The sequence below is a fragment of the Alteromonas sp. 1_MG-2023 genome, assembly GCF_030547075.1.
Lineage (GTDB): Bacteria > Pseudomonadota > Gammaproteobacteria > Enterobacterales > Alteromonadaceae > Alteromonas.
Window position 1 is genome coordinate 1 of the sequence record NZ_JAUOQH010000010.1, and the last position, 57,671, is coordinate 57,671.

49 protein-coding genes (1 of these 49 running past the window's edge) are annotated in these 57,671 nt (G+C 43.4%); 32 read left to right on the forward strand and 17 right to left on the reverse strand.

The genetic code is table 11. From position 1 onward, the window contains the following. The coding region (locus tag Q4561_RS11740) for a hypothetical protein (RefSeq protein WP_303460580.1) at positions 1-188 on the forward strand (188 nt) is incomplete at its 5' end. A gap of 49 nt (positions 189-237) precedes the next feature. Here the strand turns inward: Q4561_RS11740 and Q4561_RS11745 are convergent. Genes Q4561_RS11745 through Q4561_RS11755 form a run of 3 tightly spaced genes read right to left on the reverse strand, consistent with a single transcriptional unit; the run spans position 238 to position 3,505 of the window. Next, positions 238-1,815, reverse strand: a complete 1,578-nt coding sequence (locus Q4561_RS11745; protein WP_303460581.1) for a diguanylate cyclase — start codon at positions 1,813-1,815, stop codon at positions 238-240. Next, the gene (locus tag Q4561_RS11750) at positions 1,808-2,251 is read right to left on the reverse strand and encodes a hypothetical protein (RefSeq protein ID WP_303460584.1); all 444 of its coding nucleotides are present in this window, start codon (positions 2,249-2,251) and stop codon (positions 1,808-1,810) included. Before Q4561_RS11750 ends, Q4561_RS11745 begins: the two co-directional genes overlap by 8 nt. A 9-nt stretch (positions 2,252-2,260) precedes the next feature. Beyond that, positions 2,261-3,505: a hypothetical protein gene (locus tag Q4561_RS11755; protein WP_303460585.1), complete on the reverse strand. Its 1,245-nt coding sequence runs from the start codon at positions 3,503-3,505 to the stop codon at positions 2,261-2,263. Between the two features lie 338 nt (positions 3,506-3,843). Here Q4561_RS11755 and Q4561_RS11760 point away from each other — a divergent pair, with 338 nt between their 5' ends. The 4 genes from Q4561_RS11760 (at position 3,844) to Q4561_RS11775 (ending at position 8,412) form a co-directional block, all read left to right on the forward strand. Beyond that, entirely contained in the window at positions 3,844-4,740 is an 897-nt protein-coding gene (locus tag Q4561_RS11760; RefSeq protein ID WP_303460587.1) for an aspartyl protease family protein, read from the forward strand. 95 nt (positions 4,741-4,835) lie between these two features. Further along, entirely contained in the window at positions 4,836-5,009 is a 174-nt protein-coding gene (locus Q4561_RS11765) for a DUF2986 domain-containing protein (protein ID WP_303460589.1), read from the forward strand. Positions 5,010-5,127: 118 nt separating this feature from the next. Then, a complete protein-coding gene (locus Q4561_RS11770) occupies positions 5,128-7,182 on the forward strand; it encodes a TonB-dependent receptor (protein WP_303460590.1) in 2,055 nt (684 codons plus the stop codon). A gap of 12 nt (positions 7,183-7,194) precedes the next feature. Next, positions 7,195-8,412, forward strand: coding sequence for a PepSY domain-containing protein (locus Q4561_RS11775; protein ID WP_303460594.1), 1,218 nt, complete (start codon positions 7,195-7,197; stop codon positions 8,410-8,412). A 145-nt stretch (positions 8,413-8,557) separates the two neighbouring features. Here the strand turns inward: Q4561_RS11775 and Q4561_RS11780 are convergent, their stop codons facing one another. Beyond that, positions 8,558-10,015 carry a sensor histidine kinase gene (locus Q4561_RS11780; RefSeq protein ID WP_303460595.1) on the reverse strand — a complete coding sequence of 486 codons (1,458 nt, stop codon included), beginning with the start codon at positions 10,013-10,015 and terminating at the stop codon, positions 8,558-8,560. After that, positions 10,012-10,701, reverse strand: a complete 690-nt coding sequence (locus Q4561_RS11785) for a response regulator transcription factor (RefSeq protein WP_303460598.1) — start codon at positions 10,699-10,701, stop codon at positions 10,012-10,014. Before Q4561_RS11785 ends, Q4561_RS11780 begins: the two co-directional genes overlap by 4 nt. Before the next feature lie 171 nt (positions 10,702-10,872). Between Q4561_RS11785 and Q4561_RS11790 the strand changes: the two genes are divergently transcribed. The 10 genes from Q4561_RS11790 to Q4561_RS11835 all read left to right on the forward strand — a co-directional run bounded on the left by Q4561_RS11790 (position 10,873) and on the right by Q4561_RS11835 (position 22,179). Then, positions 10,873-11,610: an META domain-containing protein gene (locus tag Q4561_RS11790; RefSeq protein WP_303460600.1), complete on the forward strand. Its 738-nt coding sequence runs from the start codon at positions 10,873-10,875 to the stop codon at positions 11,608-11,610. A gap of 419 nt (positions 11,611-12,029) precedes the next feature. Further along, a complete protein-coding gene (locus tag Q4561_RS11795; protein WP_303460602.1) occupies positions 12,030-13,217 on the forward strand; it encodes a methyl-accepting chemotaxis protein in 1,188 nt (395 codons plus the stop codon). A 60-nt stretch (positions 13,218-13,277) separates the two neighbouring features. After that, on the forward strand, positions 13,278-13,643 hold the full coding sequence (locus Q4561_RS11800) for a response regulator (protein WP_303460605.1): 366 nt from the start codon (positions 13,278-13,280) through the stop codon (positions 13,641-13,643). Positions 13,644-13,677: 34 nt separating this feature from the next. Further along, positions 13,678-15,900: a chemotaxis protein CheW gene (locus tag Q4561_RS11805; RefSeq protein WP_303460608.1), complete on the forward strand. Its 2,223-nt coding sequence runs from the start codon at positions 13,678-13,680 to the stop codon at positions 15,898-15,900. Beyond that, positions 15,897-16,400: a chemotaxis protein CheW gene (locus Q4561_RS11810; RefSeq protein ID WP_303460611.1), complete on the forward strand. Its 504-nt coding sequence runs from the start codon at positions 15,897-15,899 to the stop codon at positions 16,398-16,400. The genes Q4561_RS11805 and Q4561_RS11810 overlap by 4 nt, the downstream gene beginning before the upstream one ends. Before the next feature lie 50 nt (positions 16,401-16,450). Further along, on the forward strand, positions 16,451-18,991 hold the full coding sequence (locus Q4561_RS11815; RefSeq protein WP_303460613.1) for a methyl-accepting chemotaxis protein: 2,541 nt from the start codon (positions 16,451-16,453) through the stop codon (positions 18,989-18,991). Positions 18,992-18,994: 3 nt separating this feature from the next. Next, positions 18,995-19,825, forward strand: a complete 831-nt coding sequence (locus Q4561_RS11820; RefSeq protein ID WP_303460615.1) for a CheR family methyltransferase — start codon at positions 18,995-18,997, stop codon at positions 19,823-19,825. Positions 19,826-19,839: 14 nt separating this feature from the next. Further along, the gene (cheD, locus tag Q4561_RS11825) at positions 19,840-20,472 is read left to right on the forward strand and encodes a chemoreceptor glutamine deamidase CheD (RefSeq protein WP_303460619.1); all 633 of its coding nucleotides are present in this window, start codon (positions 19,840-19,842) and stop codon (positions 20,470-20,472) included. Further along, the gene (locus Q4561_RS11830) at positions 20,444-21,490 is read left to right on the forward strand and encodes a chemotaxis response regulator protein-glutamate methylesterase (RefSeq protein WP_303460621.1); all 1,047 of its coding nucleotides are present in this window, start codon (positions 20,444-20,446) and stop codon (positions 21,488-21,490) included. The genes cheD and Q4561_RS11830 overlap by 29 nt, the downstream gene beginning before the upstream one ends. A gap of 410 nt (positions 21,491-21,900) precedes the next feature. Next, on the forward strand, positions 21,901-22,179 hold the full coding sequence (locus Q4561_RS11835; protein ID WP_303460623.1) for a hypothetical protein: 279 nt from the start codon (positions 21,901-21,903) through the stop codon (positions 22,177-22,179). 31 nt (positions 22,180-22,210) lie between these two features. Here Q4561_RS11835 and Q4561_RS11840 read toward each other — a convergent pair whose 3' ends face one another. The 3 genes from Q4561_RS11840 to Q4561_RS11850 form a co-directional block, all read right to left on the reverse strand. After that, on the reverse strand, positions 22,211-22,891 hold the full coding sequence (locus Q4561_RS11840; protein WP_303460625.1) for a haloacid dehalogenase type II: 681 nt from the start codon (positions 22,889-22,891) through the stop codon (positions 22,211-22,213). A gap of 147 nt (positions 22,892-23,038) precedes the next feature. Then, entirely contained in the window at positions 23,039-23,923 is an 885-nt protein-coding gene (gene htpX, locus Q4561_RS11845) for a protease HtpX (RefSeq protein WP_303460627.1), read from the reverse strand. A 208-nt stretch (positions 23,924-24,131) separates the two neighbouring features. Next, a complete protein-coding gene (locus Q4561_RS11850) occupies positions 24,132-25,022 on the reverse strand; it encodes a DMT family transporter (protein WP_303460629.1) in 891 nt (296 codons plus the stop codon). 206 nt (positions 25,023-25,228) lie between these two features. Here Q4561_RS11850 and Q4561_RS11855 point away from each other — a divergent pair, with 206 nt between their 5' ends. From Q4561_RS11855 to Q4561_RS11865, 3 genes are all read left to right on the forward strand, one after another. Beyond that, positions 25,229-25,732, forward strand: coding sequence for an HAD family hydrolase (locus Q4561_RS11855; protein WP_303460630.1), 504 nt, complete (start codon positions 25,229-25,231; stop codon positions 25,730-25,732). Between the two features lie 257 nt (positions 25,733-25,989). Further along, complete coding sequence (locus tag Q4561_RS11860; protein ID WP_303460631.1) at positions 25,990-29,871, forward strand: ATP-binding protein; 3,882 nt, start codon at positions 25,990-25,992, stop codon at positions 29,869-29,871. A 486-nt stretch (positions 29,872-30,357) separates the two neighbouring features. Next, on the forward strand, positions 30,358-31,977 hold the full coding sequence (locus Q4561_RS11865; protein WP_303460634.1) for a polysaccharide lyase family 7 protein: 1,620 nt from the start codon (positions 30,358-30,360) through the stop codon (positions 31,975-31,977). Between the two features lie 58 nt (positions 31,978-32,035). On the opposite strand, the gene Q4561_RS11870 is transcribed toward Q4561_RS11865, so the two are convergent. From Q4561_RS11870 to Q4561_RS11880, 3 genes are all read right to left on the reverse strand, one after another. After that, a complete protein-coding gene (locus tag Q4561_RS11870) occupies positions 32,036-32,359 on the reverse strand; it encodes a DUF3392 family protein (protein ID WP_057794494.1) in 324 nt (107 codons plus the stop codon). A 171-nt stretch (positions 32,360-32,530) separates the two neighbouring features. Beyond that, positions 32,531-33,412 carry a sugar phosphate isomerase/epimerase gene (locus Q4561_RS11875; protein WP_303460636.1) on the reverse strand — a complete coding sequence of 294 codons (882 nt, stop codon included), beginning with the start codon at positions 33,410-33,412 and terminating at the stop codon, positions 32,531-32,533. Between the two features lie 31 nt (positions 33,413-33,443). Then, positions 33,444-34,451 (reverse strand): LacI family DNA-binding transcriptional regulator, encoded by a 1,008-nt coding sequence (locus tag Q4561_RS11880; RefSeq protein WP_303460639.1) that lies wholly within the window; start codon positions 34,449-34,451, stop codon positions 33,444-33,446. Between the two features lie 378 nt (positions 34,452-34,829). Between Q4561_RS11880 and Q4561_RS11885 the strand changes: the two genes are divergently transcribed. The 7 genes from Q4561_RS11885 to Q4561_RS11915 all read left to right on the forward strand — a co-directional run bounded on the left by Q4561_RS11885 (position 34,830) and on the right by Q4561_RS11915 (position 42,546). Then, on the forward strand, positions 34,830-35,993 hold the full coding sequence (locus Q4561_RS11885) for a Gfo/Idh/MocA family protein (protein WP_303460857.1): 1,164 nt from the start codon (positions 34,830-34,832) through the stop codon (positions 35,991-35,993). Between the two features lie 102 nt (positions 35,994-36,095). After that, positions 36,096-37,148 carry a sugar phosphate isomerase/epimerase gene (locus Q4561_RS11890; RefSeq protein WP_303460858.1) on the forward strand — a complete coding sequence of 351 codons (1,053 nt, stop codon included), beginning with the start codon at positions 36,096-36,098 and terminating at the stop codon, positions 37,146-37,148. 32 nt (positions 37,149-37,180) lie between these two features. Further along, positions 37,181-38,395, forward strand: a complete 1,215-nt coding sequence (locus tag Q4561_RS11895) for a nucleoside permease (RefSeq protein WP_303460640.1) — start codon at positions 37,181-37,183, stop codon at positions 38,393-38,395. Next, the gene (locus Q4561_RS11900; protein ID WP_303460642.1) at positions 38,388-39,323 is read left to right on the forward strand and encodes a hydroxypyruvate isomerase family protein; all 936 of its coding nucleotides are present in this window, start codon (positions 38,388-38,390) and stop codon (positions 39,321-39,323) included. Before Q4561_RS11895 ends, Q4561_RS11900 begins: the two co-directional genes overlap by 8 nt. A 49-nt stretch (positions 39,324-39,372) precedes the next feature. Continuing rightward, positions 39,373-41,058, forward strand: a complete 1,686-nt coding sequence (locus tag Q4561_RS11905; protein WP_303460644.1) for a GMC oxidoreductase — start codon at positions 39,373-39,375, stop codon at positions 41,056-41,058. After that, positions 41,058-41,675, forward strand: coding sequence for a gluconate 2-dehydrogenase subunit 3 family protein (locus Q4561_RS11910; RefSeq protein WP_303460645.1), 618 nt, complete (start codon positions 41,058-41,060; stop codon positions 41,673-41,675). The genes Q4561_RS11905 and Q4561_RS11910 overlap by 1 nt, the downstream gene beginning before the upstream one ends. A gap of 145 nt (positions 41,676-41,820) precedes the next feature. Continuing rightward, complete coding sequence (locus Q4561_RS11915) at positions 41,821-42,546, forward strand: DUF1080 domain-containing protein (RefSeq protein WP_303460860.1); 726 nt, start codon at positions 41,821-41,823, stop codon at positions 42,544-42,546. Between the two features lie 199 nt (positions 42,547-42,745). Here the strand turns inward: Q4561_RS11915 and Q4561_RS11920 are convergent, their stop codons facing one another. Continuing rightward, positions 42,746-43,636, reverse strand: coding sequence for a LysR family transcriptional regulator (locus tag Q4561_RS11920; protein WP_303460647.1), 891 nt, complete (start codon positions 43,634-43,636; stop codon positions 42,746-42,748). A gap of 187 nt (positions 43,637-43,823) precedes the next feature. Here Q4561_RS11920 and Q4561_RS11925 point away from each other — a divergent pair, with 187 nt between their 5' ends. Continuing rightward, positions 43,824-44,498 (forward strand): type 1 glutamine amidotransferase domain-containing protein, encoded by a 675-nt coding sequence (locus Q4561_RS11925; protein WP_303460649.1) that lies wholly within the window; start codon positions 43,824-43,826, stop codon positions 44,496-44,498. Between the two features lie 94 nt (positions 44,499-44,592). Here the strand turns inward: Q4561_RS11925 and Q4561_RS11930 are convergent, their stop codons facing one another. The 4 genes from Q4561_RS11930 to gpmA form a co-directional block, all read right to left on the reverse strand. Continuing rightward, on the reverse strand, positions 44,593-45,225 hold the full coding sequence (locus Q4561_RS11930) for a hypothetical protein (RefSeq protein ID WP_303460651.1): 633 nt from the start codon (positions 45,223-45,225) through the stop codon (positions 44,593-44,595). After that, complete coding sequence (locus Q4561_RS11935; RefSeq protein WP_303460652.1) at positions 45,222-46,442, reverse strand: DUF3500 domain-containing protein; 1,221 nt, start codon at positions 46,440-46,442, stop codon at positions 45,222-45,224. Before Q4561_RS11935 ends, Q4561_RS11930 begins: the two co-directional genes overlap by 4 nt. Before the next feature lie 284 nt (positions 46,443-46,726). Then, positions 46,727-47,875: an iron-containing alcohol dehydrogenase gene (locus Q4561_RS11940; RefSeq protein ID WP_303460653.1), complete on the reverse strand. Its 1,149-nt coding sequence runs from the start codon at positions 47,873-47,875 to the stop codon at positions 46,727-46,729. Positions 47,876-48,112: 237 nt separating this feature from the next. Beyond that, positions 48,113-48,859: a 2,3-diphosphoglycerate-dependent phosphoglycerate mutase gene (gene gpmA / locus Q4561_RS11945; RefSeq protein WP_057794463.1), complete on the reverse strand. Its 747-nt coding sequence runs from the start codon at positions 48,857-48,859 to the stop codon at positions 48,113-48,115. 394 nt (positions 48,860-49,253) lie between these two features. Between gpmA and acnA the strand changes: the two genes are divergently transcribed. Further along, the gene (acnA, locus tag Q4561_RS11950) at positions 49,254-51,965 is read left to right on the forward strand and encodes an aconitate hydratase AcnA (RefSeq protein ID WP_303460655.1); all 2,712 of its coding nucleotides are present in this window, start codon (positions 49,254-49,256) and stop codon (positions 51,963-51,965) included. Between the two features lie 194 nt (positions 51,966-52,159). Here acnA and Q4561_RS11955 read toward each other — a convergent pair whose 3' ends face one another. Then, on the reverse strand, positions 52,160-54,376 hold the full coding sequence (locus tag Q4561_RS11955) for a GspE/PulE family protein (RefSeq protein WP_303460656.1): 2,217 nt from the start codon (positions 54,374-54,376) through the stop codon (positions 52,160-52,162). Between the two features lie 692 nt (positions 54,377-55,068). Here Q4561_RS11955 and rpsJ point away from each other — a divergent pair. The 5 genes in view from rpsJ to rplB are tightly spaced (at most 18 nt apart) and all read left to right on the forward strand, a layout consistent with a single transcriptional unit that may run on beyond the window. Next, positions 55,069-55,380: a 30S ribosomal protein S10 gene (rpsJ, locus tag Q4561_RS11960; RefSeq protein ID WP_006012796.1), complete on the forward strand. Its 312-nt coding sequence runs from the start codon at positions 55,069-55,071 to the stop codon at positions 55,378-55,380. Positions 55,381-55,398: 18 nt separating this feature from the next. Then, positions 55,399-56,037, forward strand: a complete 639-nt coding sequence (rplC, locus tag Q4561_RS11965; protein WP_013785735.1) for a 50S ribosomal protein L3 — start codon at positions 55,399-55,401, stop codon at positions 56,035-56,037. An 18-nt stretch (positions 56,038-56,055) separates the two neighbouring features. After that, positions 56,056-56,661 (forward strand): 50S ribosomal protein L4, encoded by a 606-nt coding sequence (gene rplD, locus Q4561_RS11970; RefSeq protein WP_013785734.1) that lies wholly within the window; start codon positions 56,056-56,058, stop codon positions 56,659-56,661. Next, the gene (rplW, locus tag Q4561_RS11975; RefSeq protein ID WP_013785733.1) at positions 56,658-56,957 is read left to right on the forward strand and encodes a 50S ribosomal protein L23; all 300 of its coding nucleotides are present in this window, start codon (positions 56,658-56,660) and stop codon (positions 56,955-56,957) included. Before rplD ends, rplW begins: the two co-directional genes overlap by 4 nt. 14 nt (positions 56,958-56,971) lie before the next feature. Next, positions 56,972-57,671, forward strand: partial view of a 50S ribosomal protein L2 gene (gene rplB / locus Q4561_RS11980; RefSeq protein ID WP_303460657.1) — the 5' portion only. It continues 125 nt past the right edge of the window; 700 of the gene's 825 nt are visible here — the first part of the coding sequence; the start codon lies at positions 56,972-56,974; its stop codon lies beyond the right edge, outside the window.

Here is a 57,671-nt window from a genome sequence, read left to right on the forward strand (position 1 = left end):
TACAATCCCGGGTCGAGGCACCATTATTCAGAGAGCCCTGCATGAAAATGCGGGGCTTTTTTGATTTAGGGATTCAGGAACACGCTGGCGTGTCCCTGCGGCTGCACCGCGCGTTACAATCCCGGGTCGAGGCACCATTATTCAAGAAGCCCTTGCAGAAATGCGAGGGCTTTTTTGATCTTCTTTAAATGTCATCTCAGTTGTATCAAATTAGTGCGGCTTGTTGCTGTTTATCGCCTATTTTTGAGCGAAGATAAGATAGTCTTGCGGTGCAGTTATCTTATTTTGTTTTGCTTTATACATGGCAATATCAGCTAACTTTACTAATGTATTCAAGTTATTGCTCGTATTCGGATAAAAAGCAACGCCTACGCTCATCGATACAATGGTGGGGGTTGTATCGGAATTAAAATAGAATGGTTTCTTTACTCCATCATTCACTTTTGAAATAACAGCCTTGACCGACTCTTCATCTTCAGCCTGTAGAAGTAGAACAAATTCATCTCCCCCCCAGCGAATTGCTATATCATCTTTACGGATTTTGTCGTTAAGTTGGTCTGATACAAAAATAAGTACTTCATCGCCTGCGTCGTGACCGAAAATATCGTTCACAGCTTTAAACCCGTTAAGATCAATTAACGCTAGTGCAAAGTGTTTACCTTCATTCATTAGCTTAGCAATAAGCTTTTCACCACCATTTCGATTGTAAATTCCTGTTAGAGAGTCGAAGTCTGCTTGTAATGCCAACTTTTGTAATTCACGTTTACGACTAGAAATATCATTTAACGTTATTTGATAAAAACGCTCTTCTTCTTCTGTTATTAGGGGGCTAGCAATCAATTGAACCCACATCGCATTTTTATTTTTACCTGACCTTAGTTTAAACTCTCCCGTGGCAAATTCGTTACGCCCAAAAGCGTCTAAAAGGGAGGTTTTTACTACAGTAGGGTTTTCAAATAACTCCTCTAATAGCTCACCGTATTCTTGTTTTTTTTCTAGGCCAATTTTTTCAATAAGGTCGATAAATGCGTTATTTTTAAGTTCGATAATTCCGGTTTCAGTCATTAAAACCGTTGCTGACTTCGCATTTTCAAACAGCATCCTAAAACGCTTTTCCAAAAACTCGATTTCTTCTCTTAGTTGCCGCTCTTGGGTGAACTGTTCTTCAACCTTACTTAACAGTTGGTTGGTATCGTGCACCAACCCACCAATCTCGCTGCGAGCATGGTGTTCAGGGACTGCAATACGTTGCGTTGTACCGGGGGTGATCTCATGTAGTGAACGTCCTACTCGAAGCATGGGTGAAATAATGATGTAGTAGGTGATAATTAAAGCAACAATACCAACTACAACTGCTTCTACATATAGCGAATAGCTATTATCGGTACTGATCTTCTCAGCTTGATGAATGATATAGTCAAAGTCTGGGTATATGTTAAGTTCAGCTAACGATTCTTCAGGCATGAAAGGGTGCTGTACTATAAAAACCCTCGATTCAGTGTCTTTATTGATCGCTTCGGTAACGTTGAGCTGATAATCCAGGGCTTCACTTTTAATAGACGCTGCGAGAATTTTGTTACTTTTAACTAAACCATTAATTGCTTCTTTGGCTAAATCTTCATCTTCTAAAAATGCAGCAATGGAAGCGGTTGCGCCAACGGTTCGGAAAAGTTCTTCGATATCGTGATTTGCTTCACTGATTTCGTTCTCGTATGTTGAACGATAAAAAAACTCTGCAGTGGTTAATACCACCAACATGGATGCTGCAATCAGAAATAATGAAAACCGAAAACCTAACCCTTGTATATTAATCAAAACGATATACTACTTTCATTTTATTGGTGACATACGACTCATAAATATATGCCAAGGCCGATTCATCTTGCTCTAGTCTTTGTTGAACATCATCTAACGTCTGTTCAATAGCGGGGGGCTTAACCCGGCCTGAAAACTTTAATCTAGACCAATAGGCATTAACACGAGCCAGTGGCAAACCAACTAACGCTTCGTAAAATTGAGCTTTAAGCTCTGGATCTAATTCAACGTCGATAGGCGTAGCTTCTTTTCCATTAGGAAATGCTGAGTACTTGCCCATGAAAAGGTCGATTAAGCCTTTTTTATCTAACATTTGCACGTCGCTATTTTGATTTGTAACGACGACGAGTTTCTCTGTCGCGTAAGCACCGCAAGAGTAACTTTGTAACGTGATTAATATTAAAATAATCAGGGGGAAGCGGCTAAAAAACTTCATATATTCCCCCTAAAAGCTAAAACTTAAAGCTAGGAAAAGAGTATGCGCGACGCTTTCTTCACTATTCACAACTAACCCATCTCGGGCTCTAAGACCGCTTCCTCGTGCCTCTATATCGGTACGCTCAAGTTGTGCTTTAAAAGCTAGGTTCTCTTTTAAATCCCAACGCCAGCCTACGGAGATTGATTGCTGGTGGTGTGCCAATGTACTTGCAATTTCTTCCACAAAAATAGCTAGCTCGGCTGTATTTTCGTTAATAGGAAAACCAGGCTGCTCTTCACTCAAATAATATGCGTCTGTTTTTGCGAATGAATATAAACCGTAAAAAGTATGTGCACCGTAGAAATAGCTTATATTCAGAAAGCCGTTTAAAGAGTCTCGTAATGCAATCGAGTCGGAATCTATATGAGATAACTCGCCTGAAATCTCCCAACTACCAAGATAGCGATTTATGTAAAGTGAGGTGTATTGAATAGTGGCACCTCGTAAGCTTAATGAATTGGCGAAAGCATTAGCCCCGCTCCAGAAAGGTTGTAATTGTGCCACAGTTGATGCAACGAACGCTGTGTCTGCATTATCATTCTTAGCCTCTGTTTGGGTATGTTTTAATGCAAAGCTCCAATCAAACGAGGCGAACTCAACGCCAATAGAGCGTAAGTTACTAAATGTTAATGGGCTGTACTCATTACGAGAAAAGTCGCTTTCTCCTTGGCCCCAGAATGCTTTAACGAGTAGATTGAAATCGCGATATGGCCTAAGGTAACTGATGTCCGCACCATCAAAACTTCTGGCTGGTACAATACCATAAACTTCTGTAGGCACTTTTACCCAGGGGTAGGCAATCGAAACGTCTCGGGTATCACTAAAGTGAAAGATATCAGCAGCCAGTCTGCCAGCTCTTACCTGCCATGAAGGAGTAACTTCGTATCTAATAAAAGCCATTTGCGTGATTGAGTCTATGTTTTGTTCATCTTGTTCCCGATAAACAAATTGCCCAACAAAATCAAGGTTACTTGAAAAGCTGTAGTCGAGCTGTACGCCAATTAAACTCAAAGGCTTGAATGCAAAACCGTCCTTTTTAGCCATCTCTTTTTGTGAGCGGTCGGTACGAAATTGGTAATTGCGTGTATCAGCGGTTGCAGAAGCCAATGTGCCAAATCCGCTCACTTCTAGCTTTTCCTGTTTTGCAAAAACGCTAGAAGTTATCAGTAAGCTCATCATTACCGCGATAAATGAAAACTGCCTTTTGATCATCTACGTCTACCTATTTCGAAGTTGTTTTACTCGCACTATCAAATTCTCAAATTTGTAGCTTTTATTATTACAAGCATAGTCAAGAAATAAAAAAACCGACTGATAAATCAGCCGGTTTTTATTCCGAAGAGCCCTGAACCGAAAAGGTACGGGGCTTTTTTGATCTAGTCTATTAAATCTAATTAGACGAACACGCTGGCGTACCCCTGTGGCTCCAACCCTGCACAAGCTTAATTAAAGACCTTTACAACATACTTACGTAACTAAAATCGATTGTTTTTTATTCCTATGATAATTTAAATATCAATATATTAGCTGTTGTATTGAAAAGGAATTTTATGACGCGATATCTCCTACTGTTTTCTTTATTTCTATCTTTTAAATCATTTAGCGCAGTCACAGCATGGACGGATTTCATGCTAGATAATGGGCATATTTTTTTACCAGTTTCGATTGAGGGTATTGAGTCTAGAGCTATGTTGGACTCTGGGGCTCAAATCAATAGTATTAACCGAGCGTTTGTAGGCAAGCATAATCTCACTTTAGATTCAGCACGTTCTGTCAATATTAAGGGCGTTTTTAAGGTAGAGAAAAGACGAGCTTATAACAATGTGAAAGTGGATATTTTCGGTACCGAGTTTGAGCTAGACTCTTTGGTAGAAGCCAGTTTAGGTCATCATTCCAATGGCATGTTGTTAGGTGCAGGCTTTTTCAAAAACTTTATAGTGCAGCTTGATTATTCACGTAGCAAAATACGCCTGATAACAAGAGATACTGTTGATATGGGGGAAATAGCAAACGTAAAGGCTGTTTCCCAGAAGGGGAGTGGAATGCCCATCGCTGAAATTCATATCAACGGGGTTGCACTGTGGTTACGTATAGATACCGGAAATGCAGGAACAATTTTAATCGACCGTCGCTCTGCATCAAGAGCAGGATTACTTGAACAGGTAGAGGGTGCTACCACATCGTTTGGCGCAAATAGTTCAGGTGTGAACGAATTTGCTACCTCTAAAGCGGTAAAATTCGGCCCTTTTGAAATTAGCGACGTAAAAGTAAGTTTTCCAGCAGATGGGCAAAAAACGAATTTAGAGAGCCAATATGAAAGCGCTGGAACTCGTATAGGTGGAAAGCGTGTCGTGGGGCTAATTGGTTATGACTTATTAAAAGACTTCATTGTTACCCTTGATTATAAGTTAGGTAAACTTCACATAGCCTTGCCTGAATTAGAATGAATATTTGTAGCTTGTTCTCGGTTCTCCAGCATCAGTTTTCACTGTAAACCCTGTATAATAGGTAGAATGAGTGAGTCCGTTTGAGGTAATTGGGTATGAACCGTCGTAAAAAGATCATTAAGAAACTTCAGAAAAAAGATAAAAAAGCGAATGCTAAAATTCACAAGAGTAATAAGCCTACTTATGTTTCTAAAGCCGAGCGGGAAAAGCTAGCGTTGCAAGCGAATAGCGAAGATCAAAATACCCAGCCTGAAGACGAACAAAAGTAACCTATCAAACTCCCTATCAGTTCAAAATGTAACAATTGTAAAAACACTACCTTTTCAGTGTAAAGTAAATGAGAATGTTTCGTATTTAGAATAACAAAACATTTAAACGGAGCTTTCCTTGAAAAAACGAGTGTTCATTAGTGCGGTTTGCACACTATCCAGCGCGTTTTCCTATGCCCAAGCACAAGAGGCCGACGAAGCTAATACTGTTGAAACAGCCTCTGTCGAAAAAATCTCGGTAGTAGGTGCTGCAACAAACCTAAGTATTACTGCTGAAGACATCGAGCAATACCAAGCTAATGATCTCGCCGATATATTTCGCTACTCGCCTTCAATTAGTGTTGGTGGTTCAGTTGGTGTGGCGCAAAAAATATATATCCGCGGCCTAGAAGACGCTTATTTAAATGTTACCGTAGATGGTGCGCAACAAACTTCTACGCTGTTTCACCATATTGGCCGTGTCACTATCGACCCAGATTTACTCCAGCAAATTGATGTACAAGCAGGTGCTGGTGAAGCAACCAGTGGCCCTGGTGCAATTGGTGGTTCAATTCGTTTTAAAACCAAAGATGCTGACGATCTTTTAGCTGAAGATGAGCGTTTTGGTGGCCGTGTTAAAGCAAGCTACTTCTCTAATGACGGCACGCGTTATAGCGGCAGCCTTTATGGCAAGCTAAGTAACACATGGGGTGTGCTAGGTTATTACAGCACTGTCGATCGCGATAACATGGAAGATGGCGACGGAAACGAAATTTACGGTACAGCGGCCGATCAAGACATGTTGTTCCTTAAAGCCAGTGGTGATATTGCTGAAAACCACTACTTGTCGCTAAGTGTTGAACAACGTGATGAAGAAGGTGAGTTTTCTGCTCGCCCTAACTGGGTAGTATTAGAAGGTGCAGCACTTTACCCAAGTGAAGCCGAGCGTGATACCTATGTGGCAAACTACCGTTTCGCGCATAGCGATATGGTGTACCTTGAAGCCACCGCCTATCAAACCGATTCTTCATTCCAAGGTGGCCGTTTTAATTGGTTAGCTGAAATAGACACCTACGGTTTCGATATTCGCAATACCAGCGAAACGGCAAACCACAAGTTTGTTTACGGGGTAGATTACCGTAGCGATGAAGTGGAAAGCGGACCAGCCGCAGGAGCGGTAGAGAACGCAGAAGAAAGTAGCGTAACTGGTATTTATGCGCAGGGTTACAGTGATATTACCCCTGAACTATTACTAAGCTATGGTGTGCGCTACGACGACTACGACTTCCAGCAACGCATTCTGCTTGAAGAGTATTACGGTACGCCAGTTACCGACAGCGAAGCCTCGTTAGACGACTCTGAACTAAGCTTCAATGTAGGCGTTGCTTATCAGCTTACCGAAGCTTGGACTTTAGGGTTAGGTTATGCTGAAGCTGCCAGAGGAAAAGAGATTGGTGATGGTTTCACTATCGACGGTTACCTTTACGATGGCTCGGATATTCCAGTGGTTGCTGATGATTTGGTACCAGAAACGGTACAAAACATTGAAGCCTCAATTGAATACAGCGCGAACAACTTAAATGCGAGATTAAGCGTTTATAACTCAACCCTAGATGATGTGATTTTTGAAGGTTATGAAGGAAACTCTGTCTTCAATAACATTGGTACTGTCGAAAGCAGCGGTATTGAATTCGACCTTGCCTATCGCGTAGATTCATTCGACTTTTTCTTTGGTTTCTCAACTGCTGATAGTGAACTTGACCCAAGAGAGGGTATTTACAACGTTGATTATTCGTCTATTGATTTGAACGGTTATGAGTTTGTGGGTTTAGGTAATAGCCGCGGCGATACTATCGTAGTTGGCGTAGATTACGCCGTTAACGCCGATATCAGTGTGGGTACTAGCATTAGACAGGTTAGGTCTATTGATATTGATACCTTGCATCAAGCGGTTGATTTGGGTTGGACAGACAGTTTGTATAGCCTAAACAAACCAAGCTACACCCTTGTTGATTTATACGGTGAGTGGCAGGCCACAAGCAATATTCTTGTTAACCTAGCAGTGTCTAACTTGTTTGATGAGTACTACATCGACCATTCAAGCGTGGGTGACTACAGTGAAGTGTTTGGCTCTGTAATTGGCCCCCATGAAGCAGGTAGGGATATTAGACTATCAGTGTCTTATAACTTCTAGTACCCGTAAGTTATGAGTGCTAAATCTATAAAGAAGTGGGTCTTTTGGGCCCACCTTATTGCCGGCTTAATTGCCGGCATATTTGTTTTATGTATGTCTTTTACAGGCGTATTACTAACCTATGAACGGCAAATTGTAGAGTTCAGTGAAAGGCTGCACGATGTAGAGCCGAAACACACAAATACAAACCCAGTAAAACAAAGCAAGGTGCTTGCTAGTACTGAAGTCAGCTCAGGTAACAGCTCAGGTATCGGCACTGGCAGCAGCACTCGCATTAGCACCGATGAAGTGGTGTCGATACTGCAAACGTTGAAACCTAATGAGCCGCATATTTATATTCGTTGGGTAAACCGAGAAGGCGCGGCGATTCCTGCATGGGCGGGGCGGCACAGCTTTTTACTACATCCTTATTCCGGCGAAATTCTTCGAGAAGGCGAAAGCACGGTTGGGAAGTTTTTCCATGTAGTCACCGACTTTCATCGCTATTTATCACTTGCAGGTGACTATCGCGAGGTGGGCAAAAACATCACGGCTTACGCCAATCTTGTGTTTATCTTTTTGATCGTAAGTGGCCTTTATTTATGGCTACCCAAGCGTTTCAATTTAAGAGCCTTTAAACAGCAAACCCTATTACTTAAAACCTATCAAAATTCACATCATAGAAATCGGCAATGGCATTTCGTCTTCGGTATCTGGTGTTTAATACCGCTGTTTGTTATTGCCTTAACTGCCACTATTTTCCATTTCGATTGGGCCAATAAAGCCATATACGGCGCCTTTGGTGAAAATGTACCTAAACGAGAGCAGCATGAGGAAATTACCAGTTTAGCGGCTGACATAGTGCCTTATGAAACGCTCTTTAAAGCAGCCAAGCAACACGCCAATGCAAATAAGTATGAAGACTGGTATTCAATGTGGATGGAAATAGGTGAGCATAAACACGAAGCCCGTTTCTTCATTGATGAAAGCATTGGGCATAGGCAAGAGCTCGCTTATTCGCTTTTTTTCGATACGCAAACAGGCGAAGTAACCCAGGTACTAAGAAAACAAGATTGGTCTCTTGGCGGGCAAGCCTGGGGTACGGCACGCTTTTTACATACCGGCGAATACTTTGGGGTTATTGGACAAACTGTAGCGGGATTGGTGTCATTGCTAGCGTGCGTGCTGGTATATACGGGCATTGTGTTGGCGTGGCGTAGATTAGTCAGCGAGCCCAAACGGTTGCGCTAATAGGATTAGTTCAAACTGTTAGTCAAAACGAGGATTTACAGCGCCGAGTTAGGAGTTTTAGCAAAGCCCGTAGTTTAAACATAGCCTCGAATTTAAGCTTAGCCCGTAGTTAAAGAGTAGATCGTTCAATGGGTACTCGTGTACGTTAGTGAGCAGTGGTCGATGAGCGAGGCAATTCAATTTGAATTTTTAGCCCGCTGCGCTGCATGTCTTTCTCATTATCGCTCTGGGCAGAGTCGCTATAGCCACTGGCGTCTTCGTTATAGCCACGGGCATCATCAGTATAGTTCTGTGCGTTAATAGTACCGCCAACGGCTTCAATTTGCCGGTGGGCTAACGCCAAACCTAAACCAAAGCCAGTGCTTTGAGATGCATCTTTTCTCTCAATCGTTGATGCTCTGGCTTTATCCACCCGAAAGAAGGGCTTAAAGATATCACCAAGCATATGTTCGGGCACACCAGGCCCATTGTCTTTCACACATAGCCGGTAACCCTGCTCGGTGATGGTGAGCAGAACTTCTACTTCCGATTTTTCCGGGGTATGGCGCAATGCGTTACGAATAATATTCTCTATCGCTTGGCCCAATGCTATTTGGCTGCTTTGAATTAACGGCGCTTTTTCTGGCAATTTGCTAACAAGGTTTTTGTCTGGGTATTCAAATCGAGCGTCTTCGCATATTACTTGTATTAATTCCGCCAAATCGAAATCTTCCGTATTGAGTTGCGGAGACTCAGTGTTTAACCACGCAAGAGTAAGGGTATCTTCAACTAAATTTCGCATGGTAGACGCTTCGTAGCGCAGTCGCTCTATCGCCTGTTGCGGATTAATTTTTTGTTCTACAAAATCAATCGCCATATCGATGCGGGTTAGTGGCGTGCGTAATTCATGAGATAAATCTGCCAGTAACTGACGTTGATTATAAATAAGTTGGCTGGTTCTATCAGCCATTTTATCGAAGGTAACGGCAAGGCGAGTAAGTTCGTCATTTCGCTCTAATAACGAAGCATTGGTGCGTACATCTAGGTGACCTTCGCTAAATGATTTCGTTACATTTTCGAGTTTTCGCAGTGGCGACATAACATGCCGATACAGTACAAAGCTTAAAATACATAACAGTATTAGCGGTAGCGCAATCTGAAGTAAGGCATTTGCATACAGCAGCATTGCGCCTGGCCGCATCCGCTGGGGCAGTTCAATTAATAGGTGAGTGCTAGCATCAAGAAAGGGAACTTCCATTACAGGGTTTTGTTGAAAATAGAGGTGTATTTTCCACTCAACACTTCTGCCATATTGAAAGCGGTCGAAAAAAGGTTTGTAAACGGAAGAGCCTGCCATAGGAGTAAGATTAGATCTCACTACCCCTACCCACGTATTTTCTTTTTTTTGAAGGTCTTTTAGCCACACAGATAAGGCTTGTTCCCCTTGATTACGCATGATGTCGTCGGCTTCTTTACCATAAGCAAGTAATTGCTGCTGATGTTCCTTGGCAATAAAGCTCATGCTAGATTCAGTATGGTTAGTCAGCCAATCTATCGCTAAAAATAACAATACTGTGCCAACAGCAATAACAGTACATAAGCGCCAAAACAAGGTGTATTTCATGAAAAGCGATAGCCTTTACCATGCAAAGTAGAAAGCCTTTCAGGTAACATACCAGCCTCTACAAGCTTCTTACGTACACGGCTAATATGCATGTCTAAACTTCTGTCGTAACGGCTAAATGGCCTATCAAGTACGCTTTGGTATAAAAATGCTTTGGTCATTATTTCGTGCTGATTTTCTACCAATACCCATAGTAATTTAAATTGAATAGGAGTGAGTTCTACTGAGCTCCCTGAAAAGTGAACATCTTGCTTAATTCGGTTAAGTTGAAGCTCATCAATGATTAACTGTGTGGCTTGTTTCGGTGGGGTAGTATCTCGTTGGCTACGACGTAGTAGGGCCTCTATTCTAAGCATCATTTCTGTGAAATTAAATGGTTTAGGTAGGTAATCATCAGCGCCTTTTCTATAGCCTTCAATGCGCTGTTGCTCAGCACCGCTTGCGGTAATCATCATCACAGGTGTGTGCTTTACTTTTCGAAGTTGGTTTAATACAGATAAACCATTTAACGAAGGTAACAGAATATCGAGCAAGATGAGATCGAAGCTTTCTTGAAGTGCAGTGAGCAGGCCTTTTTGCCCATCTAAGCATTGAGTAGTAGCAAACCCCTTCTCTTTTAATAGCCTAGCGACCTGATCGCTAAGGGTTATATCGTCTTCTATAATTAATATGCGAGCACTGGACATGACATGCACCAAGGTTGTGAGTCTACATGCTATTGATAATTGTTATTGTTTGCAAGTTGGTTCGGGTATTCACTTTCAAAAATTTCTCAACTTTGCTATTTTCGGTTTGGTTCACTACGCACAGTAGGTGTAGTCGTAATTACACCTTCTTCATAACGGCAAGGATTAGTAATGCCCGCTCAACACTTCACAGTTCTGACTTTTTTAGCTTTTTTATTTATTGCCACTGGATGTTCTAACAACTCTCCTCAAACTTCTTCTGATGCTGGTTCAATGTCTGAAGACAATCAGACAAGAGTTACACTCACTGGCACATGGCAGGTGGAAGATATTGATCACGGCGGTATCATCGATAACAGCATGCTGACGATGGAGCTGGTGACGAAAAATAGAATTTCTGGCTTTACTGGCTGCAACCAGTTTTCAGGCATCCTTAATGTAAAAGCAAGCGAGCTAGGGGAGGGGGAGTTTTCAACGTCGAAACTGGTGACCACCCGACGTGCATGTTTAACCGCTATGTCAGCACAAGAGCAGCGTTTTATAAAGGCATTAGAAAGTGCGAGCCGCTACGAAATAAAGAATAACACCTGGTTAGTAATTTATGACAACAGCGGTCAGCAAAGAATTAAACTAATTAAAATGTCTGCGCAACAAACAGTGGAAAACGAAAAAAATGATGCCGCTACTACTGGTACGCATGCATTTAACTGCGCGACTGCAGGCAGCGTTGTTGTGCGCTTTTTAGGGCCAGAAACCATTAAGCTTTCTGAAAATGGCAATATTCATATTTTGCAGCGTGCGCGTTCAGCCTCTGGCGCCCGTTATATAGGTATGAACACTGAATTCTGGAACAAAGGTAGTTCAGCGATTCTTAGCCTTAAAAATCAATCGTACACTTGCAGTAAGTAAATACGCAATAAGTAAACTAACCCTCGGCTAATGCTTACCACCAGAGCTTTCAGCGAAGGCGCTTATATAACGCCCTTCGCTAGATTTACTAACTAAAACCTTCAGCGAAGCCTTTAATTAAAGCCTTTAGCCCACCTCATTATTTTAGTCTACGAATTTAGTTCACTGATGCAGTTCGTAACCTTTTATAGTTTTTTTTGCACATATAGCGTTTTTTCGCCTCTTGTTACTTGCCAACTTTCCAAACTGGGTACTACGCTTAGTCCATATTGTAATCAATATTAACCAAGCGTTGCCTATTTACTCGGCTTCTCAATTTAGAGTAAGTACCTTAATGACATTGAAAACACGTCATGCATATTTCGCTCAACGTTTAGTTGAACGATAAAGGAGTAGTGGCAGGGTATAAGGAGAGCCTTTTGCATTCAAACGTGGGCAGTTCATCAAATAGTAATTTAAATCGCTCTACTAACTACCTTTTTGGCGTAATTTTAGGGCTGTTAGTATCCTGGGCTTTGTATTTTTTAGGAAACGCGCTTTTCGGATTCATACTGCTTTCGGTGGTATTGATAGGTTATGTCGTATTCGTAACTAGCAAAAATGCTTCTGATACTACTCAGCCTCCCGCTGATCAGATTGAACCAAACACAGCGTTTGTTGATGATGATTTTGCATTAGCAGGCGCAGAAATAGCCCATTCGCTATCTATATGTGAAGGCAATCTGTCTTCTATTAAGACTACCCAAGATGACGCGGTAACCACACTTAGCAATGCGTTTATTAGCTTGAAAGATTTAGTTGCTGAACAGATTAATTGTATAGGGGCACTGCTTAGTGTTGATGAATCAAACCATACTGCCTATTCAGATAAAATGCGCAGCTTCGCCAAAGATACCGATAGCACCCTTGTGAGTTTTATCGACTCAACTGAAAAAATGTCGTCATCGACACAACACCTCATGAGCCAAGTACAAACCATTCAGCAAGCAATGCCAACGGTTATTGATGCGCTGAGCGGAATAGATGACATTTCAGCACAAACCAACTTACTGGCGTTAAACGCCGCTATAGAAGCAGCTCGAGCCGGTGAGGCAGGAAGAGGTTTTGCCGTGGTGGCCGACGAAGTAAGGGCATTGTCTACCCGCTCTACCCAGTTCAGTGATGTTATTAAAAAGCAGGTAGAAAACATTAAAGGCTTAGTAGATAAGCTCACCGAAACTGCCGAAGTGGTTGCCTCTCAAGACATTTCCCATGTGGTGAAAGCAAAAGACCATATTAGCGGAGAGTTGAAAGATATTATTCGCAAAGCAGAGTCAGACCAAGTAACCACTAAGCAATTAGAAGGCATTGGACAACAACTTGATGACGCCATTAATAATGCCATAAGAGGTATGCAGTTTGGCGACATCAATGGCCAACATATTGATTACACGAAAGATATTGTGACTTTCATTATTGAGCGGCTGCAGCAACTAGAGCCCGGTAATGTAGATGCATTTGCTTCTGAACTAAAAGCTTATCAACAAGCGCTTGCCCAACGCGGAAAAACTGATCATAACCCCGTTTCTGCAAAATCAATGGATTCGGGGGACGTTGAGTTGTTCTAGGGTAAAAGGGGTATTTGGTATCAAAGGTTATTACGTTTAAGAAGTAAGGGAATAAAGAGTATGAGCAAGCACATTTTAGTAGTTGATGACTCCATCTCAATTCGTCAGATGGTGGAAATGACGTTGAAAGGAGCGGGTTACACGGTAACCACAGCCCAAGATGGACAAGACGCATTAGACAAATGTAAATCTCAGCAGTTTGGCTTTGTGTTAACCGATCAAAATATGCCGCGTATGGATGGCTTAACGTTAATAAAGAACCTGCGGGGTTTAGCTGGTTTCAATCGCACGCCTATAGTAATGCTTACCACTGAAGCTGGACCAGAAATGAAAGCGAAAGGAAAAGCGGCAGGGGCTACAGGTTGGATGGTGAAGCCATTCGATCCTAACAAGTTGTTAGATGTGACTAAGCGCGTATTGGGCTAACCCTTGCTATGAAACCGGTCTGGAAGGATTCAGAATGAGCATCGATATTGAGCAGTTCCATGATGTTTTTTTTGACGAGAGCGATGAGCATCTCGACGACATGGAGCAGCTGCTACTAAATCTTGATGTAGAGTCGCCCGATTCAGAAGAGCTAAATAGTATCTTTCGTGCGGCGCATTCTATCAAAGGGGGCAGTGGCATTTTCGGCTTCAATGCGCTGATGAACCTTACTCATGTCATGGAGAACCTTTTAGATAAAGCCCGCAATCAACAATTATCTATTACCACTGGTATTGTTAATCTGCTACTTGAAACCCTTGACGTATTAAAAGCTACATTATCAGCTTATCGTGAACAAGTTGATGTGCCCGAACAAGATATCGCCACAAGTATTGCTAAGTTAGAAGCCGCTCTATTAGAACCAAGCGATGTATCAGCGGTTAATTCTAGTATCGACCCTGCCAGTAATCACGAGGACGTTAAAGAAGGTGAGGTTAATGCTATTGAGCGTGATGATAACAGCGGGGATGCTTTTGGTTTTTTTGATGATGAACCTGAACCTGAACCTGAGCTAAGTTTAGATACCAATCAGAAAATGACATCTAGCGACAGTGAACTATCAACCGAAAGTGACGATGGTTTCGGATTTTTTGATGACGAACCTAGCGCAAAAACAACAGCTACACCTAAAGATGATGGCTTCGGTTTCTTTGATGAGCCAGAAGCGCCAACACTAACAACAGAAGCAAATACAAGTACAGATACAATAGATAGTAGTTTCGGTTTCTTCGATGAACCAGAAACGCCAGCATTAAATACTGACGCAAGTGTAAGTACAGAAGATGGTAAAGGTTTTGGCTTTTTCGATACTGCAGATTTACCAAAGCAAAGTCCAAGCCCAAGCCAGAACTCAAATCAGAACCAAAACCAGAACCTAGAACCTTTGTCTACCAGCACTTTAGCCGGTGCATCGGCTTCAGGGAAGCCAGCTACAAGCCAATCGGCGTCAGCATCAACAAGCTCTGCCGCCTCTAAGCCGCCCGCACGAGCAACCAAAAAAAGTGCAGGGCGAGATAGCGCATCAATTCGTGTAGATACCGGAAAAATAGATGCCATGGTAAATCTAGTAGGCGAGCTTGTTATCACGCAATCAATGCTGTCTATGATTGGGCAGGAAGTAGAAGGGCAAGTAGGAGAACGTCTACAGCTTGCCATTGATGAATTACAGCGCAATACCCGTGAAATTCAAGAGTCGGTAATGTCTGTAAGGATGTTACCGCTAACTGCCACCTTCAATAGATTCCCCCGACTCGTTCGTGATTTGGCGGGCAAGTTAGGCAAAAAATTGGATTTGGTTTTACAAGGTGCCCACACCGAAATTGATAAAAGCCTTATTGAGAAAATAGTAGACCCTCTCACCCATCTAGTCAGAAACAGTATAGATCATGGCATAGAGTCACCGGAAAAACGCCTTGCTGCAGGCAAACCTGAAGTGGGCACAGTAATACTTAGCGCTGAGCAAAAAGGCGGCAGTATCATTATTAGTATTATTGATGATGGCGGAGGGCTGAATCGAGCCCGTATCTTAGAAAAAGCACAGTCGAATGGTTTAGCAATCAACGATGACATGCCAGACAGCGCAGTATGGCAACTTATCTTTCAAGCTGGTTTTTCTACTGCCGAAGCAGTAACAGATGTATCAGGCCGTGGTGTAGGCATGGATGTGGTAAGGCGTAATATCGAAGCCATTGGTGGGCGCATAGAAATAGAGTCGTCACTAGGGGAAGGTTCTGGCTTTTTCATTCATCTACCGCTAACCCTCGCTATTGTCGATGGCATGTGTGTGTCAGTTGGTAATCAAATTTTTGTTATACCGCTGCTTAATATTGTTGAGTCTTTTCAGCCGACTGCCAGCCAGCTTAAAACCCTAGGAAACGATACGGTACTTTACGTGCGAGACCAGTATTGGCCGCTGGTTCCACTATACGACTATATGGACGTAGAAAACGCCAACCGGAAACCCACAGAAGCCATTGTTGTATTGCTAGAGAGCAGTAAAAAACGGTTTGGGATACTCGTTGATGCCTTAGTAGGCCAGCAACAAGTAGTTATAAAAAGTTTGGAAGATCACTATCGAAAAGTAGCCGGAATTGCAGGCGCTACCATCATGGGCGACGGAAAAGTTGCACTCATTATTGATGCCGACTCTATTGCAACTACTTATACCTCAAGCCAAATAGAGGACATGCTCGCATGAGTGATACCGCATTACATCAAGCTGTTATCGGCGGCGATGACAAAGAGTATTTGAGTTTTGTATTAGCCGATGAGCATTACGCTTTAGATATTAAAACGGTGAAAGAAATTCGTGGTTACGAGCAGGTGACTAAAATTGCTAATGCTCCTGCATTTATCAAAGGCGTTATCAACTTGCGTGGCGACATAGTGCCTATTGTTGACCTTCGGATTAAGTTCAACGTAGGTGAAGCCACATACACTGAATTTACCATCGTCATTATGCTTAATATTCAAGATCGCATTGTGGGAATAGTGGTCGATGGCGTGTCAGACGTTATTCGATTAATGGAAGAACAAATTTTAGCGCCTCCTGAATTTGGTGTGGCGTTCGACAGCCGGTATTTACACGGGTTGGCAGATGTAGATGGTCAGATGGTTATTCTGGTGAATATAGAAAGCCTTATCACCAGCGAAGAAATGGGCTTAGTTGCTCCACAAAGCGTGAATGAAGACGCGTAACAACTAAGAACGCAACGGCAAAAATTTCGCAAATTTAGGATGAAATGGTTATGGGCGTGTTTAACTTTCTCAACAATGACGAGCTTAAAGCTGCACAGCAAGAGGCGCAGCTTAAAACGCAGATCCTCGAGGCAAGCACCACGAATATCATGGTAATAGACAATGCAGGTAACATTGTTTATCACAATCCTGCGTTTTTAACACTAGCGCAGCAGTACCCAGATGATTTTAAGGTGTCTACTAGTGATGGCGTTGCCCCTCTCAAAGGGCAGAACTTATCTACTATTGTTCGGGGTAATGCTGAGCTGCTCAATCAGCTGATGCAATGCCGCGAAGCAAGTCTACATGCTCAGCTAGCCGCTACTGTTTTTACTCTTACCATTACACCCATGGCTAATTCATCATCAGGTGCCGCGCAGTACGTCGTGCAATGGAGTGATGATAAACAGGAAAACGAACGTGCTGGTATGGTGAATGCCATTAACAGGAGCCAAGCCGTTATTCTGTTCACCCCCGATGGCAGCATAGTAAAAGCGAATGAAAACTTTCTGACTACTATGGGTTATTCAGAAAGTGAAGTTGAAGGTAAACGCCATAGTCTATTTGTTACCGCTGAATATGCCGCTAGCCAAGCCTACAAAGATTTTTGGACGGTATTGCGCAGTGGTGAAGTGCACAGTGGGGAATTTTGTCGTGTAAATAGTCAGGGAGAGGACGTTTGGATCCATGCCTCTTACAACCCTATTTTCGATCATAATGGCGAGGTTGTATCAATTGTGAAATTCGCTGTTGATATTACTGCTCAGAAAAAACAAAACGCAGATCATGAAGGGCAAGTTAACGCAATTGGAAAATCTCAAGCGGTTATCGAGTTCGACTTACAGGGTAATATCCTTACCGCCAATGATAACTTTTTGAATGTTATGGGGTATTCATTAGAAGAAGTGCAAGGCAAGCATCACAGTACCTTTGTTGATAGAGACGTTAAACTTAGCCCTGAATACGCGGCATTTTGGAAAGATTTACAAGCTGGCAATTACCGCACAGGTGAGTTCAAAAGGCTAGGCAAGGGAGGCAGTGAAATTTGGATACAAGCCTCTTACAACCCCATATTAGATAGCAATGGAAAACCCTTTAAAGTGGTTAAGTTTGCTACTGATATTACCACTGAAAAAGCGAAGAACGCCTACTTCGAAGGTCAGTTAACCGCTATTAGTAAATCCCAAGCTGTTATTGAATTTGATTTAGATGGGGTAATTTTAGATGCAAATAGTAATTTCTTATCAGCCCTTGGTTACACCCTTGATGAAGTGAAAGGGAAGCATCACAGTATTTTTGTCGACCCTGCTTTTAAAAACAGCCCAGAATATGCAGCCTTTTGGGAGCAATTACGCAAAGGCGTTTATGCCAGTGGAGAGTACAAACGCATAAGTAAGTTAGGTAATGCGGTGTATATCCAAGCTTCTTACAATCCTATTTTAGATCAAAACGGTAACCCATTTAGAGTGGTGAAGTATGCCACCGATATTACTGGGCGCACGATAGCAGTAGAAAGCATTAAAACCGTGATGTCTAAGCTTACCGAAGGAGATTTGCTGCATAATATTGAAGAGCCCCTAGATGGCGATTTTAAAGTACTTGGTGAGTCGATTAATCAATTTGTAGACGAGCTACGCGACACTATTATTAAAATTCACGATGCGGTTGAAACTATCGATACCGCGTCGAACGAGATAGCTACAGGTAACGCCGACCTATCAAGTAGAACCGAGCAACAAGCTTCAAGCTTAGAAGAAACTGCATCGGCCATGGAACAGCTTACGGGTACGGTTAAGCTGAATGCAGAAAATGCCGACCAAGCCAAAGGCTTAGCAAGTCAGGCGTCTGATGTAGCATCGCAAGGCGGCAAGGTAATTGAAAAAGTGGTTCATACCATGGGTGAAATTAATGATTCAGCCCAACGCATTTCAGACATTATTGGCGTTATTGATGGCATTGCGTTTCAAACTAATATACTTGCGCTTAACGCGGCGGTTGAAGCCGCACGCGCTGGTGAGCAAGGCCGTGGGTTTGCCGTAGTAGCATCAGAAGTACGCACCTTAGCCCAACGTTCAGCGGAAGCGGCCAAAGATATTAAAGGGCTTATTTCTACCTCGGTAGAAAAGATTACCAACGGCAATGTGTTGGTGAATAAATCTGGTGAAACCATGGCTGATATCGTTACTGCCATTAAGCGGGTGAACGATATTATGTCGGAAATTGCGGCAGCCAGTTCCGAGCAAGCTACCGGCATTCAAGAGGTTAACAATGCCGTGGTGCAGATGGACGAAATGACACAGCAAAATGCTGCGCTAGTAGAAGAAGCAGCGGCAGCCGCCGATAGCATGAGGCAGCAATCTGGGCAGTTAGCACAGCGGGTGGCGGTATTTAAAGTGGGGCAGCAAAGCTTTAGCTCAGCGCCTGCAGCATCAAGTGGAATGGCATCAATTCCCAGATCTACATCACGAGCCATAGCCGGCCCAGGGCCTTCTAAGCCAAGGGTAGCGTTAAACCCTGCTTCTCCTGATGAAGCAGAATGGGAGGCTTTTTAGTGTATGACAGAGTTACACGAAGTAGTTGCGCACAGGGAGTTTGCCTACAGTCGTCGTGACTTTGATAAGGTAAGGAGTTTGCTCTTTGAGCGAGCGGGAATCCGTCTAGCCGACTCAAAAGATGCCATGGTATACAGCCGCCTAGCGCGGCGTTTGCGTATATTGAAAATGACACGCTTTAAAGATTACTTGGCCATGGTATCTAACGACCAGCAAGAGCAAGAACACTTCATTAATGCACTAACAACTAATCTAACCGCGTTTTTTAGAGAGCCCCATCATTTTGAAGCACTTGCTACCTACCTAAAACAAAATCCAAATACTAAACGAATCTGGTGCTCTGCTAGCAGTACCGGAGAAGAGCCATATTCTATCGCTATGACGGTGGCTTCAGTGTTTGGCACTTTCACTCCGCCTGTGTCTATTGTTGCCACCGACATCGACAGTCGTGTTTTAGAAAAAGCCGCTGCCGGAGTGTACAGCGCCAGCGGAATTGAGCAGTTGCCCCCACATTATCGCCAGCAGTTCTTCTTTAAAGGTAAAGGAACACAGCAAGGTAAGGTACGCGTGGTCAATGAGCTTAAAAATATGGTTCAGTTTTCTACCTTGAACCTGATGTCGCCCACATGGAATATCGAAAGCCCGATAGATATTATTTTTTGCCGCAACGTCATGATTTATTTCGACCGTAACACCCAGCACAAAATATTAGCCCGAATGGTTAAGTTGATGAAACCTGGAGGCATGTATGTAGCTGGTCATTCTGAAAACTTCACTATGTACCCTGAGTTGGTGCGGCCAATGGGTAAAACCATTTATCGGCCAGTAAATTAAAAGAGGTTAGCAGTATGAGCCAAGATGAACAGCCTATTAGCTATTACGATAATCGGTTTCGAAAAGAAGCGGTAAAATTACTACCGGGTCAATATGTGGCAACGGCCTCCAATAAAGTGTTAGTGACCATTTTAGGCTCTTGTGTAGCAGCCTGTATTTATGACCCAGAGAAAAAGATTGGGGGCATGAATCACTTTATGTTGCCTGAATTAAATATAGCCAGCGAGTTAGACGGTAACCTAGCCTCTAAGTATGGTGTGCATGCTATGGATATGCTGATTGAAAAGTTGGTTACCCTTGGAGCGCGAAAAGACAAACTGGTAGCCAAAGCCTTCGGCGGTGGCAAAGTGCTAGCTGGGTTCGTGCAGCAAGACATTGGAAGAATTAACGCTGAATTCGTTGTTAATTATCTTACAAGAGAAAACATACCACTGTTAAATAGTGACTTAATGTCAGACTACGCCCGTAAGATATACTTTCTGCCCGACGAAGGTAACGTATATATGAAGCGAATTAGAAACTTTAATAATGATAGTTTGTACGATCGTGAATCTAGCCACCGAGTCATGCTATCTCAGAATGCTAATGCAGATGATTTCCCGCTAACGGAGCCTAACAATGCCCATCAAAGTTCTCGTAGTCGATGACTCTGCGCTCATTCGGCAGCTGTTATCCGAAATTATAAAGAAAGAACGAGATATGACTCTAGTAGGGGCTGCACCAGATGCCTTTGTAGCAAAGAAAATGGTGCAGGAATTCAAGCCCGATGTCATCACCTTAGATATAGAAATGCCTAAAGTTGATGGGCTGCGTTTTCTAGAAGTGATGATGAAAGCCTGTCCCACACCCGTAGTGATGGTATCTACATTAACTGAGAAGGGAGCAGATGCTACTTTGCGCTCGCTAGAACTTGGCGCGGTAGATTTTGTCCCTAAGCCTAAGTTAGGTGTTGCGCAAGGCATGGAAGAATATAGCTCGGTAATAACCGAAAAAATTAGAATGGCGGCACATTCTACCCTTAGCGCGCCTACTCAATCACGCGCATCGCAACATGCGGCTATGCGTTATACCGGCAGTGAAAAAATTATTGGTATTGGCGCATCTACGGGGGGCACTGAAGCAATTAAAGATGTACTAATGCACTTTCCCCTAAATGCCCCTGCTACTGTTATTACTCAGCATATGCCACCAGGCTTTACTACCACCTATGCGCGCAGATTAAACAGTTTGTGTGAAATACAGGTAAGTGAAGCAAAGGGAGGCGAGCGATTGTTACCTGGGCACGCTTACTTAGCTCCAGGAGACAAGCATGTACTAATAGAACGTAGCGGTGCAGATTATCGCATTGCCTTGTCGGACGGGCCAAGAGAGTCGGGGCATAGGCCGTCGGTAGATGTACTTTTTAACTCGTTAGCGACGAGTGCTGGAGCGAATGCGGTTGGGGTGCTACTAACTGGAATGGGGCGAGATGGGGCTAATGGTTTGCTTCATATGAAGCAGCAAGGCGCAACCACATTTTGCCAAGATGAAAAAAGCTGTGTGGTGTTTGGCATGCCGAAAGTAGCAATAGAACTTAATGCGGCTTGCCACGTAACACCCCTAGCATCATTAGCTGATGCAATACTCGATACGTTAGAGTCGATTGGCGTGAGTACACGGCTTTAAGTGTTTTTTGTATTATTTTTGTATCACCTAAGTTAGCACTTCGCTTGTTAGCTGATTTAATTGATGTTTTAATAAAGAAGATCTGTTGCCACGATAACATTGCTGTTACAGAAAGCTGTTCCTGTAACCTCACCTAGGGAAGGGTTATACGTGGGTGCTAACGACAGACTAATAACGATAAAAGAAACATAGCAACTCCCTCACAAATCATGAGCGCTAAGAATACATGATGGGGAATGACGGTCGCGGGGAATTGGTTTATACCTGTTTTTTATATCATTAGGTATAAATCCCAGCACCTAAAAACAAAAAAAGTATTGCTATAGTTTCAACACAAATCAGGGTATCAGATAGCCTTATCTCTATCTAAATAAATGAGCTTGAAATATATCAGGCCGTTGGGGAATCGTATGAAACAGCAAGCTATAATCGCATCAGTCGCATTATTAATTTCTTCTGCAGCATTTTCTTCTGCAGCCATGGCAAATGAGGGGTTTCAGCCCACCGCTAAGGCTTGTGTGAATGTTGGAAAAGAAATTTCTCGAGTAAGTGGTGAAATGGACGCAGCTAAATCTGGCATTCAGAAGTCGTGGTTGAAACGCCAGCTAGGTGCACTAAACACCAAGCGCTCAAGTTGCTCGTCTAAAGGCTTTCAGGGCCGCTTATTAGTTGCTAAAACTGATAACTAAAGGCTTTTACGCTTTTAATACTAAGGGTGCTTTATGCACCCTTTTTTATTTGCTGTTCTAGCTCTGTCAAATCTTTCACATTGAAATCTGGTTTAAGTCCTAACGGGTACATCATCTTTCCTGGCCGGTTAACAAATGTGGTTTGCATACCTATAGCTTTAGCGCCACTAACATCCCAACCATGAGCTGCCACCATCATGGCATTTTGGGGTTCAACGCCTACCTCTTTGCACGCCCAGCGATATACATCTGGGTAAGGCTTGTACGTATTAATTTGCTCGGTGCTTAATACATGGGTAAAGCATTCGCTAATGCCTGCAAATTCAAGCTGCGCCTTTAAACCTTCAATAGAAGAATTTGATAACGCTACCAGTGGTACGTTTAACGATTGAAGTTTTGCAAGGGCTGTTGCTACATCCTCATGTGCGGGTAGTTTGGTAATATGGCCTTTGATTGCCTTAAGAGCTTCATCTTCCGACACTGAGAAGCCTTTACTGTGGGCCACCATCACCAAAACAGCCGCGCCAATATCAATAAAGTCATGAAACTGGTTAGAGGCGATATCTACAAGCGAATGATGCAAAAGGTTTGCAAACCATAAATCGACTAAGTCTTCATTGCCGCCAAGCAACGGCGCTAGCCCATGCTTCATTTCTGCCATATCAAGCAAAGTTTCGTTGATGTCGAAAAAGAGCGCTTTAGGTGCTGCCATGAAAATAATTCCTTAGATAAAGCGTTAGCTTGTATAACCTTGTATTTACCATACAAGCTAGGTAACAAATTGCATTGATTTCACGCTAACAAAAGTAACTGGCTAAAAACACGCTTGTGCGATCAAATTACGAGAATTTGCTACCAGTTATTGCGCTTTTGCGCGCCGTCTTAACACGTCTATACGTTTATCTAAGGGCGGGTGGCTCATAAATAATTCAGAAAATGCCGACTTGCCGGAAATACCAAAAGCCATCATGGTGCTATCTAACTGGCTTTCACTGTTCGATTTTAAGCGAGTTAGTGCGGCGATCATTTTTTGCCTGCCGACTAATTTAGCTGAGCCTGCATCGGCGCGGTACTCACGCTGACGGGAAAACCACATCACAATAATGCTGGCCAAAATACCAAATAGCATTTCAAGTACAAACACTATGCCATAGTAAGCAAAGCCGCCTAAAGCGCCGCCTCCGCTATTGTTGCCGCGGGTGGCGTTAGAAATAGCGCCTGCAATAACCCGTGCTAAGAAGATAACAAAGGTGTTCACTACTCCTTGAATTAACGTAAGGGTAACCATGTCGCCATTAGCAATATGCGACACTTCATGGGCAAGCACAGCTTCTGCTTCATCTTCGCTCATGCTATTTAATAAGCCACTGCTTACTGCGACTAAAGCATTGTTTCTGTTCATACCCGTCGCAAAAGCGTTAATTTCAGGTGAATCGTAAATAGCCACATCAGGCATGCCAATACCCGCCTTTTTAGCTTGGGCAGATACCATGTTAATTAACCAATGTTCAGTGGGTGTAGTGGGGTTAACAATCACCTGTGCGCCAGTACTTCGCTTGGCAATCCACTTCGACATAGCCAAGGAGATAAGCGCCCCGCCAAAACCAAATACCGCAGAGAAAACCAACAACCCAGTAATGCTTCGGTTATCAATACCAAAGGCGGCAAACACAATATTCAGCACAATACCTAGCACTAACACAACGGCTAAATTGGTAACAAGGAACAAGAAAACCCGTTTCATATAATGTCTCTATCTTGAGGTAAAAGGTTAAGGTAAAAAGTAAGGTCAAAGTTACGGTAAAAGTTACGTTAAAAGGAAACGTAGAAAGTGAAGTAAACCGAAACAAACCGATAGCTTTATTATGGTGGCGAAATATTGCGCTTAAAAGAGGGAGGTAATAAAAAAGCCGATGATAAATATCATCGGCTTTAAAAGAGGAAAGTGTGTATTAATGAGAAGTTACATCACCAGCACCAAACCCCACCAAAATACCCACACCCACCAACGCAACAACCGACCATATCAATGTAGCCTTAGTGGCTTTTTCGCCCATTACCCAAGCAACCCCTAGCGACATTAACGCGCTGGTGGCTATTAAGGTTTGCACTACGGCAGCTTTGGCATAAGCAAAGGCAAACATTTGAAGGTAAATAGCGGCGGTAGTGCCTAGCAAAGTAGCAAGTACAAAAGCAGGCCATACCCGTTGGTTGGTTTCAATTACCGGCAACCATTTACTGCGAGTAACGACAATTAACGGCACTACAAAAATCATACCGCCAACTAAGCGCAAGAACGCTGCACTGGCGGCATCTATATCACCACTGCCTAAAATGTCGCGGCTAACTACAGCGCCTACGGCTTGGCACAATGCTGCGCCCACACCATACATATAGCCAGAGGTAGCAAATACGTGAGTAGTATTGCGCCTGCGCGATTTTATTACCATGTCGACCGACAATAACACTACCGCAATACCTACCCACTGTTGCCAGGTTATCCATTCGCCAATAAAGGCCATAGCAAAAAGGGCAGTAAATAAAGGCGCTAGGGTTTCGGCCACTAATACCGCTTGGCTATCGCCAATCGATTTTAAAGCTTTAAAAAAGCAGGTGTCGCCAATACCAATACCAATAAAGCCGCTAAGTAGCAGCCAAAGGACGGCATCGGTTTCATAAGCATTTGGCTGCACTACAGCAATAACCACAGCCAAAATAGCGATAGATATAAGGCCCTTCCAAAAATTCATGGTAAGGGGCGAGAACGCGTTGCCTGTGCCCCTAAACAAACGTGCGGCTATTGCCCAACAAAGTGCCGTACCTAGTGCTGCGAATACGCCCATTAGTAACCTATAAAATATGAAGCTTAGAAAAAAGAGCCGCTATGCTAAATGAAAGTGAATGCGTATGTTAGTAGAGATTGAGGAATATTCGTTAACTAAATAAAAGTTAACGGAAACGCAGCTAAGCTTGTGACATTATTTTCTAGTACATACCTTCCAAACAAAAGCGTTCTATAATCAACGCATTGGTAAAAAGAGTATAAAGAATGGATTTACGCGGCATTAAAGGCGTTATTTTTGATTTAGACGGCACCTTAGTTGAATCGAGCCTTAACTTCTCGCAAATGAGAACTGACATAGGCTGCCCCCAAGACGAAGACATTCTAATGTTCATCGACAATTTGGTGTGCAATCAAGAAAAAGCGAACGCTAACCACGCCATATTGCAACACGAATTAAACGATGCCCAGAACGCAAAATGGCTACCCTTAGGCAAGCAAATGGTAGATAAGGTTTTAGAAAGCAAATTACCGATAGCCATTGTGACTCGCAATTGCCGAGAAGCTACTGCTATTAAAATAGCAAACAATGGTATTCCCATCGAGTTTGTACTCACCCGGGAAGATGCACCCGCTAAACCCGATCCTACTGCACTATTACACATAGCCAAACAATGGCAGCTACAACCCGAAGACTGCCTGTATGTGGGTGACTTTATTTATGATCAATTAGCCGCCGAAAATGCCGGTATGCGCTGGTTGTTGGTTTAGTGAGTCTAGCCCTATACCCGGAGGGGTTGGGTTTTCTGGTTCAATTTTATAACCCCGTTCAGGAAAAAACGAAAAAGAACTCATTCCACCATAGACATTAGTATAATCTTCTTCATTCAGCTCTTGTATGTTTGTTTTTTGTTCGATATTCATAGTGTTTTTACTCTTATAGTTAAATTGTTTTCATAGCTGCTAATTCAGCAATTAGATAATAATAAGTAACAATGAGCATTGAATATGAATATAGGGACATATAGATGAAATGGGTCAAGAGCTCGTTTTTTGGCTCATTTGTTATTGTTTTATTACTAAATTGCAATGCTTTTGCGTCGATTGGGAATGAAAGTTTTCATGGGCGTAGTATATTTGCTGGAACCCCTACAGGAGTAATGTGGGATGTTGAGGTTGTTGAGGAAGTAATATACCTCGCGGCAGAAAATGGCGTGTTTCAAATTGTTGGAGAAAAATCTGAGAAAATTAACTTCAATCAGTTAAATGCAGAGACAGGAATAATTTCTGACGTTGAATACGATAGTGGTTACTTATGGATCAATGAGTTTGGCGTGGGTGTATTCAAGTACAACGTGAAAACTGGTAGATCAGAAAAATTTTATGCTCAATCTACAGATTTAAAAAATGTTTGGAATTTAGTTGTAACCCCCAAATATGTAGTAGTCACATCAATTGACGGCATTCAAATCGTCGAAAAAAATACGCAAAAAATACAGTCTTGGGCAAGTGATGTTTCACCAGGCTCCTTGATTGGCTCTTATTCGTTAGTTTCTACCAGTCAAAATGGCGTACATGCTATTTCACATAATTACCATATAGAAATAGATCTCACTCATCAGCATGTAACTCTGAAATCGCTATCAGAACATTATCCAAAGTTGTCCAAACTAACTGCGATTACCTATTCAGGATTTAAGCTATATTTAGGTGGGCCAGAAGGTGTTTACATAATAGATGAGAAAAGAGATACGAAGACCTTTTATCCTTTTGATACAGCTTTAACCATAACAAAGCCATTGAGTAAAATATTTATCGCTGATGAAGAAAATATCTGGATAGCTGCAGGCGGGCTGTACAAAGTTATTGGAGATGCTATTACAACGATTGATTGGATGAATCCAATTATCACATCAGACGCGATACATTCGATAGTAGCAATTAATAAGTTAAGAAAAGGAGAGTTGATTCTAGCATCATCCCAATTAGGATTGATTGCGTTGTCAGATTCTCAAAAGGCAGTTAACTATCTAAATTTAAATGAAATTCTCTATCAAAAAAATATTAGAGCAGCAGGGACAACAAGAAAGGGAGTGGGCTATATAAAAGATGCTAGTGATAGCTATTTGTTGAAAGCTAAGAATGGCTCTTTGACTCCCCTCACTCTCAACTCTGTGAACTGTCTAGATAGTTATGAGATTAAATTTGAAGAAATTTACTTGAAAGAGAGAGGGGAAATAAGTTTCTGCTCAAACCCCCATAATCACATTATCAATTTAAGTGACAATAAATACTATGCCTATGTTCTCACGGAGAATGGATGGAAATATTTTCTAGCTGATGACAATTCAATTTTAGATGAATTTGATGCGCCCCCATTTATCAAAAATTCTATTGTCTTATCTTCTGGCGAATTAATGGGGTTCGACGTGAACAGTTCCTTACATATTCAGTTGTCTAAGTTTAACTGGAAGGTTATGCCTCCCTCGGAGACAGGTTGGAGCAGAATCAGTTGTATCATAGAGCTAGATGATACTTATTTGGTGTGTTCTTCTGGGAGTGGGCTCAGAGAAATAGACAGCACTACTGGTGACATTTCAAAAAGTAAATTACTAGGTAATTCCGATATTAGATTTGTTCGAGCGGGACTTTTAAGTAGAAACGAAAATTTGTGGTTCGCCACAAATATTGGACTTTTTCTCTATGATATAAGTGACGATAACTTGTATAAATTAGACAGCGACAACGGTATTTGGGATGTCGACTTTGATTTCGGCGGAATTTACGAACTAAATGACACTATCGTTATCGAGGGAGATAGATTTGCTTATAGCATCGATGAAAAAGCAATAATCAAAAGCTTGAGTGACGCAAATGTTGAACCCAAAATTTCTCTCCTCAAAGTTGAATGGCTCGATGAAAAAGGTCGGGTAGATACCCTATACCCTATTTTTTCGAACACTCCGTTTACTATTGATAGCAGCTATCAGACACTTGATTTCAGCATTGCATCAAATAGCTATGTTGATAGCCACAAGCATAAATTGGAATTTAGAATTCTTGGTTATATAGATGAGTGGCAAGCACATAGCGCATCCAGTATGAATTTGGCCGTATCCGATATTGGCTATGGAGATTTTGAACTACAAGTACGTGTGCAATCACCCAAACACAATGTTGACTACCCCATCAACTCGCTGAACTTTAAAATAAACCCTCCGTTTTATTTAAGTCACTATGCCTATTTTCTTTATGCTCTCGCAGTTATCTTCAGCTTTTTTCTCTATAAAAAAGGTTATCTAAAATTAATCGGTTTAATGATCGTGAATACCTCACTGGTGCAGAAAATATTAGGGAAGTATGGCGCGAAACATAAGAATAAACTAGAAGCCTTAGCAGAGAATAAAATTCGACTTTTTAGTAACGTTTCTCATGAGCTAAGAACGCCATTGCAACTTATTCTTAGTGAGTTGGGGGAGGCTAAAAGAAGCAAAGCTGCTGACGGCGAACTCAATATTACTGCCTTGGTACACAATGTTCAAAGAATGGAGAACCTATTAGATCAAGTCAATATGGTCGATAAGCTAGGCACTTCAACCCTCGAAAATTTTAAACTTTACTCTATCGATGACATCAAATTTATCGCTTCAAGTTTAGACTCTTTGGTAAAAGAAAAGCGTCAGGTGCTAGATATCAGTACTAAAGGGAAGGGCTCTATTTCTCTGTTAAAAGGAAGTGTAGAGTCGATCATTTCGAACCTCATTTCAAATGCCGTTAAATTTACAGAAAAGAACGGTGTTATTAAATTTTCAGCCACGTTTGATGAAGAAAATCTAACGCTTTGTGTGAAGGACAACGGCAAAGGAATTGATGAATCTAACCACCAAGAAATATTTAAGCGGTTCGCTAGAATAGAGCCGTCAACTGAAGTGACAGGAGAGGGAATTGGACTGTCTCTGGTGAAAGAGCTTGTCACTATAAATCAAGGTGAAATTGCGGTAGACAGCGTACTGGGGAAGGGCTCTAAATTTACAGTTATCTTTCCTATAGACGATATTCAATTGTTAAACAGTCAAAGCTTCGAAAAAGAAACGGACAAAAAATGGGAGGATAAACCCGCGATCTTATTGGTTGATGATAGCCGTGAACTTCGCAATCATCTGTTTAAGTTATTTTCGCCTTCTTATAAATGCCTAGTTGCAAGAAACGGTAAGCAGGCATTAGATATTGTACAAAATCATCAAGTTAACCTTGTTATTACCGACCTGATGATGCCGTTGATGGGAGGGTTGAATTTTGTGAAGAAAATGCGTGATATCGACGAGTTAAAGTATATTCCCATCATAGTGCTAACTGCAAAAGTCGACGATGAGTCAAAAGCGAAAGTATTAGAGGCGAATGTTGAGTGTATGCTTACTAAACCTATAGCAGATGAAGAGCTTGCTATGAGGGTGAAGCACTTAGTTGCTATGCGTCGCGTTTCACCACAGGAACCCCCGTTGGTAGATATAAATAACGCTGAAGAAAGTTGTATTTTACTGCCAGAGCTTTCGTCAGAGAAAGACATGTCTTTTTATCTAAGCTTTGTGACTGTATTAGAGAAAAACTATCATGATGAATATTTCAACAGGGATAAAGCTGCTGAACTGTTGCTGATAAGTCCAAGAAGTTTGAACAGGAAACTTTCAGAACTGTTCGATTATAACTTTAGTGAATTCCTTTCTAGATATAGAGTAGGCAAATCCAAAGCGCTGTTGGCAGATGGTGCTTCTGTTATTTCAGCAGGCACGAGCGTTGGCTTTGGTGGGGCTGCTTATTTTTCCACCACATTTAAACGCATCATGGGCATACCACCAAAAGAATATTCAAGCACATTTGCAGAGCCTCGCAGTGCCGAAGAACAGGTCTAACTCCCCTAGTACATTCCCTCAACATTCCAGATTGAAGCGCATACATTAATTATTTTAACCAATTTTGTATTTATTGGTAATGTATTTGGGTGCTCTTTTTGGCTTTTTCATCCCTTGAATCTAGTTTTAGTCGTCCATCTCAACCTTATTTGTTAACAATTATTAAAAATAATTCTCATTTAGTTTTATAGGTTTGCCTTTTGATTTATATTGCTGAAATATATGATTTTTTATGTTTTTTCTCAACTCTTTGAGTTGTGTGAATAATGCGTCTTCTCCCGTTTGGTCAGTAAATTGTTAACAGATTGAATTGATCTTATTGATTTTTTGGTTAATCATTTTACATGTTGGCTGGATCATTGGTAATACCAATATTTTGGTTTTTTCCGGCTTAAGCTTAAAAGTAAATTTCGTTTTTAGTCGCAGCGGTTTTAGCTGGGATTACTTTAATTGGTTTACCAAACCATTAATTACAGGACAAATTGCATGAACATCAGAACACGAAAAACTTCTCTCTCATTTTTAGTAGGTACCGCACTTACCTTAGCTGGCACGTCATTTGTACATGGGGCGTCGGTAGCCATCGATAACCCAGGGTTTGAAAGTGGGTTCGATGGATGGGCCGATACCGATCCTTCCGCGGTATCTGGTAACGCCTATGCAGGAAGTAGCTCTGCTAAAATTTCCGGTGCGAATGGTAAAGTAGAGCAATATGTTGATGTTACACCTAACACCGATTACACCTTGCAGGCGTACGTAAAAGGTATTGGTAAAGTTGGTGCCGATGTTAACGGCACGCGGTTTAATCGAACCGGTGGTGGCAGCGATTTTGAACCTGTATCGGTAAGCTTTAATTCAGGCTCTGCTACCTCGGTTAAAATTTATGCAAATTATTATGGCGGCGAAGGTCGATTCGACAACTTCACGCTGGAAAGTTCTGGCTCTACAACGCCGCCGGGTAATTCCACGTGTTCAGGGAATGACAACCTAAGCATTAGCACCGCAACCGACAATGGCACTAACGATGGTCATGGGCCGCTAAATACCATCGATAACGACTTAACTGACGAGTCCCGTTGGTCTTCCAATGGCACAGGGAAAACTATCACTTACGATTTAGGTGAAGTGGCTACGGTAAAAGCATTACAAGTGAAATGGTTTAAAGGTAATGCCCGTAGTTCGTTCTTCAACGTGCATACGTCTACCAATAACAGTAACTGGAATGCCGTGTTACTTTCAGGTGCGTCAAATGGCTCTAGCTCGGGTTATGAAACGCATGATGTTACCGACTCTGATGCACGTTATGTTCGAATTACTGGATTAGAGAACTCGGCGAATACGTGGAACAGCATTGTTGAAACCAACATCTATGGCTGCGGCGGTGATACTGACAACACGCCTGATCCAACGCCTACACCAACTCCTGGTAATTTTGATATGAGCGATTGGGACATGGAAGGTGCCGACCCACGGGTTGGCGATACCATGGAGTTTGACGCCTTACGCGAACAGCATGTTACGCCAAACGGAAATGGCTGGCGTCACGAGCTTAAAATTAAAGAAGAAAAACGTGTGGCAATGACCGCCGTGTTTGAAGATTTTCAAGCGAACATAAAAGTGGAAATGTCAGATGGTTCAAAAGCCATTGTTGCCCAGCACCATGCTAGCGACACAGGCACCATTATGAAATTATATGTTTCAGACACCAGCGAAACCGGTTTTACACCAACTAACGCTGGCGTAGAAAGTGACAGCGTTGCAAGTAATGGTATTTTTGATGTGTATGTTCGCCTTGCACGAGAAGACGGTTCCGGTGAAGACAAGCAGTTGTTAGGTACTTTGGTAAGCGGTCAAGATTTCGATTTTAGGGTTATTAACGACCATGGCTATGTGACGGTTTCAGCGTTTGGCGAGTCTTTCTCTCGAACCATTGAAGACAGCACAGATTCTTACTTGAAATTTGGTAACTACTTACAAGCGCAAGATCCTGAAACAAGGGAAGACGTAGATGACTCAGACGACTGGGCTGCGTTTTATGCCAGTGAAGGTATTACTGAAAGCTTGCTTACCTTTTCAAGCATTAACTACATTCGTAACGAAGATTAATACCTAGTTAATTATGCTATTGAAAATAGAAAAGCGAAGCCAGTTGGCTTCGTTTTTTTTATATATATCTTCTACGCTCGGCCAAAAAACCAATAAACATGAATGCAAAAACAAAACCTGCACCTTGGTATTTCCAGGGTAGGTAAGCAATGATGTGATGCAGAAAAGGGGCACCATAAAGGGTTAATGCACCATAACCAAAGGCACATAACACGACAAAAAGGCTAACCCGCAATATGAAATGATAGGGGGCTAAAATACGCTTTATATGGCTATTAATAATATCGCCGTACACCACTAAAATGGTGGCCATAAGCATGATGCTCATTTCGGCGTAATAAGGGCTTAGTGTGCGGGAAAGGGCACTGAACAATTCGTTCATACGGCATTACTCATGATAACGACACCTACAACATAAAGGTGGCGTTATCATAACGATATATACGGTTTTGCTAAAGCGCTTTGGGCTAGGTCTTTTGATACAGACCCCTTTGACACAAAACCCTTTGATAAAGCGCCCTTTAAGATAGAGTTCTTTGGAACAGGCCCTTTGCTACAAAGTGCTGTTTAGCATACTAACCGCTTTGTACCCTTGTTCGATGGTGGCAATGCGGTCGCCAGTCTGATCCCGCTCTACAAATTTATGTTCAATTCCGGCCACTTTTCCATGGGCAAAAATAGTCTCAAAATCGATAACACCTGTGCCCACATCGGCGAAGCTTCCATCTGTTGCCATATCTTTTACATGCCACAGTTTAAAGCGGCCAGGATACTGCTTAAAGTAATCTACCGGGTCTTTTCCGGCTTTAACTGCCCAATATAAATCCAATTCCATAGACACTAAGTTCGGGTCGGTTTCAGTAATAAGAACATCCAGCGGTATTTCATCATCACGCACTTCAAACTCGAAGTCGTGGTTGTGATAAGCAAGGGTAATATTGGCTTTGCTGCACGCTTCGCCAATGTTGTTTAGCTTTTCAGCCAATGCTTTATAGGGCGCAATACCTACACCGCGCTGTGCTTCGCTAAGCCAAGGTACCACTAAGTATTTGTGGCCTACGGTTTGAGCATCTTCTAACACTTGCTCTAAGTTATTATCAAAGTCATCAAGCTGGATGTGAGCAGATGGGGCCGTTAATCCTTCGCCGTCTAAAATAGTACTAATTTCCTTGGCGCTATGGCCAAAGTAACCGGCGAACTCAAGCTCGTTGTAGCCCACCGCGCCTACTAATTTTAATGTAGCAGGCACGCTAACTTTCATAATATCGCGCAAAGTATAAAGTTGTAATCCAATACTGTTACTCGCCATACCATTTGGGTTTAACGACTTAGCTGTATGTGAATGTGCAAGTACGCTGGGTATAGCGGCGCAGCCTGCACCTAATGCCGCGGCACGAATAAACTGCCTGCGGGTGAAGGTGGAAGGGGTGATCATAACATTCTCCTTAACGCGCCATTATGCGCTGTTACACAATCTGGGCTGGGCCAGTACTGCCCCTAGCAATGAGTTCAAACGGCATAATAACTTTTGGTGCTTTACGAATTTTGCCGTTAATGACGTCTATCAATAAGCTAACTGCCGTTCGGCCGAACTCTTCGGCTGGCTGGGCAATGGTGGTTAATGGTGGATCACAAAATGCCGAAAAGGCGATGTCATCAAATCCCGCTACTGAAATATCTTCAGGTATACGCAAGCCTGCTTGTTTTAACGCTTGCATAGCACCTATTGCCGTTTCATCGTTTTCACAAAATACGGCCGTGGGCCTTTGCGTTTGCTGGGCAATGATTACGCCAGCGTTATAGCCCGCATGAAGCGTGAAGTCGCCAGGAAAAAGCAGGCTGTCGTCGAAGGCAATATTGGCATCGTTCAACGCATCTTTATAACCCGACAATCTATCTTGAGTAAGTGGGCTAGAGTGGGGGCCTTTTATCATGGCAATACGAGTATGGCCCAATGTTAACAAGTGTTCGGTCATGGCTTTGGCGGCAGCACGGTTATCAAGTGCCACGGTAGGGTATTTACCCTCATCAATAACTTCACAAGCATTTACCATGGGCAGCAAGCCATTGTCGTTAATCATGCTGTCATCTAGCGGGTTCAATGCGCGCAATTGAATTAATCCATCTGCCTGAGAAGTGCTTACCATTTTAGCGTAATGGCTTTCAATATCGGGGTTGCCCAAGGTGTTCGCCAGTAAAATGGAGTAGCCCAATTCGGCTGCCGTTTCTTGCATGCCGCTAATCACTCGCGCAAAAAACACATTCGCAACCGTGGGAACCAACACAACCAAGTTGTGAGTTTTTCCAGAACGAAACTTTACGGCCATCAAGTTGGGCTTATAGCCCACTAACTCAACCGCCGTCATTACTTTAGAACGGGTTTTCGGAGAAACGCGCTCGGGTTGTTGAAGTGCCCGAGACACTGTTGCCACCGATACGCCAGCGCTATCAGCAACGTCTCTAATATTTGCCATGTACTCGTGTCTTGTTTTTATTCGCACATTTGCGAACAGATTAGATTGATGTAACCGATATCATTTGGAATTTAGAATACGGATCTTTCTTAAAAAATCCAGTGCTAAGTGTATATTTTTTGTAAATGGTTTTGGCGTCTTAACCCGTTCATTCGCTATTTTAAAGCAAAATACGTTTGTTTAAGGACGATTTAGCTTATCTTCTTAAACTTAAGTTTAACAAAAAACGCCCAAATACATTGACAGATAAAAATGTAATCCGTTACATTTTAAATATAGTTACAATAATGCAACAAGTTTGCAATGAGCAAGCTTGATACTGGTAAGGTTTACTGGTTAAGCACTGCACCACAACAGGAGCTACGCAGCATGGCGAAAATGCAGAAAGTAAGATTAGGTATGATAGGTGGTGGTGAAGGCGCATTTATTGGTGCGGTTCATCGCAACGCATTCGGGTTAGATGGTCAGTACGATTTGGTATGTGGAGCCTTTAGTCGCGACCCCAGCAACAATGAAAGCACAGCAGATAGTTTAGGCGTTCAACACAGCCGTACTTATGCTTCGTGGGAAGACATGCTAGAAAAAGAAGCTGCGCTTCCAGAGCAGCAACGCATGCAAGTGGTGTCTATTGTTACGCCGAATCACTTACACGTACCTATTTCAGTGGCCGCAATAAAAGCGGGCTTTCACGTGTTCTGCGAAAAGCCCGCCGGTGTTGGCTTGGGCGAAGTAAAAGACTTACAAGATTTACTCCATAGTACCGACAGATTATACGGCTTAGCGCACACCTATTTAGGTTATCCCATGGTGTGGCAAGCGCGCCACATGGTTGAAAGCGGCATGCTAGGTAACATTCGTAAAGTGTTTGTTGAGTACCCACAAGGGTGGCTATCGGCAAATGAAGAAACCCATAACAAACAGGCCAAGTGGCGTACCGACCCAAGTTTAGCTGGCGGTAGCGGGTGTATGGGCGACATTGGTACCCACGCATTTGGACTTGCTGAATTTGTGTTAGACGATGCTATTACCGCCTTATGTGGTCAGCTTTATACGCACATTGATGACAGACAGTTAGATGACGATGGTGCAGCGCTGATTAAAACCAAGAAAGGTGCTACTGGTGTGTTGATAGCCAGTCAAGTGTGCGCAGGTGAAGAAAACGCCTTAAAGATAAAAGTGTATGGCGATAAGGGCGGGTTAGAGTGGCATCAAATGGAGCCGAACTCTGTGGTGTATCGCCCCATAGGCCAGCCATATCAAGTATTCCGTGCTGGACTAGGGCAACCCGGTTTGTGTGATGAAGCTGTTAATCGCTGCCGTATTCCAGGCGGACACCCCGAAGGTTACCTAGAAGCCATGGCGAATTTATATAACGATTTTGCCAAAGCGGTTCGTAGCGAATCAGAACATACAAGCAGCAAAGCTAATGGTGTACCTGGCATTAATTCCGGTCTTCGCGGCATGGCGTTTATTGATGCCATGTTGGCCAGTAGCGAGAGTGATACTAAGTGGGAAACTGTCAGCCCAGTTGGCACAGAGTAAGTGGAGCATATGGCAATGGAACAACAAGCAAAAGAACAATCAGTAAACGAACAGTCAGCAAACGAACAACCAGCCAAAGAATCTATACCTATTAAAGAAGCTATGCCAATTAAAGGCCCAGCCGTATTTTTAGCCCAATTTATGGGTAAAGATGCCCCCTTCGATACGCTTGAAAATATGGCCAAGTGGGCAGCGTCATTGGGGTATAAAGGCATTCAAGTGCCTACCGATCCAGCACTTTTCGATTTAGAAAAAGCAGCAGAAAGCCAAGAATACTGTGACGAAATAGCCGCTACCTGTAGAGCGGCGGGCGTAGAAATTACCGAGCTATCAACGCACTTGCAGGGGCAATTGGTGGCGGTACATCCTGCTTACGACGAGCTATTTGATAACTTCGCACCAGCACATTTGCACGGCAACCCAAAAGCACGTACCGAATGGGCGGTAAACCAGCTCAAGTGTGCCGCTATTGCCAGTAAACGCTTAGGACTAAACGCCCATGCTACCTTCTCGGGTGCCTTAATGTGGCATCTAGTGTACCCATGGCCACAGCGTCCTGCCGGGTTAGTAGAGCAAGGGTTTGCCGAATTAGCTAAGCGTTGGTTACCTATTTTAGACGCCTTCGATGATGCGGGTGTAGACGTATGTTACGAAATTCACCCAGGTGAAGATTTGCACGATGGCGCTACCTTTGAAATGTTTCTAGCCGCGGTAGATAACCATCCTCGTGCCAATATTTTGTTTGACCCTAGTCATTTCGTGCTGCAGCAACTCGATTATCTCGACTTTATCGACAGATACCACAGCCGTATAAAAATGTTCCATGTGAAAGATGCTGAGTTCAATCCAAACGGCAGAAGTGGCGTTTACGGTGGTTACCAAGATTGGAAAGATCGCCCAGGTCGCTTTCGTTCTCTTGGCGATGGGCAAGTCGATTTCAAAGGCATTTTCAGCAAGCTTACTCAGTATGGGTTTAGCGGATGGGCAGTGCTTGAATGGGAATGCTGCTTGAAAGATTCTGCCCAAGGTGCGGCTGAAGGTGCGCCTTTTATTGCTGAGCATATTATTCAGCCAACCCGCTATGCGTTCGATGATTTCGCGGGTGGCGAAGTAAGTGAAACAAAAAACAACCGCATTTTGGGCATAAGCGAATAACGCTTTCCCGCTGACACAGGATAATAATAATCATGATAACCCTTCGTCTTAGCACCATGATGTTTTTGCAGTTCTTCATCTGGGGTGGCTGGTTTGTCACCTTGGGGACTTACTTAGCCGGCACCTTAGCGGCCAGTGGCGGTCAAATTGGTATGGCCTTTTCAACCCAAAGCTGGGGTGCCATTATTGCGCCATTTATTGTGGGGTTGATTGCCGATCGATTCTTTAATGCCGAACGCATCTTGGGTGTGCTGCATCTATGTGGCGCGGTACTCATGTACATGATGTATCAGGCGGGCGACTTCACTACTTTTTATCCGTATGTATTGGGCTACATGATTGCTTACATGCCAACCCTTGCGTTAGTGAATTCGGTGGCATTTGGACAAATGACAAACCCTTCAAAGGAGTTTGGAAAAATTCGTGTGTGGGGCACAGTAGGCTGGATTGTTGCGGGCTTACTGATTAGCTACGTGTTTTCTTGGGATTCTACATCTGCCATTGCCGATGGCATGCTTAGAAACACCTTTATGTTATGTGCAATAGCATCGTTAGCCTTGGGCATATTCAGTTTCACCTTACCGGCAACACCGCCAAAAGCGGCAGGCCAAAAGACAGGTTTACGCGATGTGTTAGGGCTAGATGCGTTAGCCCTGCTTAAAGATAAGAACTTCTTCATCTTCTTTTTATCTTCTGTACTTATTTGCATTCCTCTTGCGTTTTACTACCAAAATGCCAATCCGTTTTTAACCGAAATTGGTGTTGAAAATGCCACCGGAAAAATGACGTTAGGCCAGGTTTCTGAAGTGTTGTTCATGCTTGCACTACCTGTATTTCTAAACAAATTTGGCATTAAAGCTACCTTGTTAATTGGCATGGCTGCATGGGTATTACGTTACGCCTTGTTCGCTTTTGGTAATGCAGACGAAGGGCTGTTCATGCTGATTGTGGGCATAGCCTTACATGGGATCTGCTACGACTTCTTTTTTGTCTCTGGGCAAATTTATACCGATGCAAAAGCAGGCGAGCGTATTAAAAGCGCCGCACAGGGGTTAATAACTTTAGCCACATACGGCGTAGGTATGCTGATTGGTTTTGCCGTAGCTGGAAAAATAACTGATGAGTACACCACGGCAACATCTCACAGTTGGCAAGATATTTGGCTATTCCCAGCAGGCTTTGCGGCTGTTGTATTAATTATTTTCTTGGTGTTGTTCAAGTCAGAAAAGGTCAGTACAGATGCATAACGAAGGCAGACGTAGTTTGATAAAAGCCATGGCACTGACGGGTGCTGGTGTATTAGCACCTTCAGCGTTTCACAGCGCACACGCGGCCACTGCAGCGGCTAGCACAGAAAATAGTACAAAAGATAAAACAGAGAATGGCATGAAGCAATCATCGCTTAAAGGCAATATCAATCATTCTGTTAGTCGCTGGACATACGGCGACCTTTCTATAGAAGAGCTGTGTAATACAGTGAAAGAGCTTAACTTCTCGGCAATTGATTTAGTGGGGCCTGAAGATTGGCCGGTACTAAAGCAACACGGTATCCATTCTTCTATGTGCAATGGCGCTGAAATTAGCCTTGAAGATGGTTTCATTCACAGTGAACTACACGACGAATTAGAAGCACGATACTTAAAGCATATCGACCTTGTTGCTGATGCTGGCTACACCAACCTTATTTGTTTTAGTGGCAATGCGCGCGGAATGAGTAAAGAGGAAGGGTTAGATAATGCGGTGGCAGGTTTAAAGCGTATTTTACCTCATGCCCAGAAACGTGGTGTGGTGATCTTTATGGAGCTGTTTAATAGCAAAATAGACCACCCTGACTACATGGCCGATAGTTCAAAATGGGGTGTTCAGCTATGCAAACGCCTTGATAGTAAGCACTTTTCACTGCTGTACGACATCTATCATATGCAAATTAACGAAGGCGATATTATTCGCACCATTCGCGATTTCTATCCTTATTTTGGTCACTATCACACCGCCGGTGTGCCAGGACGAAACGAAATTGGTAGCACTCAAGAGCTGTATTATCCAGCCATTGCTAAGGCCATTTTAGACACAGGCTTCGATGGCTATTTAGCGCAAGAGTTTATTCCAACACCAGATACAAAAGCAGGCAGAGTTGAATCGCTTAAAGAAGCGATCAGTATCTGCGACGTATGACTTTACAATCAAACACCATACATGAAGTGCGTGTTTAAGGGGACATAACATGGCAACGAACGAATACGATGCAATCGTAGTAGGTTCTGGTATTAGCGGAGGCTGGGCGGCCAAAGAACTCACCGAAAAAGGCCTAAAAGTACTAATGCTTGAGCGCGGTAAAAACATCGAGCACATTAAAGACTACAAAAACGCGCACAAAGAAGCGTGGGACTACCCACATCGCGACCTGCCAACACAGGCGATGAAAGTAGATTACCCTGTACTTAAGCGAGACTATCCGCTGAATGAATCTACCAAAGGCATGTGGGCGAACGAAGTAGAAAACCCTTATGTAGAAGACAAGCGATTTGATTGGTATCGAGGCTATCACGTCGGTGGGCGTTCGCTTACTTGGGGGCGTCAGAGCTACCGATTAAACAAAGCTGACTTTGAAGCCAACGGCAAAGAAGGCGTAGCCGTAGACTGGCCTATTCGTTATGAAGATGTGGCGCCTTGGTACGACTACGTAGAAAAATTTGCTGGTATTAGCGGAAACCGCGACGGCCTAGATGTGTTGCCTGATGGTATTTACCAGCCCGCCATGGCATTAAACTGCGTTGAAAAAGATGTAGCCGCTCGAGTACAAAAAGCCTATAGCGGCGTACGCCATATTATTCCTGGCCGCACTTCTAACATGACAGAGCCTAAGCCCGAACATGGGCGCACTAACTGCCAGTACCGTAATAAATGCTGGTTGGGCTGTCCGTTTGGTGGCTATTTCAGTACCCAATCTTCAACTTTGCCTGCAGCGGTAAAAACCGGCAACTTGACCTTGCGCCCGTTCTCTATTGTAAAAGAGATTTTGTACGATAAAGACAAAAAACGCGCAACTGGCGTTGAAATTATTGATGCTGAAACGAACGAGACTTATGTTTTCAAAAGCAAGATTGTTTTTGTGAATGCTTCTGCATTCAATTCATCGTGGTTACTTATGAACTCTGCCACAGATGTATGGGATGGCGGTTTAGGTAGCAGCAGTGGTGAATTAGGTCATAACGTTATGGATCACCATTTCCGGGTGGGTGCGTCAGCACAAGTTGAAGGGTACGACGATAAATATACTTATGGTCGCCGGCCAAGTGGCTTCTATGTTCCTCGCTTTAGAAATTGGGGGGATGACAAACGAGACTACCTACGTGGGTTTGGCTATCAAGGTGGTGCTAGCCGTTCAGGCTGGCGACAAGATGTGGCTGAGTTAGGTGTTGGTGCAAGCTTAAAAGAGGCTATGTCAGAACCCGGTGGCTGGACAATAGGTATGACTGCCTTTGGTGAAATGTTGCCTGACCATTCAAATCGCATTTATCTGAACAAAGAAGTAAAAGACAAGTGGGGTTTGCCCGTACTCGCTATGGATGTTGAGATAAAAGAAAACGAACTGAAAATGCGTAAAGACATGCAGCAAGATGCCATAGATATGTTTGAGGCTGCTGGGCTTAAAAACGTGAATGGCTGGGATGCAGACTACGCGCCGGGTATGGGTATTCATGAAATGGGTACTGCACGTATGGGGCGTGATGCAAAAACCTCAGTGTTAAACGGCCACAACCAAGTTTGGGATGCTCCTAATGTATTTGTTACCGATGGTGCATGTATGACATCGGCAAGTTGTGTAAACCCATCACTGACCTATATGGCACTTACCGCGCGTGCGGCTAGCTTTGCCGTAGAAGAGTTAAAGCGGAGAAACTTGTAATGGAACGTAGAGATTTATTAAAACTCATTGCTACCGCCACGGGTACCGCACTTGTGGGTGGCAAAGCGCTGGCCTATGACATTGTTGCCCCTGTGCCTTTGTCTGAAACAGGCTTTTCAAAAGAAGATGTGGCGCTCATTAATGAAATGGCGGAAGTCATCATTCCGCAGACCGACACGCCGGGAGCAAAAGCCGCTAATGTTGGCTTAGTGATTCCGGTTATTGTTGCCGATTGTTATACCCCGAAGTTACAAAAAGCGTTTAAAGACGGCATTAAGACAATTAATGTTCGTAGCAATGAAGCATTCAAAAAAGACTTCCTGCTATTAAGTAGTACGCAGCGCGAAACCTTGTTTACAACATTAGATACAGAAGCAAAAGCCGCTAATTTGGCTGAAGGTATTAGCAACGGCATCCCAACGGCTAAACCAAGCCAATGGGAGCCGGGCAACGAAGGTCCTATTCCGCATTATTTTACCCTACTTAAACAGCTTACTTTGTACACCTTTTTTACTTCTAAAGTGGGTTCTACCAAGGTACTGCGCTATGTCGCCATTCCCGGTTACTACAACGGTGAGCTACCTTATAAAAAAGGTGATAAAGCGTGGGCTACCTAAGGCTTTTACGTATAAATGAGTTAGCTGCGAAATCAAATTGCTGCGAAACCAAATTATAGTGCAGGGAAAATACATGAAATTACATAATAACGGGTTGGCTAAAGTAGCGACATTAGCTGCTTTGTTAACAACATCAATGGCACCTATGGCTTTTGCTGATAATAAAGAGAGTACAGAGAGTGCCGAGCAACTTGAGCGCGCCGAGCGTGAAAAACAAGCGGCTAAAACGGAAGTGTGGGAGCCAGTACCCGCAGTAGTAAGTGCTAAGAAGAACGAAGTGCCTTCTGACGCGATAGCCTTATTAGACAGCGATTTATCGGCCTGGGAGTCGGTAAAAGGTGGTGAAGCCAACTGGCAGTTTGCAAAAAATGAACTTACGGTAAAACCGGGCACAGGCGATATTAAAACCAAACAAGGTTTTTGTGATGTACAGCTTCACGTAGAGTGGAAAGTACCTCAGCCAGAGTCTGATATGGAAGGGCAGCAACGAAATAATAGCGGTATTTTCTTTCAGCAACGCTATGAAATTCAGGTGCTAGATTCCTACAACAATGCCACTTACCCAAATGGGCAAGCGGGCAGTGTGTATAAGCAAACCATTCCACTGGTAAACGCTATGCGCGCGCCAGGTGAATGGCAAGAATACGATATTATTTTTAAAGCACCGGTATTCGATGGCGAGGCGCTTGAATCGCCTGGGTACGTAACCGTTATTCACAACGGCGTGGTGGTACAAAATCATGTAGAGATTCAGGGCACTACCGAGTGGATTGGCGCGCCTAAATATAAAGCCCATGGTTGTGAGCCTATTCAGCTTCAAGATCATGGCAACTTAGTCAGCTTTAGAAACATGTGGGTGCGAGAGCTGTAGGCAAAAAGCGCAAGTTTTAGCTGATATACAACTAAGCGTCAAAAATAACCAGTCAATACATACTGCCAGTAGGTATTTTAATGAAATATCTGCTGGCAGCTTTTTATTAGCCTATTTTATTAACATGTTTTATGGCGGGCTTTATTGCGTATTGTATTTATGCCAAGCGCACGGTTAGCGCATATCGTCATATAAATATTCAAACCGCTTGATCTTCCCAATCTGCGAAGTACTGCACCAGATAATCGATGGCCATTCGAACCCTAAGCGGCATAAAGCGTTTATTCTGATACACAATCCAGCTGCTTGCCCCGTCGCCCCAGTAAGGTTGTAGTATGGGCTGTAACTTTCCCGCTTCAACCGACGCGCTAAAGGTGCTTTTAGGCATATAGCCAATACCCAAACCTCGTTCACACGCATCAAGTACCGCATTCGCATTATTACTGCGCCAACGGCCTTTCACTTTTATATTTTCTTGTGCGCCATGGTTTGAAAACTTCCATACATCGTTATTAGAAATAACGCAGCTATGCTTTTTTAATTCACTGGGGTGGGAAGGTTCGCCAAATTGCGCTAAATATTCCCGTGTGGCCACCGCCATCATGGGTCTTTCAATCAGTTTACGTGCTATTAGGCTAGAGTCGGCCAGTTCGCCGTAGCGAATAACAAAGTCTACATCGTCTTCCACAAAGTTAACCATACGACTGTTAAAGTCCATATCAATGGTTAACTCAGGGTGTTCTAATCCAAACTGCATTAATGCGGGGGCCACGGCGTGCTCAGCAAACCCGCCTGCCGCACTTACTCGCAGAACGCCGTCAAGTGTTACCTGCTGAAGGCTAACCTGCTCATTGGCTTGTTGAAGGCCAATAAGTAAGTCTTTAGCGTGCTGATAATAAAGTGTGCCGTTCTCGGTTAAATTGACTTGGCGTGTAGAGCGGGCCAATAAAGTACAGCCAATTCGCTCTTCAAGCCGAGCAACTTGCCGGCTAATGTGACTGGTGCTGCAACCTAGTTGCTTTGCTGCAGCTGAAAAGCCTTTGCGTTCGGCCACGGCTACAAACTCTATAATGCCTTCAAAGCTTTCCATTGAAACTTTCCATTTATTCAACTCGCGGTGTTGTAGATTCGTGTTACGTTTTAGATATTATCATTGTTGCTGTATGGCAATAGTGATTTAACTATTTCGCATATTATCAAATTATCAGGGATATTCTATAGTGTATGAACATGATTACTACGGCGCAGCTAATGTGCCTTATGCATAGGAAGACACCATGAAAAAGATACTTATCCCAGTAACAAACCACGCGACACTAGGTACTACTGATCAAGCGAACGGTACTTATTCGCCGGAGATCACCCATGCAATCGATGTTTTTAATAAGCATGGCGTAGATTACGATATCGCGTCTATTGAAGGCGGTACTATTCCTATTTACGGTACCGACATTGAAGGCGACGACGTTAATGCCGCGGTGTTAAACAACGAAGACTTTAAAGAGCGCACCAGCAACAGCATGAGCGTTTCCAACGTGAACATTAATGAATATGATGCGGTGTTTTATCCAGGTGGATTTGGATTACTGTCAGACCTCGCAAGCAACGAAGACTTTGCTAAGTTGTCTGCTGCCCATTATGAAAATGGCGGTATTGTTGGCGCGGTATGTCACGGCCCAGCAGCACTTTTACCTATAAAATTAAGCAACGGGGAAGATCTCATTGCGAGTAAAACAATTACTGGTTTTACCCGCGAAGAAGAAGTGGATTACGGCACCATTAACGATATTCCGTTTTTACTTGAAGAAGCGTTAGCTCGTAAAGCCGCTAAATTCAGTAAAGTTCAACCATGGAATGTGCATGTAATTGAAGATGAGCGTGTTATTACTGGCCAAAATCCAGCAAGTGCGCACGCGGTTGCAGAGGCGATAGTGAAACGTTTAAATAGCTAAGCATTTAAATAGCAGCATGTGAAAAGTACAAGGGCAATCATTGCCCTTGTATTCGTTTTAAGGGGGGAGGTGAATAACAAATCTAAGCAATTTATTATGGAAGCGCTAGTTCATGAGCTTGCGGGTTACCATCAACCACCTTGTATCCAAAATCCACTACACCTGTCAGTCCTTCAACGCTATTACCCCCATCATTTTGCCAATACACAGTTGCTCTGTGGCTTCTAATTTCATGCATAAGTGCATCGTAAGTTAGCGTGATCGGCAGAGTGTCAGTTGGTTCTATTGTGCTTGCAACCATTTGCAATTTCACCTGCGAAAACTTGCCTACATGCTCATTACTTGCTTCGGTAATGGTAGCGTTGATTAACTCAACTGGCAGCGGGTTTGATGTTTGTGATAACGCGATATGAGGTTCAATGTAGCGGCAAAGCGCCGTTAATTTTTCCTCGGTCAGCGATGTGCCAATTTCAGCATCGGCTAAGCGTTCAAACTCTGGCTCTACGATAACCAAATCATCCAAAGAGAAGGTAATAGTGACGTGTAGTTGGTCTTCATTTTCTGAAAAAACGAGTACGCTACCAGGTAGAGCATGAGCGAAAGCTGAACCTACTGAACCTGCCATGATAAAGATGGCAAACAGTAATGCATAAGCCCCTCGAATGCTTATTGTAAAAGTGCCTTTCCAGTTAGTCACTAAATCACGCGCTAATTTTCTTAATATCACTTATTTTGACCGCCGTAATCCGACGTGATGTCGCGCCATACCGAATGGGGGTGGTTGCCAGCAGTATTGGTAGACTTGTTCGACTGAAGTGAAAACTCTATCCACAGTGAGGGGCCATGTACCCGAACATAATCATCTTCACTATTAAGGTCGGTAGTGCCTGAAAAACCCAATACGGTTTCGTCTAGTTCAGCTGTGTACTTAGCCATGTATAGAACGGCATCTGCATCATCAATATCGCCAACGTAGGTACGAATAGCTTTTAGCAATAAATCACGCTGATTATCATCTAATTCAGATACCGACAAACCTTCTTGAGTACTTGGAATAGCATCGTCAGCTTGTGGGCCTGCTAGAATATCTCTGTAAGTGCCTTCAAGCATGGCATTCGATTGCTGAGAAGTGCTTAATGCATTTAATAACGCGGCAAAGGTATCTCGTTCTTGAAGCATTGGCTTATTCGTTCGGCCATTCATTTCAAATGCAGGGAAGGGCTCTATGCCACGAAAAGACGGCGTAGCGCCTATAAGCTTTCCTTCATTGTAGGTATTTGTAAATGCAAAGTGATGGCCGCCATAGTAAAGCTGCCACAACGATGTTGTAGACGGCGTGCCTAAAAAGGCAATTTTGCCGTTAAAAGAAGAGTAACCTGCTTTGTAATCGTCACTCACTGTGCCAATGTAATCATCTGCATTTAGCGTTTGCACTATTTCATCGAAACCTTCATTTTCCGTTAGGCTGGCGGCTTCCATTAATATCGCTTTTACAACGCCGCGCTGTTCTAAGTTGAATTCACCTAAAAACACTCCCGGTCTAGAGGGGAAAGCGCCAGCCGGAAGATTACTCCACTTTTTAGCGTCCTCTACTGAGTATTCTTTTTGAAGTAGTTCAAGTATCTCTTCCGACGCACTGCCTTTTAAAATATCAGCAAGGCACACTAAGCGAGTAACACCAGTTCTGTTAGCGCAGGTATCTACAGATTCAGGAATAGGAACAGTACCCATAAGTGTACTGGTGTCGCCCAGTCTTGCTTGGATAGCTTCACTTTCTGGTGTCGACTTCATGGGCGGCGGCCCATCAGGGTGAGAGCCATCAGGCCCAGAACCATCAGGTCCAGAGGAATGCTGATTATCTTGGGCAACACTAACACCAGCAACAGCGCATGACAGTGCAAATGCACCAGCGATACCCAGCAATTTACTATTCTTCTGTTTCATCAAATCTTACCTTGCTTCTTAAAAGGGGGGGAGCGTCAGCTAAAGCTGCAGATGTTTAGCACTTATGTTAATCACTCTCATTAAGCGCTTGTGTTAAACACATAATATATTTTTACGTGTAATTATATAAAACGAGCAATATTGCATTTAATAATGGGCTAAACAACGCAGACCACAGTGCTGATGGTTGAAGCATCAGCACCAAGATCGCAGTATATATTTAGATAGATATTAGGATAGGTATTGGGCAACTGTTAGCGAAAGCGTTAAAGCAAACAAAGAGACTAAAATGCCTCTTTGTATATCTGTACGATATCTTGTTTGCTTAATACTCTTGGGTTGTTGCGTAGTAACCGAGTCACCTTGCTCGCTTCTTCTGCCAACAAAGGAATAGCATCTTCGCTAATATCAAAATCACGCAGTGTGGCGGGTATCTCTACTTTTCTGCACAATGCTTCAATGGCATCCACTACCTGATTAGCAATCTCTAACTGCGTTTTATCAGAAATAGGTAAATGTAAAAAGCCCGCCACATCGACAAATCGCTGTTGGCATGCACCTATATTCCAGCGCATTACATGGGGCAGCATAACCGCATTGCTCATACCATGAGATAAATGAAAGCGACCGCCTAGCGGATAAGCTAGCGCATGCACGGCGCCCACTCCCGCGTTACCAAACGCTAAACCTGCCATTAAACTTCCGGTAGCCATATCTTCACGTGCTTTAACATCGTGGCCGTCTGCATAGGCCAGAGGAAGCGAGTGAAATATAAGTGTCATGGCCTTGCTAGCCAGTGCATCGGTAATAGGGCTGGCATTAACGGACAAGTAGGCCTCAAGCGCATGTACAAAGGCATCCACACCGCTGGCGGCAGTAATGTGTTTAGGGCAGCTTAATGTCATTTCTGGCGTCACAATGGCAACGTCGGGTAAGAGGAAATCGCTCACAATGCCTTTTTTAACTTGCGCGATAGGGTCGGCCAATATGGCAATATTAGTGACTTCTGAACCTGTACCCGCTGTGGTAGGAATGGCAATAAGGGGTAATGTGCGCCCTGCAACTAAGTTCTCACCAAATAGCTCTGCAATATTGCCCGTGTAATTAAATGTAGCCGCAAGCACTTTGGCGCTGTCAATTGCGCTACCGCCGCCAACGGCAATAATTCCGTCTACTTTATGCTGTTTTAATCGAGCAAGCCTGTGCTCAATAATTGTTATTTCAGGTTCAGGAGGAATGTCGTCTATTACAATAGGGCATTCGCAATTCAGCACATTGGTTACATGGCTAAGGGCACCAGATTGGCTTACGCCTTTATCCGTAATTATGGCGGGTGCTTTTATGTTTAATTTTGAAAGCTCATTGGCAAGGCTAGCTAACGCACCCTCGCCCGTAATGAGTTTATTGGCTGATTTGAAGACCGACACCTGCATAGTACACCTGCTGAAAAACTGAGCTTGATGCCAATGTAGAGGGATTAGGTGTTGTTTACAAATTAGTAACAATGATAATGATGGAAAAGGGAAGCGTTTTAGAGCATTTAACCGAACACAGGTGGCATAAAAAAACCGCAAACCATGTTTGCGGTTTTTAGTCGTCGCCCAATAGTCAGCGTTAGCTTTCTATTACTAGGCTTTCGATTACTAAGTCTTCGTTTACTAAGCTTTTGATTACTTAGCTTTGCCTTGCTTAGCAACGGCATCCATCATCGCTTTAATCGCTTCTGGATCGCCTAAGTATTCTTTAGAGATAGGCTTCAAGTTTTCGTCTAGCTCGTATACCAAAGGTACGCCAGTTGGAATATTTAGGCTTAGTACGTCTTCATCAGACATGCCATCTAAGTATTTAACCAATGCACGAAGGCTGTTGCCGTGAGCAGCAATAATAACGCGCTTGCCAGCTTGAATATCTGGACGAATAACATCGTGCCAGTAAGGAAGTACACGCTCGATGGTCATCTTCAAGCTTTCACCGCGAGGAAGGATCTCGGCATCAACATTGTTGTAACGACGATCTACGCCTGGGAAGTGTTCACTATCAGTATCTACGGCTGGTGGTGGAATGTCGAAACTACGACGCCACACTTTAACTTGCTCTTCGCCGTGCTTAGCAGCAGTTTCAGCTTTGTCCAAACCTGTCAGCGCACCGTAGTGACGCTCGTTCAAACGCCAGTGACGTTCAACAGGTAGGTAATGTTGACCCATTTCTTCCAAAGAGATATTCAATGTTTTGATAGCACGAAGTAATACAGACGTGTACGCCTGATCGAATTCAAAACCTGCATCTTTCATTAACTGACCAGCGGTTTTAGCTTGTGCTACACCTGTGTCAGTTAAGTCAACGTCGTGCCAACCAGTGAAACGGTTTTCAAGGTTCCACTGACTTTCTCCATGACGAATAAGTACCAGTTTATACATAGTAAGGTTACCTGCGGCGTTAAAGTGAAAATGCCCAACGAATGCAAATGAAATGACGCGTCAGACGGATATGAGTAAATATGCTAGCTATCATCCTTGATCGGCAACAAAAAATCCAGTTTCGAAAAGCCAAGTTTAACAGGTAAGACTAGCCAAGCAGTAAAACCTACGACTATTTTTACAACACAAAGTGCTAAACAGTAACCGGAAAATCAACATGAACTTTTTTTCACTTTAATACCGTATACAAACATAAGTGAGAGCGGGTAGAAGCACCAATTTATTCCAGTAAAGGAATAGAAGTGTAAAGTAGCACTGCATTCAGTTAGTAATGGTGTTTTCTAACTTGCTCCTAAAACTATATTTATGACAGGCAAATAAGGATGGTGAGCGCGTGAAATATCAATCTTTTTCCAATATCGATGTCGATGGCAATTCCTTCAAGGCAATTAGCTTTGACAAAGTAAATGAGAACTTTGCGCTCGACCGATTACCGTATTGTATTAAAATTCTCCTAGAAAACTTACTTCGTCATGAAAACGAAGAGTTTGTGACCAGTGACGACATTGAACAAGTCGCTACCTGGAACACCGAAAATCATGTCGAGCATGAAGTATCTTTTGTACCTGCCCGCGTTATCTTGCAAGATTTTACTGGCGTACCTGCTATTGTTGATTTGGCCGCTATGCGCGATGCTGTTAACAAGTTAGGGGGCGACGCACAGGCTATCAATCCGCTAAACCCCGTAGAATTGGTTATCGACCACTCAGTAATGGTAGATTTCTTTGCAGAAGAAAATGCGTTAGAGAAAAATACTGACGTTGAAATTGAGCGCAACAAAGAGCGTTATCAGTTTTTAAAGTGGGGGCAATCTAGCTTCGATAACTTTAAAGTAGTGCCTCCTGGTCGAGGAATAGTCCACCAAGTTAACCTTGAATACCTTGCTCGAGTCGCCTTCACGAAACATGAAGGTGATGACACCCTAGTATATCCAGATACGTTAGTAGGTACCGATTCACACACCACTATGATTAATGGCCTTGGTGTACTTGGTTGGGGTGTAGGTGGCATTGAAGCCGAAGCGGCCATGTTAGGTCAACCGGTTACTATGCTACTACCAAAAGTAGTGGGCTTTCGTTTAGATGGTGAACTGCCTACCGGCGTGACCGCTACTGATATGGTACTGACAATTACCCAACAATTACGCGCTCACGGCGTAGTGGGTAAATTTGTTGAATTCTATGGCCCGGGCTTGAAGCATTTAACCACAGCCGATCGTGCCACTATTGCCAACATGGCACCTGAGTATGGTGCTACTTGCGGTATCTTCCCTATTGATGAGGTTGCGCTGGATTACTTGCGCTTAACCGGGCGTGACGAGTCGCAAATTAAGCTGGTTGAAACGTACGCGAAAGACAGCTCACTATGGCACGATGACTTCACAAAAGATGCCGAATATCACGAGACATTAGAGTTAGACTTAAATGACGTTGTGCCCTCTATTGCAGGGCCCAAACGCCCACAAGATAGAATTGCATTAGATAGCGCTGCGAAAGCATTCAATGAATGGCATCGCTCGCAGATTGATGTGAAAGTGTTGGACGAAGAAACGGAATTTGTTGCGGAAGGTGGTTCAGTGCCTGAAGTGAATGAAGAACATGATTCTTATGTGGAATTCCGTGGAAATAAATTTAATTTAGAAGATGGCGCCATTGTTATTGCGGCCATTACAAGTTGTACCAATACATCAAACCCTTCAGTGCTTATTGGGGCAGGGTTACTCGCGAAAAAAGCGGCTGAAAAAGGCTTAACCCGTAAGCCTTGGGTAAAAACTTCTTTAGCCCCAGGGTCGCAGGTGGTAACTCAGTATCTTGAAGATGCAAACTTGATGGACCCATTAGAAGCATTAGGTTTTAACTTAGTGGGTTACGGATGCACTACCTGTATCGGTAACTCAGGGCCATTGCCTGATGCTATTAGTGATGCAATTAAAAAGGCTAAACTTACCGTTACTTCAGTGTTGTCGGGTAACCGAAACTTTGAAGGTCGTATTCATTCAGACGTTGCTGCCAACTATTTAGCGTCGCCGCCGCTGGTGGTTGCTTACGCGCTAGCCGGTAATATGAATATTGATATTACTAAAGAGCCATTGGGCTTAGGTAGCAATGATGAGCCAGTATATTTAAAAGATATCTGGCCGAGCGAAGAAGAAATACAAAGTCACATTGCTGAACATGTCACCAGTGACATTTTCAAAGCAAAATACGCTGATGTGTTTAAAGGCAGTGGTGTATGGAATGATTTAGCGGTTAGCCCAACATCGGTATACGACTGGCCTGACTCTACTTACATTAAACATCCGCCGTTTTTCCAAACGATGGGTGAGCAACCTGAAGCGCTCAATGCTATCGAGAACGCGCGATGCTTAGTAAAAGTGGGCGATTCAATCACCACAGATCATATTTCTCCGGCAGGCGCGATAGCACCTGATAGCCCAGCAGGTGAATACTTGCAGGCGGAAGGAGTTGATACCAAAGACTTTAACTCTTATGGCTCACGTCGCGGTAACCACGAAGTGATGATGCGAGGTACCTTTGCCAATGTTCGCTTACAGAATCAGTTAGCGCCGGGTACTAAGGGCAGTGCAACTACCCACTACCCAAGCGGTGATGCTATGTCTATCTACCATGCTGCTATGCGTTATAAAGAGGAAGGTGTTGGTGCCGTGGTCGTTGGCGGTAAAGAGTACGGTACGGGCTCTAGTCGAGATTGGGCAGCAAAAGGCCCATCATTGATGGGGGTAAAAGCGGTGATGGTAGAAAGTTATGAACGTATTCACCGTTCAAACCTCATTGGTATGGGCATATTGCCGTTGCAGTTTAAATCTGGTGATAGTGCGACTAGCTTAGGTATTAAGGGTAATGAATCGTTTTCTATTGGCGCAGTCAGTCGCGATCAAAAAGAAGTGGATGTCACGGTTACGACTGATTCAGGCGAATCTCAAACCTTCTCCATGGATATTCGAATAGACACATCTAACGAGTTCACTTATTTCGAACACGGGGGCATTTTACATTATGTAATTCGTCAGTACTTGAAGAAGTAGTGATGAGTGAAGTAGTGATGAGTAACGCAACCGCAAACGAGTAGGGTTCAGTGTTGTGCTGTACTGTTCTGGTTCTTGCTAGTGCTTGCTAATCCAATTAAAAAAGCCCGATTTGATTCGGGCTTTTGTTTGTTTACTTGAAAGAAACAGCTCGTGGCTATTAATCACTGGCGAATGATAACTACCGCCAACTACTAGTCACCGCCAACTATTTGTACCTGCGGAATGTCGGTGTCACCCTTGAGGACTTTTAAAATAGCGTCTTGTACCAAGGTACGCATTCCATCATTGGTGGCTTGCTTTTTCATCTCAGCAACACTCGATTCTTTGTATACCAATGAGCGTAGCTCTGGTGTCATACCGAGAAGCTCATGTACACCAGTTCTTCCCTTATAGCCGGTGTTACCACATTCCTCACAGCCTTTCGCTCTGTGAAGCTTCAGCGGTGAAGGAAGTGCTAATTCCTCCAGCATTTTAGGGCCATACTGCCTTTCAATAAATGCCATGTCTTTGTCAGTCGCAACATACTCTTCCTTACACTTCCCGCAAAGGGTTCGAATAAGTCGCTGGGCTAATATACCCACACAAGCGTCTGAAAAGTTAACAGGATCTAGCCCCAAATCTAATAAACGGGTAATAGTTTCAGGGGCAGAGTTAGTATGCAGGGTAGATAACACTAAGTGACCCGTCAGCGAGGCTTCAATCCCTGCGTGAGCGGTTTCTTTATCCCGCATCTCACCAATAAGAATAATATCTGGGTCGGCCCGCAAGAAAGCCCGCAGAGCATTCGCAAAGGTGAAGCCAATTTTGGGGCTTACCTGAACCTGCTGTAAACCTGCTTGAGTTATTTCAACCGGGTCTTCTGCTGTCCATATTTTCTTTTCGGGGGTGTTTAAGTAACCCAAAATAGCATGCAAAGTTGTGGTTTTACCGGAACCAGTCGGTCCCACCACTAATAAGATACCGTGGGGCTTTTTAATCATGTCTTCTAAGCGCTTAAGGTTATTAGGCGCCAGGTTCATCTTTTCGATAGGCATTGCACCGCCAGAGGCGAGCAAACGCATAACAACACCTTCACCGGCAACGGTAGGAATAGTAGCAACACGTACTTCTACCAGTTGACCGTTCATTTTAAAGGCTAATTTACCATCCTGAGGTACCCGCTTTTCTGCGATGTTCAGGTTAGACATAATTTTAATACGCGCTATTACCGCATTGTGGTGTGAGTTAGGCACCTTGTTCATGTCGCGGCATACACCATCTACCCGCATTCTTACGCGAGTAGGGGCATTTTTTTCGGGGTCCACATGGATATCTGATGCGCCAAGGCGCTTAGCATCGTGTAATATCCGGCTTACCAAACGCACCACCGCTGGGGCATCGTCAGAAAGCTCATCAACAAGCTCGTCACTTTCTTCAGCTGATACGCCTATCTCGTCAAGAATCTCATTCATGTCGCCAGGAGCGTTACCGCCACCACCTTCACCTAAATACTGAAGTATTTGGTTGGGCAGACCTGCGGCAATTTCGTAGCTTTCTATACCCAGCGCACTTTCTATTTCCATTAACAACGCAGCGTTGTTAGGTTCTGCCATCAACACGATAGGATTGCTTTGCACGTCTGAAATAACCGCAACATGGTTACGCTTAAGGTAAGATAGGTTTAATTTGCTCTCACCTTCGTACAAATGATATTTGTCGGGTAAATACCCAATAAAGGGAACTTGATAGTGAATAGAAAGTGAGTGGCCTATTTCATGCTCGGGCACACGGTGTTCAGATATCAGGCGTTGAACAATACTACGGGTATCTTTTGCGGTAGATAGTAGTTCTTTTAACGTTGCTTCTTTTATAAGGCCTTTGTGTAACAAAGAATCAAATGGATTATTGGTACCACCAAGCTCGTAACGGAATTTCTCACCCAATACTAATGCTAACTCGTTAGCGCGTGTTAAATCGGTATCATCAAAAGTACCGTTACGCTTATTGATGATTTGCAAAACACCCATTAACACCCCTGCATTAAGAATGGGCACGCATAGAATGTTAGTGGTTTTAAAATCGTTATTTTTGTCGAATTTGTCTGCAAACCGTAAACGAGGATGAATGGTTTTTAGCTCGGCTGCGTCGTAGGGATCGGCTATTAATAGCGGCAGTTGAGAAATAGCAACATAACCCGCAATAGACATAGGACTAATAGGCACCTTAATTTCTAAGGTTTCTTTACCCGTTTTAAAGCGAGCAACTAGGTCCTGATGCTGTCGGCGGCGCTGAAATATACTCATACGCGTAGCACCAAACATTTTGAGAATGATGGGCTCTAATGAACTATAGGCGTCTAATAAAGACGAATGGTTATCCAGTAGGCGTTGAACATGAGTGAAATTATGCTGACTGTCTTCTACTTCCATAGTGTTCTTCGTACAGCGTTGAAGCTGCTACATCCAATTTTGATTAAAGCCAATTTTGATTAAAAAAATGACATTTCTTACTGCCACAATCGGTGGTGGTAGTGCTAGTAGTGCTTTATGTACCGCGCCTTCAGCGCGTTTAAACCGAGCATTTACTATGTATTTGCTATACATCTACCATACGTTTAGTGTGCTTTTAGTGTACTAATACCGCACTTGTGCCGCACTCACAACAGACTCTTAACGTATTTCTACCGACTATTATTGCCACTTTATCTAACACCTTACACTATCAGCTTATATGGATAGCGCAATAACGGCAATATAACTTACATTAAAGGTAGCTCAAGTATGGCTTATTCTACGTTAGGTATTAATTATCTCAGTTGTACCTATATGTATAGTGAAATATTGTGTACAAAAAGCGATCTAGTGGTTGCAATGAATCCTACCTTCTGTATAATTCGCGCCCACTGCCCAAATAGGGCAATGTTTCTAGCCGCAACCTCACTGCTTTTAGGGTGGTTGCCAGCGTAGCAAGCGAAATCGATAAGATGAGACTGCTACAGGCGTGTTAGAAAAAAGAACAGGGTTCCAATTGGGAACCATCGGTTTACGCACATCTTTTCTTTCCAGAATAAAATGGAAGAGAAAAGGTGAATTTTTTTGTTCTTTCGATTGGAGCTTAATCGATGCCAAATCAAAGAATTCGTATTCGTTTGAAAGCGTTTGATCACAAGTTGATCGATCAGTCTACGGCTGAAATCGTTGAAACGGCGAAACGTACTGGTGCTCAGGTCAGCGGTCCTATTCCTCTGCCTACTCGCAAAGAACGCTATACAGTATTGACATCTCCTCACGTAAATAAAGATGCACGTGATCAATATGAGATTCGTACTCACAAGCGTTTAGTAGACATCATTGAGCCAACTGATAAAACAGTTGACGCATTGATGCGTTTGGACTTGGCTGCCGGTGTTGATGTTCAAATCAGCCTGGGCTAACAAGAGAGGGTAATAACAATGGCGATTGGTCTAGTCGGTCGTAAAGTGGGTATGACTCGCATCTTCACTGAAGATGGTACGTCTATCCCTGTGACTGTTATTGAAGCGACCCCAAACCGTGTGACTCAGTTACGTACTGAAGAACTTGACGGTTATCGCGCTCTTCAGGTTACTACTGGAAGCAAGAAAACGAACCGCGTTAACAAAGCTGAAGCAGGTCATTTTGCTAAAGCTGGTGTTGAAGCAGGTCGTGCTCTAGTAGAATTCCGCCTGGAAGATAACGAAGGTGGCGATATTGAAGTAGGCAGTGAAATCACTGTTGAAATCTTTAACGACACTAAAAAGATTGATGTCACTGGTACATCAAAAGGTAAAGGTTTTGCTGGCGCGATCAAACGTTGGAACTTTAGTTCACAACGTATGACTCACGGTAACTCTTTGTCTCACCGTGCACCTGGTTCGATTGGCCAAAACCAATCACCTGGTAAAGTTTTCAAAGGTAAGAAAATGGCTGGTCAACTTGGTAATAAACAAGTAACTACCCAATCTTTGGAAGTGGTACGTGTAGACGTAGAAAACAGCCTAATCCTTGTTAAAGGTGCCGTACCTGGCGCAACTGGCGGCGATGTAATCGTTAAGCCGGCTGTTAAAGCGTAACGTCTGGGGAGTGAACTGATGGAATTAACATTGAAAGATGCGCAAAGCGCTCTTGAAGTATCCGAAGCGACCTTTGGACGTGAATTCAACGAAGCCTTGGTACACCAAGTCGTTGTAGCTTACGGTGCAGGTGCTCGTCAGGGTACAAAGGCGCAGAAGACTCGCGCTGAAGTACGTGGTGGTGGTAAGAAGCCATGGCGTCAAAAAGGCACAGGCCGTGCTCGTGCTGGTACTATCCGCAGCCCAATTTGGGTTGGTGGTGGTCGTGCATTCGCAGCCAAGCCTCGTGACTTTGATCAAAAAGTTAACAAGAAAATGTATCGCGGTGCTATCAAAAGCATCTTGTCTGAACTAATCCGTCAAGACCGTTTGGTTGTGGTAGAGAAGTTTGGTGTGGAAGCACCTAAGACAAAAGAACTTATTGCTAAGCTTAACGACTATGAACTAAATGATGTTCTTATCGTTACTGCTGATGTTGATGAGAACTTGTTCCTAGCGGCACGCAACTTGTACAAAGTTGACGTACGTGATGTTGCAGGCATCGACCCAGTAAGTTTGATTGCATTTGAAAAAGTGCTAATTACAGCTGATGCGGTTAAACAACTTGAGGAGGCGTTAGCATGAAAGAAGAACGTCTACTGAAGGTGCTTTTAGCACCGCATGTTTCAGAAAAGTCTACTATGGCTGCTGAAGCAAGCAACACAGTTGTATTCAAAGTAGCGAAAGATTCGAACAAAGCTGAAATCAAAGCTGCAGTTGAAAAACTGTTTGAAGTTGAGGTTGAAGGCGTTCGTACTGTAAACGTTAAGGGTAAAACCAAGCGTCACGGTCAGTCTTTCGGTAAACGCAGTGACTGGAAAAAGGCCTACGTGGTTCTTAAAGAAGGTCAGGACATCGACTTTGTCGGTGGCGCTGAGTAAGAAGGGGATTAGAAATGCCATTATTGAAAGCTAAGCCAACTTCTGCCGGTCGTCGTCACGTTGTTCAGGTTACTAACCCTGACCTTCACAAAGGCGCGCCTTACGCACCTTTGCTTGAAAAGAACAGCAAATCTGGCGGTCGTAACAACCATGGTCGTATTACAACTCGTCATATTGGTGGTGGTCATAAACAACACTACCGTTTGATTGACTTTAAACGCAACAAAGACGGCATTCCAGCCTCTGTTGAGCGTTTAGAATACGATCCTAACCGTTCTGCAAACATTGCACTAGTATTGTATGCAGATGGTGAGCGTCGTTACATTCTGGCTCCAAAGGGTATGAAAGCGGGTGATGCAATCCAGTCTGGTTCGGATGCTCCGATCAAGCCTGGTAACACATTGCCTATGCGTAATGTCCCAGTAGGTTCTGTTGTACACGCAATTGAAATGAAGCCTGGTAAAGGTGCACAAATTGCACGTTCTGCCGGTGCTTATGCTCAGATCCTAGCACGCGATGGAAACTATGTTACCTTGCGTCTACGTTCTGGTGAAATGCGTAAAGTACTATCTGATTGCCGCGCCACCATTGGTGAAGTAGGCAATGCAGAGCACATGCTGCGTTCACTGGGTAAAGCCGGTGCAACCCGCTGGCGTGGAGTTCGTCCTACAGTTCGTGGTGTTGCCATGAACCCAGTAGACCATCCACACGGTG

Excerpts from the sequence above, each read along its gene's own strand:
- Q4561_RS11750 (WP_303460584.1), bottom strand. The coding sequence starts at position 2,251 with ATGAAGTTTTTTAGCCGCTTCCCCCTGATTATTTTAATATTAATCACG.
- Q4561_RS11755 (WP_303460585.1), bottom strand. The coding sequence starts at position 3,505 with ATGATCAAAAGGCAGTTTTCATTTATCGCGGTAATGATGAGCTTACTG.
- Q4561_RS11760 (WP_303460587.1), top strand. The coding sequence starts at position 3,844 with ATGACGCGATATCTCCTACTGTTTTCTTTATTTCTATCTTTTAAATCA.
- Q4561_RS11765 (WP_303460589.1), top strand. The coding sequence starts at position 4,836 with ATGAACCGTCGTAAAAAGATCATTAAGAAACTTCAGAAAAAAGATAAA.
- Q4561_RS11775 (WP_303460594.1), top strand. The coding sequence starts at position 7,195 with ATGAGTGCTAAATCTATAAAGAAGTGGGTCTTTTGGGCCCACCTTATT.
- Q4561_RS11780 (WP_303460595.1), bottom strand. The coding sequence starts at position 10,015 with ATGAAATACACCTTGTTTTGGCGCTTATGTACTGTTATTGCTGTTGGC.
- Q4561_RS11785 (WP_303460598.1), bottom strand. The coding sequence starts at position 10,701 with ATGTCCAGTGCTCGCATATTAATTATAGAAGACGATATAACCCTTAGC.
- Q4561_RS11790 (WP_303460600.1), top strand. The coding sequence starts at position 10,873 with ATGCCCGCTCAACACTTCACAGTTCTGACTTTTTTAGCTTTTTTATTT.
- Q4561_RS11800 (WP_303460605.1), top strand. The coding sequence starts at position 13,278 with ATGAGCAAGCACATTTTAGTAGTTGATGACTCCATCTCAATTCGTCAG.
- Q4561_RS11805 (WP_303460608.1), top strand. The coding sequence starts at position 13,678 with ATGAGCATCGATATTGAGCAGTTCCATGATGTTTTTTTTGACGAGAGC.
- Q4561_RS11810 (WP_303460611.1), top strand. The coding sequence starts at position 15,897 with ATGAGTGATACCGCATTACATCAAGCTGTTATCGGCGGCGATGACAAA.
- Q4561_RS11815 (WP_303460613.1), top strand. The coding sequence starts at position 16,451 with ATGGGCGTGTTTAACTTTCTCAACAATGACGAGCTTAAAGCTGCACAG.
- Q4561_RS11820 (WP_303460615.1), top strand. The coding sequence starts at position 18,995 with ATGACAGAGTTACACGAAGTAGTTGCGCACAGGGAGTTTGCCTACAGT.
- cheD (WP_303460619.1), top strand. The coding sequence starts at position 19,840 with ATGAGCCAAGATGAACAGCCTATTAGCTATTACGATAATCGGTTTCGA.
- Q4561_RS11830 (WP_303460621.1), top strand. The coding sequence starts at position 20,444 with ATGCCCATCAAAGTTCTCGTAGTCGATGACTCTGCGCTCATTCGGCAG.
- Q4561_RS11835 (WP_303460623.1), top strand. The coding sequence starts at position 21,901 with ATGAAACAGCAAGCTATAATCGCATCAGTCGCATTATTAATTTCTTCT.
- Q4561_RS11840 (WP_303460625.1), bottom strand. The coding sequence starts at position 22,891 with ATGGCAGCACCTAAAGCGCTCTTTTTCGACATCAACGAAACTTTGCTT.
- htpX (WP_303460627.1), bottom strand. The coding sequence starts at position 23,923 with ATGAAACGGGTTTTCTTGTTCCTTGTTACCAATTTAGCCGTTGTGTTA.
- Q4561_RS11850 (WP_303460629.1), bottom strand. The coding sequence starts at position 25,022 with ATGGGCGTATTCGCAGCACTAGGTACGGCACTTTGTTGGGCAATAGCC.
- Q4561_RS11855 (WP_303460630.1), top strand. The coding sequence starts at position 25,229 with ATGGATTTACGCGGCATTAAAGGCGTTATTTTTGATTTAGACGGCACC.
- Q4561_RS11860 (WP_303460631.1), top strand. The coding sequence starts at position 25,990 with ATGAAATGGGTCAAGAGCTCGTTTTTTGGCTCATTTGTTATTGTTTTA.
- Q4561_RS11865 (WP_303460634.1), top strand. The coding sequence starts at position 30,358 with ATGAACATCAGAACACGAAAAACTTCTCTCTCATTTTTAGTAGGTACC.
- Q4561_RS11870 (WP_057794494.1), bottom strand. The coding sequence starts at position 32,359 with ATGAACGAATTGTTCAGTGCCCTTTCCCGCACACTAAGCCCTTATTAC.
- Q4561_RS11875 (WP_303460636.1), bottom strand. The coding sequence starts at position 33,412 with ATGATCACCCCTTCCACCTTCACCCGCAGGCAGTTTATTCGTGCCGCG.
- Q4561_RS11880 (WP_303460639.1), bottom strand. The coding sequence starts at position 34,451 with ATGGCAAATATTAGAGACGTTGCTGATAGCGCTGGCGTATCGGTGGCA.
- Q4561_RS11885 (WP_303460857.1), top strand. The coding sequence starts at position 34,830 with ATGCAGAAAGTAAGATTAGGTATGATAGGTGGTGGTGAAGGCGCATTT.
- Q4561_RS11890 (WP_303460858.1), top strand. The coding sequence starts at position 36,096 with ATGCCAATTAAAGGCCCAGCCGTATTTTTAGCCCAATTTATGGGTAAA.
- Q4561_RS11895 (WP_303460640.1), top strand. The coding sequence starts at position 37,181 with ATGATAACCCTTCGTCTTAGCACCATGATGTTTTTGCAGTTCTTCATC.
- Q4561_RS11900 (WP_303460642.1), top strand. The coding sequence starts at position 38,388 with ATGCATAACGAAGGCAGACGTAGTTTGATAAAAGCCATGGCACTGACG.
- Q4561_RS11905 (WP_303460644.1), top strand. The coding sequence starts at position 39,373 with ATGGCAACGAACGAATACGATGCAATCGTAGTAGGTTCTGGTATTAGC.
- Q4561_RS11910 (WP_303460645.1), top strand. The coding sequence starts at position 41,058 with ATGGAACGTAGAGATTTATTAAAACTCATTGCTACCGCCACGGGTACC.
- Q4561_RS11915 (WP_303460860.1), top strand. The coding sequence starts at position 41,821 with ATGGCTTTTGCTGATAATAAAGAGAGTACAGAGAGTGCCGAGCAACTT.
- Q4561_RS11920 (WP_303460647.1), bottom strand. The coding sequence starts at position 43,636 with ATGGAAAGCTTTGAAGGCATTATAGAGTTTGTAGCCGTGGCCGAACGC.
- Q4561_RS11925 (WP_303460649.1), top strand. The coding sequence starts at position 43,824 with ATGAAAAAGATACTTATCCCAGTAACAAACCACGCGACACTAGGTACT.
- Q4561_RS11935 (WP_303460652.1), bottom strand. The coding sequence starts at position 46,442 with ATGAAACAGAAGAATAGTAAATTGCTGGGTATCGCTGGTGCATTTGCA.
- Q4561_RS11940 (WP_303460653.1), bottom strand. The coding sequence starts at position 47,875 with ATGCAGGTGTCGGTCTTCAAATCAGCCAATAAACTCATTACGGGCGAG.
- gpmA (WP_057794463.1), bottom strand. The coding sequence starts at position 48,859 with ATGTATAAACTGGTACTTATTCGTCATGGAGAAAGTCAGTGGAACCTT.
- Q4561_RS11955 (WP_303460656.1), bottom strand. The coding sequence starts at position 54,376 with ATGGAAGTAGAAGACAGTCAGCATAATTTCACTCATGTTCAACGCCTA.
- rpsJ (WP_006012796.1), top strand. The coding sequence starts at position 55,069 with ATGCCAAATCAAAGAATTCGTATTCGTTTGAAAGCGTTTGATCACAAG.
- rplC (WP_013785735.1), top strand. The coding sequence starts at position 55,399 with ATGGCGATTGGTCTAGTCGGTCGTAAAGTGGGTATGACTCGCATCTTC.
- rplD (WP_013785734.1), top strand. The coding sequence starts at position 56,056 with ATGGAATTAACATTGAAAGATGCGCAAAGCGCTCTTGAAGTATCCGAA.
- rplW (WP_013785733.1), top strand. The coding sequence starts at position 56,658 with ATGAAAGAAGAACGTCTACTGAAGGTGCTTTTAGCACCGCATGTTTCA.